This window comes from Flavobacterium circumlabens, from assembly GCF_004345565.1.
Lineage (GTDB): Bacteria > Bacteroidota > Bacteroidia > Flavobacteriales > Flavobacteriaceae > Flavobacterium > Flavobacterium circumlabens.
The window spans coordinates 1-57,671 of the sequence record NZ_SLWA01000014.1 but is presented as its reverse complement, the minus strand read 5'-3'; the positions used below and the strand labels follow the sequence as shown (position 1 = coordinate 57,671).

The window sequence follows — 57,671 nt, the reverse complement described above, 5'->3', positions numbered from 1 at the left end:
AATTTGACAGAGAGACTGTCAATAACACTGAAAAAATAATTGCGGGTTCTTACAAACGTGTTTCACAGCAGCCACAAGGAATACAGGCATTTTTATCCGCTCCTATAAAGGGATTTGTTTTGGCCTCTTTAATCATTGCATTTGTGTTTTTAGTCGGAGGCGCATTTGGAATAATAAATGGTACCGGAGCTATTAATGCCGGTCTTTTTAATATCATCAAATTCAGCGAAAATCGCCCTAAATATAAAGTTTTTATTGTTCCTGCTATTATTACTTTATTCTCATTTGCCGGTGCCACATTCGGGATGAGTGAGGAAATATTAATTTTTATTTTAATTACTGTTCCAATGGCCAAAGCAATGGGCTATGATGCTATAGTAGGAACAGCAATTCCAATAGTAGGCACAGGAGTAGGATTCGGAGGTGCATTCAGTAATCCTTTTACCATTGGAGTGGCTCAGGGAATTGCACAAATACCTATTTTTAGCGGCATGGAATACAGATTATTTGTGTGGTTTACGCTAACTGCGATAGCTTGTTTTGTTATTACCCGGTACGCTATTAAAATTGAAAAAAATCCGGAAAAAAGCTTGTTATATGGAACTACGTCAGAGGATACCAATTCAATGGTAGAAATGGATTATATGGAATTAACCATTCGAAGAAAGCTCATCTTGTTGTCGCTTTTTTTCTCTATAATCATTTTGATTTATGGAGTAAGTGCTTATTCCTGGTATATTACTGAAATTTGTGGATTATTCTTTGCACTTGGCTTAACGGCTGCGATAATTTATCAATTACCTATTTCCAAAGCTATCGATGATTTCACCGAAGGTGCCAAAGAAATGATGCCTGCTGCATTGGTTATAGGCCTAGCCAAAGGACTTTTGATTATTACCCAGGAAGGTAAGATTATTGACACCATTTTAAACTCTATTGTGGCGATAACGGAGGGTACTCCTAAAGTTATTTCTGTGGAATTTATGATGTTTTTTCAATCTTTACTAAACTTTTTCATTCCATCAGGTTCAGGACAAGCTGCATTGACAATGCCAATCTTAATTCCAATAAGTGATATTTTAGGAATCAGCAGACAGATTACAGTTTTGGCATTTCAACTCGGAGATGGCTTAACCAATATTATTCTCCCTACTAGCGGTGTAACAATGGGCGCCCTTACTATAGCTAAAATACCCTATAATACATGGTTTAAGTGGTGCCGGAATTTATTGCTTTTTTTGGTAATCACATCTATGCTTTTGCTGCTGCCACCACTATTATTGTTTGAATGGTAATTTAAGAAAGTAAATAAACAATGTATTATACAATTGATCACCATCTGTATAAGGATTGGAATTTATTTTAAATCTATTCTAATTAATCTACCAAAAAAAGCAGACTGTGTTTATACTACACAGCTGTGTTTAAGACAAATTTAATTTCTTAATCAATTATGATTGATTGATTAAAAATTTGCTAAAACAAACTTAACTGTCTAAAATTAAACAGATATTTAAAAAATGAAAATAGGAATTATTGGTATTGGAATTATAAATATGGAATACGCCCATAGAGCTGCGAAATTAGGCTACGAAGTATTAATCAGCCATACAAAGGAAACGAACTGTTGGAAAGAAGTAATTGAAAATATGGGCGCTAATGTAAAATTGGTTGATATATGCGACGCGGCGATAGCAGAAATTATTCTATTATCTGTCGATTGGGAAGATTTGGAATCATCAATATCCCATTTACCTGATATGTCAAAAAAACTGATATTACATACTAATAATCCTATTTTTAATTTTGAATGTTCAACTTCTTCTCTACCCATTATAATAGAGAAATCTTCTGCTGAAAAAATCGCTTCGCTCCTACCAGATGCACATGTGGTAAAAATCTTTAATAAATTACAACCTTCAACTATAAATGGAAAAAACAAAGAAAAAAATTATGGCGAAACTGATTTTTTTTATATAGTAAAGGATCAAAATGTACAAAATAAGGTGATTTCTTTTTTGAGTGCTTTAGATTTTTCAAGCCTTGCGCTAACAACGGTAATCGAAATTGATTCCCGGAATTAACACAAATGCAGAGAAATCAGTAAATAGGTAATATTAGGAAGCGTATTCATGTGAAAAATAGCTTCCTAATTTGAACATACCTATGTCTGGCACAAATAAAAAGGACGAAATCTACTGATCCCATTACCTGGAAATACTTTAAACCAAAAAAATTATTTTGCTATTATAAATTTAGAGCGTTTTATGACTTCTTGCCCCCTTCGGATATAAAGTAGGTATTGACCCGCCTTTAAATCTGAAACGTTTACCTCTACGTTATTTTGCCCCAGGTTCCCCTTTGCAATGATTGTTTTTACAAGCGAAGCATTCATATCATAAATAGAAACCTGAATATCCTTTTTTTCTGCCAATGCAAAATCAATTTTAAGGATATCTACGGCCGGATTTGGGTAAACAACAATTGCAGTATTAGTCTCTTGCCTACTTTTACTTTCCATAAATTTTGCAGTTCCGCCTGAAACATTCAATGTATAATCTTCTGTTTCTCCATAATTATATGTGCCACAAGAAGATGTAATCGAGTTATAACTCATTATGATTCGCATTCTTATACTAGCAACAGCCGCTGATGATGGTATAGTGATCTGAGGTGTCAGAGTCTGGCTGCTAAAAACAGCATATACCTCTTCTCCTGAATCTGTAAAAAGACCATTATTATTTAAATCTATAAATACTTTCCAATATAATTTTCTCGTTGCGCTAAATCCAGGCGTTAATGTCAAAGTCGTCGCTGTTCCTTTAGAGATATTAGCAACTTGTGAAGAAAAATCAGCATAGCCTCCATTTGAATTACTTAAATTACTAATACTGCCAATGGCCACTTTTTTGATCCATTCCCTACTGACATCACTGCCTTTAGAAGAACAATAGGTCACTGTACCGCCCCCACCAGAAGTTGTGGTGAAATTTAGCGATGCCGCAGTAGAAGAACCACTAGTACAATTACCATAAACTTCAACATTATAACCAGTATTAGCATTTAAACTTGTCAGATTAACAAAAGTCGTTGTTGTCGCGCTAAGTGTTGTCCAGGTTGAGGAACTGTTTGCTTTATATTTTACAGTATAATTTGTTGCTGAACCGGCCCAATTAAGGATTGCAGAATTAGTTGTTATGCTGCCTGCAGTTAAGTTTGCAGGAGTAGGGCAGCCAGATGGTGCAGTACCTAATGTTTCTGTCAAAGTTCCATTAATTACTTTAATCACACCATAACTTGCTTTAGAACCTGAAACTGTCGTCCAGTCGTTTAAATTTAGTGTAGTCGACCCCGTAGTATCTCCTTCAATTTTCATGATCCTGACTCCTTTTCCGGTATTGTTCCAGGTTAAAGCAGAGCCGGAAGTTACCGTTTCTGGTATGGAACTGGTATCAAACTGATAAAAATAAGCATAGTTTGCGCTTGCAGGAGCAAAAACCTTAGCGATACCATTCTGGTCAATACAAACTGCCGTTTTTTCATAAACTCCAATTCCCTTAGCATTCAATCCGGTACCTAAATCTTTCCACATTCTGGCAATAAAAGCGGTTTGTCTTCCTCGGCGATCAGGATTATTGTAGTGTGTATCTGTAATTAGATTAGCCATTATTGGATTGTTTAGAAAATCATTTGCCCCGATGGTCATGTCTGAGTTATACGGATTAGCCAGGGCCTGAGCTGAGGTAACACTTGAATTTGCCGCACTATAATAATATTTACCCTGAATAGCACATCCGGCACTGGTTCCTCCAACAGGTACTTTCTTTGTATTGATAAGATAATTTATGGCATCTTCAACAGGAGTATCTTTCCAATAAGAGACATAAGTAGCCTGATCCCCACCCGCAATAAATAGCGCTTCAGAATTTCTAATTTTTGTTGCAATTTCTGCAATACCAGCCTTTGTCCTGCTATCTATTAGAATTGTTTCTACAGAGTTTACCGCTCCCAATCCATAGATATAATCATTGTAACCTGCTGTACCAGTAGATCTGATAACAACAAAATCTCCACCACCTGATTTTTGTATCATCCATTTTATTGCATCATCATTGTCTGTGCCGCCTCCCATTAAACATGTACCGCCTGTTGTAGTGGCATTAACATCCGAATTGCTTCCGGTTATCCAGCTTGTGTAAGTTTGTGAATATGTAAAATTTATTGCTAATAGGAACAATAAAATTGTCAAACGATTTATATTGATATTGTAAATATTTTTCATAATATGTTTTTTGTTTAATGTTAAAATTTATACACTAACAATAGTCCTAAAATCGTAAATCAAACTTTTGTAAAATGCTTAAAACATATTACAATAGTCATCGCACAATTTTAAATGCTATTGAAAATTATATTTCAATCTTTTAAAATTTAATAAAATGGAATATTACTTCAATACCATTTCTAAAGCAAAAATTAAATATTGAAATCTGTAATCTATGAAGAAAGCTATTTTCAGCAATTGAATATTGGCTGCAATCCTTTTAAATAAAGTGATTTGCAATCAATATAAAGGAGTATTAAGTTATTAGAGCTCATTTATCAGGGTTGAGAAAATTAAAAATAAAATAACTAAATGGCAAATGGGAAGCTTTTAGAAAAGCAAAGTTTCATACCAATTTTCATCAACAATTAAAGATAGGTTGAAGACCTCTTAAAGTAAGAGATTTAGTTTTTAAAATTTTATTTATTTTCCTAGATATCAAAAGAGTAGCTTTTATTTTATCAAAAATATAAAAAAAAATGATTCAACAAAATAAAATTCATAATTTTACTAAATTTAATTCATTGATTTTACTTTTTAGATGAATTAAATTCACCTAAAATCAAATTTTACTGAATAAATAAAAATATATTGTTAATTTATAAAAGACGAAGCTATTTTTAAAAAAATATAAAACTGTATTTTTGCTTATCAAACGTATTGATTAATCAGGGCTAGTCTATGAGACAAAAAATTTACTTTAAACTTTCAACTCCTTCATGAGTAGGAATTACTTGTTTTATTGTTCCGTCCGGGTTAAATTCTAATTTATCGATACAGACTTCACGATGAAAACCGCCGGCATCTCCCATTTTTATTCCATTCGGATAAGAAAATCTGTGATACACAAAGTACCATTCGTCTTTGTTAGGAATTTGTAATACCGAATTATGTCCAGTAGCATAAATTCCAATATCAGGATTTCCTTGTATTACAATATTATTTTCCGGAATTTCAATTGGACCTAATGGCGATTTTGACATTCCATACCTTACTTTATAATTAGGGCTTCTTGTATCATCTTCACTCCACATAAAATAGTAAGTTCCATTTCTGTAAACAACATAAGTACCTTCACGGAAAGTATTATCAACTTTAATTATTTTAGTACTCCCTGACTTTATTGAAACCATATCAGCATTCAATTCGGCTACAGCCATATAACCATTTCCCCAATACAAATAACTTTTACCCGTTTTTGGATCGGTAAAAACATCCGGATCAATTTCCTGTCCCTCTTTTATGCCTTCCGGTCTTGCGCTTATTAATGCTTTACCGCTATCCTTAAAAGGTCCGGCTGGATGATCTGACGAAGCAACACCTACTTTTTGAGCTGCTGTAAAATAGTAGAAATACTTGTATTTTCCTTTTATCTTTTTCTCTACAATACAAGGTGCCCAGGCGTTTCTGTTTGCCCAGCTAACCTCTTTTCTCAGATCAAGAATAATTCCTTCCTCTTTCCAATCCGTTAAATTATCTGATGAAAAGGTTTTAAAATAATTTCCAGACCAACCATCAAACCCATCGCTTGTTGGGTAGATATAGTATTTCTTTGTTTTATTTGAATATAAAATTTCAGGATCAGCGTAATAACCTTCCAAAACTGGATTATTATTTATTTTTGGCAATTTCTCCGGCATTCCCCATTTCACAATAAGCCTTTTCAATTCAGAACGCGTTATCGGTAAGATAGTTCCGTGACGCGGATTAAAATCCATTGAAATCTCGTTATCCATAACTGTGAAATGCTCCAGGTCTTTAGTTTTCGTAAACTGATATTTCCCTTTAGTATAAACATCGTACATCAGGATATATTCATCGGAATTGTTTAGTTTGAAAACACTCGATCCTTCAACACCATCTTTAGTTTGTTGCAGATAATTGTCGTTTTCAATCCATTTCCCTAAAGTTAAATCAGTTGTTGTCGCTACTTTTATTCCCGCTTTCTCCGTTTCAGTTTTATAAAAAAGATGATAAACGCCATCTTTCTCAATAATATCGCCGTCGATACAAGCTCTTTCAGATTTTGGAACAAATAACAATTTTGGAGCACTTTCTAAAGCGGTGAAATCTTTATTGGCATAAGCATAATAAATCTTATCGGGTCCGCCGGCATATTGCAAACTGAAATAAACCAGATATTTTCCTGCTTTTGCATCGTAAATAGTTTGTGGCGCCCAAACCCGTTTCAGGTTTTCATTTTCAGGAAAAGCAGTCTGAATATTAACGACGTTACTCTTCCATTTTACAAGATCTGTACTTGTAAGCAAAATCATCGCACGATTACTGTCCCAGCCTTTTGATGAAGTCATATCGGTCAAAACCATATAAAATGTTTTGCCATCTTCTCCACGTAAAATATGTGGATCACGAACGCCACCAGTTGAACTTATTGCTTTACTATCAATAACAGGTTTATTATTATTGAGATGATAATAATGATAACCATCGGCACTAACAGCATATCGAACGGCTTCTTCCTCGACAGAATTTCCGGTGAAGTAAACGAATATATAAGCTGTTAAATCTTTCTCTGCAATAACAGGCGGAGTTCCTTTTATAATATTCTGTGCTTGTAAGAAATTAAAAATCATTAAAAATAATACAAGACTAAAATGTGTTTTTTTCATTATCTATTCTGTTTATTATGGTTTTCATCTTTCAAAATATAACTTTAAATAGTTGAAAAATTATTTAGTTTTCATACGAATCACAGTAAATGAATAAGCAGGCAATTCTTTTGAAAATGCTGCTGTTACTGTTATAGTGTGAGATATTGGTCTGGCAGTGGTACTCTCGGGAGTTCCTGAAAATGTAGTATAATTTGCTTTTTCAGTCGTCGTTAGATTCGATACATCTATTGACGGAATTACTGCAACCGGAAGCATATTGACCAACTTTACAATCAAATCTCCCGAAGCATTATCCTGAACCACTGAAACACCAATTCGCTTATGAACTTCATTATTTGCATCTGATAATTTTATTTTAGACTGCAAATAAATATCACCCGGATTTTGTCCGTACAATTTCTGTACAAAATAATTTACTGTTGGTTTTACTTCATTTCCTGTAAAATAAATCAAATCAGGATTCCATTGTGTGTGTTTCTCGCGAGCTAATAAAGGCGCATAAGAAGCCATTGTAACTACATCGCCATTTCGCTCAATAGCAGTAAGATATAGCGCCTCGGCTAAAGCATTGTAAAATTTATTGCCACGAGATGCATATTCTCCCAAATACACTTTTGATTCGGAACGGTCGTAGCTGTCATAAAAATTCTGGTTATTAATAAACCAACCCGGACTTTGATAATAATGTTCATCTACAATTGGCAGTTTTAAATCATTGGCAATTGCCCATCCTTCGTTATAATCTGTGCCTTCAAAAAAGGGTCCCACAGTACCAATAATGGTAATTTCCGGATATTTTTTCTGCACGGCTTTTACAATCATTCTATAACGTTCTTCAAAAACATCACTAATCAAATCTTCATTACCAATACCAACATATTTTAAATTAAAAGGTTTAGGATGACCGGCTTCAGCACGTTTTTTACCCCAAACACTTGTCACGGGCCCGTTGGCATATTCAATTAAATCCAGAACATCCTGCACGTATTCATCCATGTCTTCCATCGGAATACCAAATTGTTGTCCGGCACCACCATCAGATGAATTTTGACAAGGAACTCCTGCCGCTAAAACCGGAACAGGAAGCGCGCCCAGATCTTCACAAAACTGAAAATATTCAAAATATCCTAATCCAAGTGATTGATGATATCCCCAAATATTACGCATTGGAGTTCGGCTTTCTAAAGGTCCAATAGTGTTTTTCCAACGGTAAATATTTCCTATTCCATCGCCGTGAGCCACACAACCACCAGGAAAACGAACAAACTTCGGATGCATATCAGCAATGGTTTCAGCCAAATCAGCACGAAGTCCGTTTTTATGATTTTTGAACGTTTTTTGAGGAAAAAGAGATACCATATCAACCGCAACTTCTCCATCAGAACTAATTTCTAAATGAGCATCACTTACCGTTTTTGCTACTTTTAGCACTACCGTGATTTTTTTCCATGAAGTATTTGGTTTTAGTGTGGCTTCCACCAAAGTTTCTCCGTTAGACCCAATTAATTTTACCGTAAATATTGCTCCCTTTGCAAAAACACTAAAATCGTATTTTTCATTCGCTTTAAGCGGAATTCCATCGAAACCTGAATTGCTGATTTTACTCTTTGTGAGTAAAGCATAATGTGAATTATTAGGATGAATTGGATTGGCCTTTTCCACTTTAAAATTTCCACTCCAGGCCATTGTTTCATTCCAGTTTTTATCGCTGCCTTTTTTATCGTGCAGCGAATATTCAAAATCACGATTTTGGATCAATTCAGCATATAAACCACCATCTGCAGCGTAATTAATATCTTCAAAAAACATCCCCGTAAGCATATTGCTTATTTTTTTAGAATTTTTTCCGTCAATGCTAATTTGAGCCGTTACAGGTTTCAGGCCAACAAACAGCAAACTATCACTTTTAGGTGAAACATTGTCTTGCTTGTCTCTAAACTTTGATGATTCCATGCTTTTAATCAACGAATCAATTAAAGTCCAATCGACCTCAGTAATTGTTCCTTTTTGAGTTTCTCCTTGTAATGTAATTTCACTAAATTGAGGAACTTTATTGTCATCAATTATTGCTTTAGAATAGGTTTTAAAATCTTTGGTAACACTGGCATAATTTGCATTATCTACCTTCCAGTGAATGGTATAATCCCCTCCTTTTTTGCTTACTTTTATATTTTGAATAATTGATTTTCCGGATTCTTTTTTCGTCACATTTTTCATTGCCTGAATGTAACTTTGTCTTGTCCAATTCATCAAATCTTTACTTGAAGCAGCTGCAAAAACATCATCCTGCACTCCCCAAAAACAATGAAAAATTCCGTTATCATCTTTAATTAAAAAAGCTTCGGACATTGATTTACCTGTTGGTCCCCAACTCCCATAATCTGATTTTAAAAAAGGATGTTCAGGACCTACACCAAACCAGTTTTTCTGATCTGTACTCCACGCAAAATGAAGCCCGTTTTTTCCATTATTTTTTAATGTTGAGTACGCGAAAAGGTACACCTTGTCCGGTTTGTCTTCTTTTGATTTTAAACCAAATGCAAATGAAATAAAAACGGCAAAAAGTACGATCATTCGATGGTGCAGTAAAAACTTCTTCATTATTTTTTAGCTTTTAATTGAAAAAGCACTGAACTGTGAGGTTTTAATTCTGCTGAAATTGCAGTAGCTGAAACTGTCGATTTCTCCCCTGTCCATAAATTAAAAGCTTCAACATTAACCGAAATTCCAAGATCTGATAAGTTCACTGCTACATTTTCTGAAACGGTATCCGAAATATTGAACAACGCCAGATAAACACTTCCGTCTTTTGGATTTTTTGAAGTCACGGCTATTTTCCCGTCTTTCTGAAAAAGCTGTTTTACACCGGTGCTTTCTTTGTGCATTTTTACCACCTCTTTATTGGTTAATAATGATAAAGTAAAAGCGTCGTTACTTGGCAAATCTCCACCAAAAAACAAAGGCGATTTAAAAATATTAAAGAAAGTAATCAAAGTATATTGTTCGTCTTTTGTCAATCGCGACATTCTGTCTTCGCCACGTTCTCCTCTTAACGAAATACGCCCAAGCGGAATCATATCACAATCCGGCCATGTTCCCGGTGCAATGTATGAATACCATTTTTGAGCTACACTCATCAGATGCGTAATGTGTGGCCATGTATCCCAAACGTCATCTACCATTCTCCACATATTGGCGTGAGTGGTGACGTGTGGCGCGGCATCAATAGGAGTTTCTCCCGGTGAGGTGCTCAATACAATTTTACGTCCGCATTTGTCGATTGCGTTTCTGATCAGGTTGATTTCTCCTTCGTGATACGGTCTCGATAAATCATCGATTTTAATGAAATCAACGCCCCATTGTGCGTACAATTCAAATAATGAATCGTAATATTCCTGTGCTCCCGGTTTATCTGCAACAACAGTATAATTGTCTCTTAACCATTCACATTGCAATGCTGTGGAGTAAATCTGATCGGCTGTAATTCCGTTTGTGCCTTTAATAGGCAATTTGTCTTCAACGGCTTTTTTAGGGATTCCGCGCATGATATGAATCCCGAATTTTAATCCTTTTTTATGAATATAATCTGCTAAAGGTTTAAAACCTTGTCCGTCTTTCGCAGATGGAAAACGATTTAAGGCGGGTTGATATCTTCCATATTGATCGATTACATAACGTGGATCTGTTTGATTGTAGCCTCCTGCTTTGTCGTTTTCTACAAACCATCTGATATCAACAACTATATATTCCCAACCGAATTTTTTCAGGTTTTTTACCATATAATCTGCGTTGGCTTTTACTTCGTGTTCTTCGACTGTAGAACCGTAGCAATCCCAACTGTTCCAACCCATTGGAGGCGTTTGTGCCCATTGTTTGAATTCCTCTTTTTTGAATGTTGTCGTTTGAGCATTTGATGAAACCGATGCTAAAACAATGCCTATTGCCAAAGCAATTGTATTTTTTATTTTCATTTTAATTAAATATGTGTAAATTTTACACTTTAAATATAATAAACTTTTGGATACTATAAAAATAAACCCATCAGCTTAACAAAAAGACTGACAGGTTAATTTTTTTATAACATTGCATTGTTAGACCTACCAGTCCCGAAGCCTCGGGATTAAAAACCTGTTAGGTCTTTGTTGAAACTGATTATTTCACATTAATCGTAACCTCAACTGGTTTTAACCATTGACTTGTAAACGTCACTTTTATAGGCTGAGCTTCTCCCGTTGCCTGAATGTACGCGGCAATATGACCGTGGAAAACTCTTTGAACATTATCTGTATAATCAGTCATGTCGCTGTTGTTTCCAGCCTCAAGTCCTAATAAAACTCCAGGTCCGCTAATAGTACACGTAACTTCATTATCTGAAAGTATAACTGGTAAACCATTTTGATCCTTCACCTGAACCATGATTTTAGCAACTCCTTTGTCTTTTGTAATTTTGATGTTTTTGTCTGCAATTGTTAACTCTACAGGTTGTTGCGTAGTCGAAATAGCATATCTGCTTACTTCTTTGTCATCTTTGCTTAAACCAACTGCTTCTAATTTTCCTGAAGCAAAAGGAATATCCCAATAGATAATTCCGGTTTTTTCGTCGTAAGCTTTTGTTTCTCCTACTACTTTTCCGTTCAATTCTAAACGTGCTTTTGCTGCATTGGTATACACTACTACGCGAATTTTTTCACCTTGAGTGTAATTCCAAATAGCCCAGGCATCTTTAGAAATATCTTTTTCATTTTTCAGCAGATAAGTTCCAATGTAAACCATTGGTTTATCTGACCATAATGACTGGCGGAAATATCCTCTTGGCTTGATAACTCCCGCAAAATCAACTAATCCTGAGTAAAATCCTCTTGAAGGCCATCTTCCGGATTCTCCTAAATAATCAATTCCTGTCCATAAAAATTGTCCGAAAATATATTTGTTATTTTTTACAGCCAGCCAGGGTTCCATATCATGAACATTTTCACTTCCAAAAATTACTCTTTTTGGATATTTTTCGTGATCCGATTGGTATTTACTTTCTGTATAATTGTATCCTGTAATATCCAAAGCTCCGGGATATTCTGTTTCGTTAGACATCGCAACTCCTGCTAAACCAGCTGTGGTAGGACGTGATTTGTCGTATTTTTTTACTGCTGCAACCAAACGTTTTGCGATTACTCCAAGACGCATTGCTTCTGGCGCCTCTTTTTTATAACCTCCGTAAGCTGCTTGTCCAAAACCGTCTTTTCCTTTATCCAAAACCGGATGAGAATACGGATCATTAGGATAATCTACTTCATTACCAATACTCCATGCAAAAACTGATAAATGGTTTCTGTCACGACGTACAAAATCTTCCAAATCTTTCTCTGCATAATCTGCAAAAATGTCAAATGTTCCTTCGAATCCTGGAGTTCCATAATTCCAGCCTTCGAGCCATTTACGTTTTGGAAATTCCCATTCGTCGTAGGCTTCATTTAAAACCAACAATCCCAATTCATCACAAAGCTCGTAAAAAACCGGTGCTTGCGGATTATGACTTGTGCGTATTGCATTTACTCCAATTTCTTTAAGTGTTTTTAATCTGGTTTCCCAAACCTCACGAGGAACAGCTGAACCTAAAACTCCGGCATCATGATGCAAGCAAACCCCTTTCATTTTCATCCATTTTCCGTTTAATGCAAAACCATTGTTAGGATCGAATTTGAAATCTCTGAAACCTGTTTTGGTTACCGTTTCATCAATTTGTTTTCCGTCTTTAAAAACAGTGGTTTTAAGCTGATATAAATTTGGATTCTCTAAATCCCATAATTGAGGATTTTTTACATTTATTTTAGTGGCTATTTTTCCGTTTTTATTTGAAGCAATTTCAACTTTTGAAGAAGATTTTCCAACAGATTTTCCGTCTTTTGAGATTAATTCGTTTACAACAGTAAGACTTGTTTTTGCTGCTGAACTATTTTCAACCTCAACTTCAATATTTAGCGTTCCTGTTCCTTTTTTCACTTCAGGATACGCGTAAACGCCCCATTGTGCAATATGAACCGGATTTGCATAAACTAACCATACATTTCTATAGATTCCTGAACCTGTGTACCATCTTGAATCGGCACTTTGGCTATGATCGACACGAACTGAAATCGTATTTTCTGCTCCGTATTTTATAAACGGAGTTGCATCATAAGCAAAAGAAATATATCCGTTTGGACGTTTTCCTAAAGAATGCCCGTTGATAAAAACTTCACTTCTATTGTAAACGCCTTCAAAATACAGGTAGACTTTCTCCCCTGTCTTACTTTGAGGAATGTTGATTGATTTTCGGTACCAGCCAATTCCACCCGGCAGATAACCCGTACAGCTCGCTAAAGTTGGGCTTAATTGTCCTTTTACACTCCAATCGTGAGGAACATTTACCAATTGCCATTTAGTATCATCGTAAGTTGTTTTTTGAGCGTCCGGAGTATCCTGAAGATTGAATTTCCAATTGTCATTGATTTTTTTTGAATCTCCAAATGATATCTGACTGAATGCAGACAAACACGAGAAGAGTAATACGGGTAGTAAGATCTTTTTTGTAAACATTTTTTTTAAGGTTCTAAGTTGCTGAGAATCTAAGTTTCTAAGCTTTTATGTTATTTTAAATTTGTTATTTTTTTCTTTCAAGTTTTAAGTTTTTAGTCGCCGTTTTCAGTGTTCAAACTGTGACTGAAAACTGAAACTGCGACTGAATACTAAAACGCTAACTCCCCTACAAACGTCACGATTGATTTTGCCGGAATTTCAAGATTATCAATTTTTTGAGTTTCTACTCTTTTTAAATTTGTCGTATCTGAGGTTACATAAGGTGTAAAATCATTATTTTTTACTGTTCCTTTCGATAAATTGAACTTGTATTTCTGAGCTGATTTTCCACAGTTTACAGCCACAATAATTAGCTTTTTGTTTTCGACATCTTTGTACGCGGTTAGCATTACATCGTTTGCTGCTTCCAGATCGTTTTGATTTGGAACATCCACTCTAAGCATTCCCGGACGCACAAATAAAGAGTAGTTTCCTAATGCCCAAAGCAATTTTGAATCATGAAATTCTCCATCGTTTCTAACATAATCCGGGGCTGTTCCTCCATTACTTTTTCCGTCATCGAGATAAATCAAACCATCTTTATAATCAACGCGAGTGATAGATGTCCACCATTGCCATGAAGCGGCATTTGCAACAGCAATATCATTGTGAATTAAACGCGCAACAAATAAAGCGGTCTGCATTCCTAAATCTCTTCCTCCGCCTGAACCTCCGGGAATTTCAGCTTCACCCGGATTTTCTAAAATGCAATACTCCGATTGCCAATATTTTAATCCCGGGTTTTGACTGATACTTGCTGCTATTAATTTTCGGCTTAAAACTTGTCGTTCAACTGGCCATGTTGTAAAATAACTGTGACCTAAAATGACCTTTTTTACATTGGGGAATTTTGAAATATTAGTTTTTGTTTTTCCGAAGAAATACTCCATCTGATTGTCGCGATTTTCTGCATTTACATTTCCATATAAATAATCAATTTGCGCAGCCTCGGCGATCACAATTTCTGTACTCATTTTTTTAGCTTTGAGTTTTTCAGAAAGTGATTTCGTTAAATCATAAATTTCCTGATTGGTCGCCGGTGTTCCTTCCTGACTGTTGGTGTCACCTTGCTTCGGCATCCACTCCCATTGTGGTTCGTTGATGGGGCTTACATAATCGAATTTAATTCCTTCTTTGTTTTCCAGCCCCTGAATACTTTGAACTAGAAAATCGGCAAATTTTGGAATTGCACCATCTTTTAGATTCAGTTTATTCTTTTGAGATGCAAAAGACAATCCGTTAATTGTCATATAAACTGGCGGACTGTTGGTGAAAATCAGAAATTTTTCAACTCCACGTTTTTTAGCCGCCTGCAGGAACCATCTTTGCCCTTCCTGTTTCGAAAAATCGTAAGTCCCATCTGCCTGCAGAAAAGATTCACTTCTTCTCCATTCGTCTGAAACTTTACTTTTTTCACCTTGTTCTGTACTTCCTGCACCAAGATTAAACCTCCAGATCGAAAGCCCGATTCCTTTTGGATTTCCCTGTTTATCAATTTCTTTACTAAAAAGTAAGTCTGCAATAGCATTCTTTTTTTGTTCTGGCCAATTCTTTCCAACGAACTGACATCTCCAGGCATCAGAACCTCCAAAACCGTCCATGGTTTGTACAACATTATCGGTGCTAATGGTTGCGGTTCGCTGTGCAAACGACAGCGAACTCGCGACCAGTAAAAGCGAGATATATACTTTTCTCATTTATTCTTTTTTTTCAGCCTCAAGGGCGCTAAGTTTTCGCAAAGTTCGCAAAGTTTACTATCAGGCTTTGCGAACTTTTTCGGTATTTTCTTTGCGCGCTTTGCGGTTAATTTTTTACTCTTATTTATAAGTTCCTACATAAGTCACAATAGACTTCGCCGGAATTTCAAAACCAGAAGCCTCAACAGCAGTTCCTTTTTTCAGGCTCAAGGCTTCAGAAGTGGTATAAGGTGTTAGTTTATTATCTGTTAAAGCTCCGCCTGCAAGATTCAGTTTGTAGGCTTTAGCCGATTTGCTGATATTTACCGCTACCACAACCAGCTTTTTAGTTGTAGCATCTTTGTATGCCGTTACCATTATATCATTCACGGAAGTGGCATTATCTACGCTAGGAATCTGAACTCTTACCATTCCCGGTTTTACAAAGAACGAAAAATTTCCTAAAGCCCAAAGCGTTTTTGAATCCCTTATATAACCGTCATTTTTGCAATAATCTGCATTTCCGGCTCCGTTGCCTGAACCATCATCAACGTGAATCAATCCGTCTTTATAATCTCCACGACTAATCGCTGTCCACCATTGCCATGACGTAACACCTCCAACTGCAATATCTGTACTGATGATACGGGCTGTCCAGAGTGCTAACTGAATTCCTAAATCTCTTCCAGGGCCTCCTCCACCCGGAAGTTCAGATGTTCCAGGACTTTCTAAAACACAATATTCAGAGGACCAAAGACTTAATCCTGCAACTGACTGCGTTCTTGCCGCAGCAGATTGTCTTGAATAAACCAACTCTGTCAAAGGCCATGCCTGCCAATAGCTATGCGCTGAAATAGTCTTTTTTACGTTGCTTAATCCTGCAATATTTTTAGCCGAATTAACCCCAAAGAAATAATCGATTTGGTTTGATCTGTTTTCTTTTCCCGAAATTGTTTTATATAAAGGTTCATAAGATCCTCCTTCTCCAACAACAATCTTAGCATCAATTCCTTTTGATTGTAATTTTGGAGACAGAATATTTACAAAACTGTAGATATTAGCGTTTGTAGCCGGTGAACCTTCTTGTCCTGAACCGTCCCATTCGTATTGTGGTTCGTTAAACGGACTCACATAATCGATTGTTAAACCGTGTTCCGTTTTTAGTTTGTCTAAAGAAGTGGTCCAGAAATCAGCTAATTCTGACCATTTACTATCTTTTATATTATAAAATTCTTTGATGCTTGCATGCGCTTTTCCGTTTTGTGTTAAGTATACCGGAGCGCTGTTGGCGAAAGCCAGTAATTTCTCTAAACCACGTTCTTTTGCTGCTTTCATAAACCAAACCTGACCGGCTTGCTTGTTCATGTTATAGGTTACTCCATCTGTGGTGAAACATTCGGTACGTCGCCATTCATCTGTAATATCACTTGCATCTCCTTGCTCCGTACTTCCTGAACCAAGGTTAAAACGCCATAATGATAATCCGATTCCTTTTGGATTTCCATCGGCATCAAATTCTTTGCTGAATAATAAATCGGCCATTTTATTTCTTTTATCTGAGGACCAGTTTTTTCCTATAAAATTACATTGCCAGGCATCAGAAGCGCCGAAGCTTTCCATCGTTTGAAGATTCATATCCAGATTCACATTCAATTCGGCGGTAGTTGAAACACCTCCATTTGAATTATCAGCATTTTCAGAATCACAACTAATTAAAAAAGAGTTAGCGAAAAGTAAACCTGCACACAGCAGACTTACTTTATTGTTATTGATAAACTTCATATTAATAGCCAGCGTTTTGAGTAATTAATCCACCACTTAAATCAATTTCTATTTGCGGTATGGGCCACAGTAAATTTTTACCAGGATTAAAATTGATCCCTTTATCTTGTGATTCTCTTAAATTGGCAGTTTCATACGGATCTGTAGAATTCAAATTGTATTGAACAAAAGTTCCGTTTGGCCCCATCAAACTTTCGATAACCGGTCTTCCGGTAGTTGGGTCTTTTTCACGACGAATATCAAACAAACGTAATCCTTCAAAAGCCAATTCTAAACGACGCTCTTTGTAAATTTGTTTTAAAAGTGTTGGTCCGGATAAACCTGTTTTAGGATCTAATTTAACACGCGCTCTAATAATATTAATATCTGCCAAAGCATCTCCTCCTGTATGGTAATTCGCTTCTGCTCTTGTCAAATACATTTCGGCCAGACGAATCAAAGGAATATTTAAGGGTAAGTGTCCGTCTTTTTTATCTAATGCACGGCGCGTAGCTATCGGAATATAATATTTACGACAAATACGCCCGGATTTATTATCGTTTAAACTGAATTTATGGGTCGGGTTTAAAACCTCATCTCCATACGCTGCTTCTCCCCATTTGGTGATCGTACTTCTACGACGAACAACGTCATTTTCAGAAAGATAAGCATTCTCTAAATCGCTCGTTGGCATACACCATCCCCAACCATCAAGAACATCCTGCGCATCATTACTCGGAAAGTTTTTCTTATCCTCTCCTCTTGCTCCGGATAAAGTTGGTAAAGCAGATCCTAAATCTTTATCTTGTACGGATGATGATTGTGCTTCAAGAATTGATTCAACTCCGTTATGATTGTTTACGTTCCAGATATTCAGGAAATCAGACTCCAGTGCAAAAGGGCCTTCCGTAATTACCTTGTTTGAATATTGTTTTGCTTCAGCCCATTTTTCCTGAAATAAAGATACACGAGCCAGTAAAGCATAAGCTGCCCATTTGTTAACTCGTCCGTTTCTTGCCACCGGAACATTTTCTAATTTTGCAGCAGATTCTTTAAGATCAGACTCAATTTGTGCATAAATATCAGCAACAGGGCTACGTTGTAATTTCAAATCAGCAGTTCCAAGAGATTTAGTATATAATGGAACGGATCCGAAATTATTTACGAGCTCATAATAGCAATATGCACGAATGAATAAAGATTCCCCTGCATATTGATTTCTTTGAGCATCAGTAATAGGCGATGCTGCCATTTTCTCTAAACCTAAATTAACCGATTGAATTGTATAATAGTGAGCAGTATAAACACTATTCATATCTCCCATGTTATCAGGCGTAATAATATATTGCGAACAAGGTCTGTGTGCTGAATTATCCTGGCCTGTATTTCCCATCCAGGCGTCATCGGTAGCCATTTCGTTAGTAACTCTTGGCGCAACCAATGTATACCAATCATTAGGTAACAACAGGCGTTTTGTTAATTCGTTAACATAATTCTCGCATTCCTGTGCTGTTTGAAAATAGTTTTCTAAAGTTTGAATTCCTCTTTCGTCTTTTTCAATAAAATCGCTACATGAAACTACACATGCAGAAAAAGCTATTAGGGATAAAATTATTTTTTTCATATCTTTTTATTATTAAAATGCTACATTAAGTCCCATCAGAATTGTTGGCTGAACCGGATAATTCCAGGCTCCAAAACCTGATCCTTTAACCCTGTCGTCTTTGTCCGGATCTCCGCCTGCAACTTCAGGATCAACACCTGTATATTTTGTCCATGTCCATAAATTTTGACCTGATAATGAAATTCTCAATTTATCCAGACCAAATTTATTGTAGAAAGAAAATCCAAGCTGTAAATTCTTCATACGTACATAAGAACCGTCTTCCACATAGAAAGAAGAGAACTTAGTGTAGTTTTCATTGTTGTCATCTTTAGATAAACGAGGAACATAATTAGAAGTTCCTTCTCCGTGCCAGGCCATTTGCTCTAATCCGCTTACTTTATTGGTTAAACTTGCACCGTTATATAAATCCTTAATGTTTTCATTTACGATATCATTTCCAATACTTGAGTAGAAATTAGCTACCAAATCAAATTGTTTATAACCGAAATTTAAATTCAATCCAACATTATAATCAGCCCAGGGAGAACCAATTTTTGTTCTGTCTTTATCGTCTAATTTTCCATCACCGTTAACATCTTTAAAACGAATATCTCCTAATTGTGCATAAGGCTGCAATTTAGTTCCGTGTTCGTCAGTATGTGCATTTATTTGTGTTTGATTTTGGAATAATCCATCAGCCACATATCCATAAAAATATCCCGGTTCTTCACCTTTGACCGTCAAAGTTCGGTTTCCGGCTCCGTAAAGTCTTTCTCCATCAGCTGATAAAGACAACATATCAACATTTACAGTTGTAAAAGTGACATCAACTCCATAAGTGAAATCTCCTTTTTTATCTTTATAGGAAATTAACAAATCGATCCCTTTAGATTGCATTGAACCTACGTTTGTCCAAATGGTTGAATATCCGGGAAAACCGCTATAGGTTGGAAATTGTTTCTTAAACAACATATCTTCCGTTTTCTTTTGATAGTATTCTAACGAACCCGAAAGTTTGTTTTTCCACAATCCAAAATCAATTCCAAAACTGATATCTTCAACTGTTTCCCATTTGATATCTTTGTTAGCCATAGTATCCGGAAACGATGTATCTACAACATTACCACCAATAGGATAAAAACCCTGCTTGATATTTGATTGATAAACTGCAGCCGGTAAATTTTGATTCCCTACTTTTCCCCAACCGGCTCTGAATCTTAAATCGCTAAGAACGCTTTTTGCAGGTTCCATAAATCCTTCATTTAAAATTCTCCATGAAACAGAAGCCGATGGGAAATTAGCCCATTTATTGTTGTCCATGAATTTAGAAGAGCCGTCACGTCTAAAAGTACCGGTGAAATAATATTTCGCATCGTAATTATAGGAAAAACGAGAAATATAAGACATCAAAGAACTGGACCAGCTGTTACCATCACTTCTACGGTTTTTGGTTGCTGCTTTTAATTCTCTCATAGAATCTGAATTGTTAGGAATACCTTCTCCGTAACCCCAAACATCATTGCTATTGTATTCTTCCATGGTATTACCAATCATCAAGGAAGCATTGTGTTTCCCCGCAAATGTTTTTGTATAGGTTACTGTATTTTGCCAGGTCCAGTCGGCATTTGTCGTGTTTTTTCGTTCAACACTATTAATTTCTGCTTTTTCGTGTGCTGCATCAATTACAAAATCCGGTCTAAAAATACTCTGTGTTTTATCTCCAACCTCAATTGACCCCTGTGTACGAATAACCAAACCTTTAATAGGCTGGTATTGCAAATAACCGTTTGTATTTAAATTATACTGATTGGTATAATCATCGTATCTTTTTACGGCTGCAATCGGATTCCATACATAGGAAGGAGAACGTGCGTAAATACTATACTCATTCTCTAACCCTGTTAATTGATCAGCCGGTTTGTAAATTGGCGTAATTGGATCAATTTTATCAAAATCTGCCCAGTTATTTGGCCCTCCCCATTTTTCATAACGAGGATTTAAAGTAATCCCAGCTGAAAATTTATCTGAAAATTTAAAATCATTAGCAATTCTCATGGTTACTCTCTCCCATCCTCCTACTTCGTAAATAGACTCCGAATCATAATAATTCAGACTTACCGCATAAGTATGTGTTTCTGACCCTCCGGAAACACCCAAAGAAGCATTTGTTACGGGAGAACCACCTTTAATCCCGGCTTTCCACCAATCTGTAGTTTTTCCTCTGTATTGAGACGGATTAGACAAATAATCAGCATAACCCGAATTATTATATGCTTTGTTCATAATCGAAGCATAACTCTCCGCATTTGCCATATTATAGGGATTACTCATAAGTTGCATTCCGGAACTCATATCAAAATTGAATCTGGTTTTTCCTGCTTTACCTTTTTTAGTTGTAATCAGAATAACGCCATTAGAAGCACGGGAACCATAAATGGCACTTGCCGATGCATCTTTTAAAACCTCCATCGATTCAATCTCGTTATTACTCAGGAAATTGATACTTGTTCCCATTGGAATACCATCAACCACATAAAGTGGATCTGTGCTCAGGTTTACGGTCGAAATACCTCGAATTAAAACCCTGGGTTGTGCTCCGGGACCACCTTGCCCCGTAATCTGAACACCTGCAACTTTACCTTGTAATGATTCTGCTACATTACCCACTGTCATGGTTTGAAGCTCTTTTCCTTTTATTGAAGAAATTGAACTTGTTACATCGCTCTTTTTAACAGAGGCATAACCTACCACCACAATTTCATCTAAAGCCTGGCTGGATTCTTCCAGAACAATATCTAAAACCGTTTTATCTCCCACCGGTACAACTTTATTGGTAAAACCAACAAATGAGAATTCGATTTGAGCATTTTTATTAGGAACTGAGATAGAGAAATTCCCATCAAAATCTGTTGCAGCAGATGTTCCTGTTCCCTTCACAATCAGGTTAACCCCGGGAATTGGTATAGCACCTTTATCCTTAACAGAACCTTTTACTGTTATTTGCCCAAATGTTGCCATACTGCACAACATGGCAATAAATAACCCTATAAATCTATATTTCATAGTAAGATTTTTTTTAATTAAATGTTATATCTAAACGTATAACAACTTATTTTTTTGTGATAAACACTCTTTCTAACTCTGTATCAAGTACAACTTTGTAGATCCCCGGAGCTGCAGGATATTTTGCATTTCCATTTTCTCCCGGCGACATTGTAGCAATACCATTTTTGATTAATCTCCAGGACGGACTCCACCACTGACCTGTAAAAGTCGCTTCCATAGTTCCTGTCAACGTATATTCTCCAACTAATTGATAAGGGTTATTCGGGTTATTTGCCAAATGCAATCCTGTTTGAACCCAGGCAGTCCATGTGTCCCAGTCAGCACCTTTAATTCCTGCACCACAGACACTCACGAAAGGTCTTCTTTGCGCTTCTACATCGTGCCATAAACCGTTGGCAACATCTGCCCAGACTTTGCTCGAAGGTGTATATTTAGTAACCGTATACACTAATGTATTTGGATTTACTTTTATGCTGTAATACCCTTTTGCAGGTAAGACAATTGGAGCTGAAGCAACATCATCTGTTAAGCTTCCTGATTCATTCAGACCAAAACAATGCGGGGCAAAATCAGATTCCTGTCCTAAGAAATAAACTTCTTTATTGTCTTTATCAGCATAATATTTAAATTCGAAGTCTTGTCCGTTTTTCTCATGGAAGTACATTGGAACACCAACAGCATCAGTTGTAAGATTAGTACCTTTTGGCTGGTCACATAAATAAATCGCCGGATACTCATTTGTAGCCACAATATTTACATTTAAAGTTCCTGTGTTAGGAATTGCAAATTTATCTTTCGCAGTAATTGTTAAAACATAATTAGCAGCAGTTACCGGCAATGTATAGGTTTTATTAAAAGTATACGATTGGGGGCTATTTGATAATTGAATCATCTCATCGATACCTAATTCAGCACATTTTACCTGAACATAATCGATACCTGAATCATCATTAACAACAAAATTTACCGGCATTTCTTTACTCGTAGACAATAGGATAACGGCACCTTCTTTAGGCGAAACCATGCTAATTGCCGGGGCGGCGAATTCTCCGTCTAAACGCAGATTAATATCTTCATCAATTGAATTTCCTGAAACGTCTGTTATTGTCAATTTGATTTTAAAAACTTCCGAAGTTCCTCTATTTGCAGGGATTTCGAAAAAATAACTCAAATCGTACGATTTAAGTAACGGATCTGTAGCAAACGTGATTACTTTATCAAGAGATAATTCAGGAATTTGAATTTGTATACTCTTTAATCCTAAATCATCTGCCAAAGTGGCTTTAATTTCAAATTTTCTGGTTGGTGCTCCATAAATTTCTTTTGTAGCAACAACAACCGTCGGTTTTTCTGAACTGGGAAATCCAGCTTCGTTATTTTGACATCCTGTAAAAAGGACAGCAAAAAGGGCAAGAAAAAATAAAAATATATTTTTTTTCATTTCTTTAATTTTAAGGTTGGTTAGTTAGTTTTTTATTCTAAAAGTGAAAGCTTGTCATTAATTCTGCAGGTTCCTTCTTAAGGGCAATGTCGACAGCTATTCTTTTTTGGGCAAAGAATCATGGCTGGTAAAAATTAATTTTTCGGTTTTTCTCATAATTATTCAGGTTTGGTTAATTGTTAGTCCTTTTTATATTTTCCTTTTTATACTTTTCTCTCTTATTCTTTTTTGTTTCGATATCGAATCTGTTTTTGGTTTTAAACCCGCAGCCTTTTAATCTGCGGGCATGGTAAATAATACATAAAACCAACTTTTACATCTTATCTTAAAGAAGGCTCAATTCTTTAAGCAGACAAAAACTTACCAAAAAATAAAAACTTATAATTTTCCACAGTAATGTAACTTAACCATTACTATAAGTGCAAAGAAATGTTTAATTCAAATTTTCAATGAGGGGTAAAATGGAAAAAAAAGGAGGTCAAAATTGTAATTAACCATTATTTTAGACTAAAAATTAATGAGTACGAAAAAATAACAGCATATTTTTAAACAATACGCAATTATGAATTTAGCCGGCATTTTTTAGCTATAACGATTGAAAGTTTTTTTTAAGAATACTTAATAAAGATAAATATTGCTGCTTTGTCATTTTGAGGAACGGGAAATGACACGTTTGAACTTAAATAAAATGTTTTAAATAATTCGCCAAAGTGCCCGAAAACTTATTTGATAACATTCAAATCGGAGTTAAAAGAACTCTTATATTTTTTAATATATTCTGATGGATTCATTCCAAAAAGCTTAACAAATTGCTGTCTGAAATATTTTGGATCTTCAAAACCAACCTCAGCACTTGCCTGAGTAATATTCATATCTTCCGTTAGCATCAGCATTGCGGCTCTTCGAATCCTAACTGAGCGAATAAAAGAATTTAACGTTTGTCCCGAAATGATTTTAATTTTAGTGTATAACGTTCTATGGCTCATCCCCATTTCGAGGGCAAAGTTTTTAATTGTAAAATCTCTTTTATGAATATTCGCTTCTACGATATCAATACATTTTATTAAGATTTCCTGATATTCAAGCGGAACTTTCTGGGTGTTTTCCTTTAGGGTAATACTGTCCAGGAAGTATTTACGCAAATTACTTCTATTCTTTAATAAAGACTCTACCCGCGCCACGAGTATATCATCATCAAATGGTTTTGTGATATAATCGTCGGCCCCTTCACTAATTCCCTGCAGATGGGTTTCCGGATTTTTTGATGCTGTTAATAAGATTACCGGAATATGCGATAAAGCATTATCTTCTTTAATTTTTCGGCATAATTCCAATCCATCCATTTCCTCCATTGTAATATCGCTTATTACCAAATCGGGCATATGTTTCCTGGTGAGTTTTAAACCTTCTTCTCCGTTTTCAGCACTGTATACAATGTGATTTTCTGAAAACAATTTAACGAGATAGGCTTTTATTTCTACATTATCATCAATAATTAAAACCGTTCTTTTATCTGTAAGCATCATTTTCTGAAAATCACTTTCTGAGATTGACGGAGCTATATTATGCTCTTCTATTTCATCCGGAATCAGCTCATCAAACAATTGACTTCGCTGGGGTACAACATTTGTAATTTCAACATCTTCAAAATGTGCGTTTCCTTTTAGAAAGGTTAGTTTAAATGTACTTCCCTTTCCAATTTCGCTAGTACAACTTACAGTTCCTTTGTGCTTATCTACAAAATATTTCACAATATAAAGTCCAATTCCGAAACCAGTTCCAACAGATACCTTTGAATTGATTTGTTTGAATTTTTCGAATATAACATCAATGTCTTTTTTCTCGATTCCGTCGCCGTTATCAGAAATTTCGAGTTCAACTTCATGCTCATTTTCAGCAAGTTTAAGATTGATTTCTCCTCCAATTGGCGTATACTTAAAAGCATTCGACATTAAATTGAATAAGGAAATTTCAATTTTCTCATAATCGCCTGTCATTTCAATATCATAATCCGGAATATTAAAATTGTAAGAAACATTTTTCTCTTTTGCCTGATTTACAAAACATTGATATACTTCATTACAAAGGCTATTTACATTGATAGTCGACAATCTGAGCGAATCAGCATCATTTTCGGCTTTACGAAAAAGCAACAACTGATCAACCAAACTCAAAAGTCTTCTGGCATTTCGGTGTGCAATCGCTAAATCACTTCCGGAAGAACCATCCTGAACACTTTCTTTTTGAACTGCTTTTTTTAGCGGATTTATAATAAGCGAAAGCGGCGTACGAAATTCGTGCGAGATATAAGTAAACATTGACGACTGTTTCTCTGCAACTTCTTTTTCTTTCTTACTTTCTAATTCTGCAATTTTTACTTTATATTTCAGTTCTTCTTTGTTTTTATTGTACGCTATGTAAGCAAAAACAACTCCGATACCTGCTGCTACATATAATGCATAAGCCCACCAGGTTCTGTACCAGGGCGGCAGGACAAAGACCGTAATCAGACTTTCTTCTTTATTCCAGCCACCTTTAAAATTGGTTGTTTTTACCTTAAAAGTGTATTTTCCTTCCGGCAATCTCGAATAATTTGCTTTTCGGGACTGACCCACAAAATTCCATTGCTCGTCCCAGCCTTCTAAATAGTAAGCATAATTTATTTTGTCGGCATTATTATAATCTAATGCGACAAATTCGAGCGATAAAGTAGTTTGATCGTAAGGCAGACTTACTTCTTTGATTTTCCCCGAATCCCATTCTGAAACTAAATCAGTTTTACTTTCTTCAATTGGTTGATTGTTGACATAAAAATCACTCAGCAATAAATTATTTTCCTGATTAAAACCTTTAATTGCTTCAGGAAAAAAGATGTTAAATCCATTTATTCCTCCGAATAGGAATTCTCCTGTCGATAATTTTAAACCTGCATTAAAACTGAACTGATTGCTTTGAAGTCCGTCATTTACGGAGAAATTCCTAAATGTTTTTCTTTTCTTATCAAATCTGCAAACACCGTTATAAGTACTCATCCATAAATTTCCTTCTTTGTCTTCAAGCAATCTTAAAATAGTATTCGAAGGTAAACCATCGTCGGTGGTAAGTCTTTTAAACGTGTTTGTTTTTCGATCAAATAATAACAATCCTCCTTCTTGTGTGCCCAGCCAGAGATTTTTATCCTTATCTTCATGAATACATCTTACAGGATTTCCGATTGTAATTTTATTGATTTTTTTAGTTCTTTTTTCAATAGAAAATAAGGATGTATAATTTCCTCCCCAAAGTTTTCCGTCGCTTGTTTCAGTAATACATTGCAAATTATTGATTGATGAATCAAAAAGAGTAAAGTTGTTTTTGAGTCTGTCAAAAAGGTAAAAAGAACCTTCGTTGGTAGAACTTGCCCAGATATTTGCTTTAGAATCTTTGTAAACAAACCAAATATTTTTTTCTGTTTGTTTCGTAAACGGATTGTAACAGGAATATTGAGTTACTGTATTATCTTTAGCATTAATCCTGTTTACGCCGCCCGCCCATGTAGACAACCAAATATCATTATTATTGTCTCTTATAATACTGGTAATAAAACTGCTCGAAAGTTTATTGGCATAATTTATATATGAATTGTTTTTTCGATTCCAGTATTTTAACCCTGCACCATCTGTTCCTACCCATAAATTATTTTTTTCGTCTTCGCAAAATGACAAAATAAAGTTTTCTGCAGGATCATTTCCTTTTGCATTATATCGAATACTTTTAAAATATTTAGGCGCATTGCTCAGCATACTTATGCCACCGCGCAAAGTTCCAATCCATTTATTTCCGGTTTTGTCTTCGAATAAACTCCAAACCGAATTACTTTTAACCAATTGATTGTCTTTTACAGCATTATAAGGAATTGCTTTTTTATTTGTTCCAACGACTTTATAAATACCACAGCCATCTGTAGTAATCCACATTTCTTTTTTCTTATCAATAAGAATATCGGTAACGCTGCATTTATTCGAAAAATAATTATCTGAAAGCAAATGTGATTTTGTATCAAAGAGATAAAGTCCTTCATCAGTCCCTAACCAAAGATTGCCATCTTCCGCAAGTTTCATTTTTTTTACTTCCATCGAAAGCGGGAATACTACTTCTAACCTTTTTGACTTGTAAGTGTAGGTACAAATCCCAACGTTACGGACATAAGCCCAACACCCTGTTTTTTTTTGATTTTCCTGAATTGCGGTTGCATCATAATTATTGACACTTCTATTGTTCCGTACTGTTTTCAGGGGAATATGAGTTCCGACAAATGATCCGTTTTCAAAAGCAATTAATCCCAGACTTTGAGAAGCAACCAGAACCAGCTTATTCGATACGGCACATATTTGATGTATGATATCTTTTAATAGCTGCGGTTTTTTATTGGCAAAAGTATATTCTACAGAATGAAATGCGGCTGCGGTTTTGTCATAAATACAAACTCCGTTTGCTCCTCCTAACCAAATATTTTTTTGAGAGTCGCCTTCAATATTGTAAATGGTATTGAACTGTAATGACTTTTTATCATTAATCCTGTTTCGGAATACTTTAAAATTATAACCGTCGTAGCGGTTTAATCCATCATAAGTTCCAAACCACATAAAGCCTTCATTATCCTGGTATATTGTGGTAACAGAATTGTTCGATAAACCATCGGATATATCAAGAAATTTAACTGGATAATCTTGTGAATATCCAGAAGCAGAAAAACATAGAAGTAAGATAAGATAGAGGCGAAAATACTTCAAAATAACTTTTTTTATATTCTTGTAGAAAGTACAATTATAAGGTAATTTTATAAAATTTCAGAAAAATAAGCGTACAAAAGACACATTTTCATTGTTCTTCATAAATACCTGTACTAATGTATTTTTTTTTAACAAAAATAACTTTCCAAAACTATCAGAAAAAAATGGCTCTGTCAGCTGTTTTTATTGAGACAATCGTTTATCCCGGTTTATTAATTGGCCATTAATTCTTTATAACAGTAGCAACACTTTACAATTCCTAAATAGTACAGACTGGCCTATTTTAATATATAGCTGTTATTTACTGAAATAGGAGTACTTTTAATTAAAAAGAGGCATCTATCAAATATCTCTTGTCAAATTTGTAAAATATATCTCTCAAAGTCAGGAGTATACTAAAAAAAACTTTACATTTAAACACTTAAAAACCAATCAAATGATAAAGAACGGTACGATCCTTATAGTGGAAGATGATGAAGATGACAAAGAGATTTTAGAGGATGTGATTATCTCTCTTGGCAATACAAACAAAATCGTATGGAAACTTAACGGAGCAGAAGCACTTTCCTTCCTGTGCAGCAGTGATGAAAAAATGTTGATTATTTTTTGTGATATTAATATGCCGATTATGAATGGACTGGAATTAAAACGTCTTATAGATGCTGACCCGGTTTTAAGAAAAAAAAGTATCCCTTTTATTTTTTATTCTACAGCAGCATCACAGCAAGCCATTGAAGAAGCTTATACTACCCTTAGTATTCAAGGCTTTTTCAAAAAAGAAAATGACTATCAGAAAACAAAATCAATAGTGAATGTAGTAATTGAATACTGGAAAAACTGCGTTCATCCAAATGTATAGAAATTAGTTCCTTTTTTTTGAACCTTATCATGAATTTTACAAGTTCAGATTTCCTAATGAATAATAATTTTATTTTTCTAAAATAGCATTCACTATGCGCAGTGAGGCGGCTTCACAAAAATCCAAACCCGAATAATCAGGATTGAATCCGCCTATATAAGGTACTGCCATAATGTATATGTTTTTATTGAAAGCACCGTATTGGTCAATAATCTGAAAATTGTCATTAATCGCTATTCCGGAAACATTTAGAAAATAATCGTCATTTTCATTTTTCTCCACTGAATACTTTCCTTGCATAGAGGCAACGCTCCCCTCTTTAGGTGATTTAAATTTTAAACGAGCAGGACTTACAGCTTTTTGTGACAGCAGACTCCTGAAGGGAAAATCGTTGTATGCTAAATGTGGTTGTCCGACACAATCAACAAATGTTTGATAATAAACAGACTGATTTTCATCATTTTCATCTCTGAAATGATACAGAATTCCTCCTTCGCTTTGCGGTTCAACTTTACTGTCAGCTCCAACAGGAACGAGATCCAGCACACCAGCCTGATGAAGAGCCAGCAATTCTTCACATGATTTTTGGGGAACAAAGGCAATTACAATTGAAATTAAAGGCATTAGCACTTTTTGGAGCCGCTGCATATCTTCGGCCGAGAAATATTTAGCCGGATGGTTCATCGCAAAACTCAAAACAGCTAGCATTTCTTTCCAGTAAATTGACTCTTTTCTTTTAATAGATTTCTCGGCTTGCACATATTCAGCCTTTAAAAGCTGAAAGGGATCCAGACGTTCCCGCAAGTCCATCATATGTTCTACAAAATCTTCAATAGAAAATCCTTTAATACGCTCATAAAATTCAGGTTCTTTTTCCCGGAAAATCTCTTTAAAATCCTTTTCAAAAATAAAATCAAGCGACAGGAATCCATCGTTATTTTTTCTGTGTTCTTCTATTTCTTCCTGAGTCAATAACGAATCATTAGACAGATGCGAATCTTCTAAATGAAAACGGACCGCAGGCAGCATACCGCTTCTGGAGTGCATCATAATTTTAAAATCAGCACTATCCGGAAATAATTCAAAATTAAGATTTCCGTCTGCTCCTGCTTCAAATATTCCATTATTCCTTGCAAGTGTTCTTATTGCATCTATAGCTGTTAACGAAGAACCCTTTACGGCAATGGGATGATTCAATTTTTGCACCAGTTTTTGAGGCGGATATGGCGCATCATAATAACCCGGTATTTTACCTTCATAACGAATTGGCCAGTTATGACCAGTGCAGATGACAGCATAATCAAATTCTCTATTATTTTGATCTAAAGTTTCAATCCTTACTGTTTCATTTTCTAAATCGTAGCCCATATCTGTAACTGTACTATTAAAATGGACAGTTGTCTTAATTCCGGCCTTTGATCCTGCTTTGCGCAGTATTTCAAATTGCGCTGCCAGATAATGACCAAAAAGCAATCTTGGAACTACCTTATATTCGTTAAACTGATCCGGTTTAATATTAAATCTTTGTAGTAATTCGGCAGGTGCGGTATGTATCCATTCTGCCATAGAGGTAACAATTTGCGGCACTTCATTGTCTGATACATTGGTAATATGTTCATCATTTGCTCCTTCACTGCTGTAAGGCATTCCCGAACCAAGCTCTGACTTCCTCTCGAAAATCTCAACCTCAAAATCATTTGCTCCTGATTCAACCAGTCTCTTATAAATAAAAAGTCCGCTTGGGCCTCCTCCTAAAATTGCAATGCGTTTTTTAGTATTTTTGATATCCATTAGAATTTAATTTATTGAATATTATTTATCTTTTAATTTCAATTAGTAAAGAATTCTGTAACTGTAAGGCTATTGTAAAAAAGATTTATCTGATTAAGCAATAAGTGATCTTCTTAATGTTTTTTATTCTTTAATAAACACAAATATCAGATGCTTTTTTTAGTTGTGGTTTATATCTTTTGCAGAGGAAATTATATAATTAAACCCAACCAATCTCTTATTTTTACTAAAAGCTAAAAAATATTGACTGATTAATTTCATTAGTTAAAAAAAATCACAAACCACCAATCACAATACACTATATACTTGTGAGTTAGAAATATAGTGCATAGCTTTGCTTATGAAAACAGCGATAGTTTGGTTTAAAACAGATTTACGAATAACGGATAATGAAGCATTATTAAAAGCAACTTTACAAAATGAAAGTGTTATTCCGATTTATTGTTTCGACGATTCACATTTTGCAACAACAGGATATGGTTTTAAAAAAACAGGTGATTTCAGGGGCCAGTTCCTTATAGAATCCTTAATTGATCTGGATACCAATTTAAGAGCACTGGGATCAGGTCTGCTCGTCTTAAAAGGAAGGCCTGAAATCGAAATTCCAAAAATTGTAAAGCAATACAAAGCAGGTAAAGTTTATGCCAAACGGGAAGTTGCCTATGAAGAAAAGTATACTGAAAATCTGGTAAAGTCTGAGCTTTGGAAACTTCAATGTGAAATTTTAACCTTCAGCACCAGTACTTTATACCATGCCGAAGATTTGCCTTTTTCAATAAAAAATATACCCGATGTATTTACTGATTTCAGAAAAAAAGTGGAGAAAGATTCAGCAATAAGATTAGCACTGGAAAAACCTGCAAATATAAAGTCGCCTGACATTCCCGAACTTGATCTGCCAAATCTACAGCAACTTGGATTACAGAAAATAAGCATGGATCCAAGAGCCGCTATTCAGTACATTGGAGGAGAATCGCAGGCCATAAAGAGACTGAATCATTATTTTTTTGAATCCCGTTCAATTTCAGCGTATAAGGAGACGCGAAACGGAATGACAGGTCCTGATTATTCTTCCAAGTTTTCTCCGTGGCTTGCCTTGGGATGTATTTCACCAAGGTTTGTTTACCAGGAACTTAAAAAATATGAATCCCTTTATACTGCCAATGAATCGACCTATTGGCTGGTATTTGAATTGTTGTGGCGCGATTATTTTAGATTTATGATGAAGAAATATCACAACAGTTTTTTTCAGAAAAACGGAATTAAAAATACAGATTTCACATCAAAACCAGTCGACTTTGAGCAACTCCAAAACTGGATTGACGGAAAAACAGGAGTAGATTTTATTGATGCTAACATGATCGAACTCAAATTGACTGGTTTTATGAGCAATCGCGGCTGCCAGAATGCAGCAAGTTATTTATGCAACGATCTGGCACTGGACTGGCGCTATGGTGCGGCTTACTTCGAGCAGCAGCTTATAGATTATGATGTGTGCAGCAACTGGGGTAATTGGGCTTATTTAGCCGGTGTAGGGAATGATCCCAGAGGCAATCGTTATTTTAATACAGAAAAACAGGCAGCAGATTATGATAAAAATAAAACGTTTAGAAATTTATGGTTAAAAGATTAGTGCGCCAATTTTTATCACTACCAGGTTTGTAATAATCATCAGATAAAGATGAATTGATCTGTACTAAATTTGTAGCAGACCCAATGAGTCTATTTGGCTGGTACTTATTAGCCTAATTTTTCATTTACTAAAAACAGCAAATACCGGATTGACGCCCGATCTAGATTAGGTCCAAAAAAAACCCGCTTTATACCTATGTATAAAACGGGCCGTCCATAAAAACATAATCTTCCATTTATGCTTCCATATAATCTTAGTGTATTTTTAATTTCAAATCAGAATTTTATTTTGCGGCAGGAATAATGTCAATTATTACCGTACGGTTGTAAAAACGTTCTTCCGGAAGTTTATTCTCAAAAGCAGACATGCTTTCGTCTTCTCCAAAACCGTGTACTTCGAATTTTACATCTTTTCTTCCTGAATTTGACAATGTCTTTTCTATAATACCCTTCACTTCATTGGCTCTTTCTAAAGATAAATTCAAATTATAAGATTCCTCACCAATAATATCAGTGTGGCCATGAATAATAACAACCGAGTTTTTAGGTATTTTAGGTGTCACAACGTCTGTCAAATATTTCTGATACATGGCGATTGCTTTTGATTTATTAAATTCAAAAATAATACTGTATCTAAGACCTTCTTCTGTTTTAGAAGGTGTCCATAACACCATATGTGAAGTGGTTACTTTTTCTTCAATACCGCCGTTTTTGGTTTTTCCAATCATTTTTACTTTATAATCCCCCTCAGAACGGGTTCCCATAATGCTTTTCCCCGGAATACTTACTTTTTCTTTAGTGTAAGGTCCAAAAACTTTTACTTTTCCATCCGGATCTGTTATTTCTAAAGACCATGACGAATATGCTTGTCCTGCGCCAGTCGCATCAACAGTAATATAGCTGTCAATAGGCGCTTCCTGCAATGTAACAAGTTCTAATGGTTTTAATGGCGCATCCGGACCCACTTGATATTCCATGAGTAATTCAGGTGAATTACTTTCAATAGAAACCCTGTGATCTCCTTCGCGAAGCAGCACCAATTCTTTTGTAGCGCCGGGCTGTTCAGATGGAATAGCAGGTTTTAGCTGCCCTTTAGTCATTATTCTTGTGGCGTTTATTTCAAATACATTAACCAAATAGGTTTTGATAGATTCAGCCATCGCTACACCATCATCAGATCCTTTTTCAGAAGAACCAACAAGTGTAACATTGGCAGCTGGATTTTTCACCATTCTGCTTCCAAGAATATTAATTACATTATAATAAACCGTCATTTGGCGTGCAGAACGTCCTGATGCATTTGTACTGGCTGTAATTCCGATCTGATCTTCATTGAAATCTTTTACATCCTCTTTTTTCAATAATTTATAACGACTTGGTATCTTATTGGAATTAAGATCATAAAAAACATAATTTCTTAAAGGAAATACCTCACGTACGTTGCGTTCTCCGGGAATATTTTCAGGTGCATTTACAGAAAACTGCACTTTAGACGCTGTTGTTGTTACTGCAGGAGTTTCCATTGCACTCCCTTGTCCGAATTTAAGTACCATACCTACTCTAAGCGTAGTGACACTCCAGGTTTCTGTTGAGCGCGGATGCTGTCCAAAATAAGGTTGGAAATTTACAAAAGGAGACAAAACAAATTGCGTTTTATGATATTGTGAAGATAACGGAATATCAAAACCTGCTCCAATCTGCATCGAAATAAGGACCTCTTTCATCGCATCAAAATCACCTCTTACAACAGGCATTGTCTCTTGTTCCGGATAAGCCGGATTTGCTCCTAAGGAATACTTAAATGATTTATCCAGATTGAAAGCCAGACGCGGCCCTCCATACAAATAAAAATTAGATTTAAATGGCGCAAAACGAATACTTGGCTCTACCGTAATATAACTTAATTTTACAGATAAGTCTGCGGGGCAGTTACATGCCGTCATTTTTTGATCAAAAGAACCTTTTCTACTGTCATAACCCGCCTGAAACATGAACCCCAATCTTGTATCAGGTTTATGAAATTCAACAAGCGGTGCCAAATAAAGTCCTGCACCTTCTCCATTATGAAAAGTAACGGGAGGAGTCAGATTAGAATTAAGCTGATGTGTCGAACCACGGTAAAAATTATAATTGGTAGCACCTGCCAAACCAAAGAACCAGGTAGGTTTTGTGTAAAAGACTTACTGTGCCCGAAGCGTTGTTTGTGCACTTAAGCATAACAAAGCAAAAATTAAAAATCTGTTTAGCAGCGTTTTATATAAAATTTTACTTATGCCCATATCTGTTTTAAAACTAATGTTAGTTTTCATTTACGTGTATTTAGTTATTGTTTTTTATTGAGAAAAAAATCCCGTCCGAAGACGGGATATACTATTTAGTAAATGCTATTTATGGGACATTAACGGTTGTATTGACCATTGTTACAGATGCGACTAAAGATATCGCTCTTCCGTTCAGCACTGTCTGACTTGCATTTCCTGCAGTAGAGAAAGTAACGCCCGATTTAGCAATTATAGTTCCAACCATAGTTCCGCCTCCGGCACTGTTGATCGTTGCAGCACTTCCCACATACCAAAAAACGTTTTTAGGTAGTCCGCCATTTATCATTATGACACTTTTGGCCCCTGTAGGTCCTGCAATTCCAACTGTTAGTCCTGAAGCAGTTTGAAAAATCCAGGTCGCATTTGGGTCACCCTGCGCATCAAGCGTCAGGTTACCATTGCTTATTTTGAAAGTACCACTTGCTGATTTGTAAACACCAGGAGCTAATGTCAACCCACCTAATTCCCCTGCATTCGGATCTGAACCACCTGGTTTTGCTGCTGGCGAAATACTTAAATAGGCTGCATTTGCATCCAACAATCCTTTTTGTGCAATTGCTAATGAAGTGGCTGTTCCCGGAGCTGGCGGTGCAGTAAATATATCACCGGTAACATTTCCTTTATTTAGAGGAGTCTCGGTATAAACAATAAGACCATCATGAAATCCTGTAACCAGGGTTGAGGCTGCAGTTGTACCTAAACTTCCATTGTTAATTACTGTATTTAAACCTTGGTTGGTAATTCCGGCGTTTCCACCGAATGCTCCGAACATAGCGGCAGTACCCAGATTTACGATTATTGGCGCAGGAGCTACCAGCATAGTGGTAAAATTCCAAACATAATCATTAGCTAATGGAGTTCCCGACGCGCTTTTTGCACCATTTGTAATTGTGGCTGTATAAACTTTTCCCAATACCAGCGAAGTTGTTGGCTTAAACGATGCCGTACTGCCAGAGTAAGAAACCGTACCCGGAACTGTTGTTGTACCTTGTTTCAGTGTAAACGTGGTTCCAGTAATTGTAGCAGCGTCCATTATAGCACTAAAATCAGCAGTTACTGTTTGATTTAAGGCAACATCAATAGCATTATTCATAGGATCTGTCGAAGTCACTGTAGGTATGCTATCTGTCGTAAAACTCCAGGTATAATCTGTTGTCATTGCGGTATCCAGCGTATTTTTTGCACCAGTAGTTATCGTTACAGTATACAATTTATTAGTTAATAAAGGACTAGCAGGAACAAAAGATACTGTTGAACCAGTATAAGAAATGGTTCCCGTTACAGTAGTAACTCCCTGCATTACTTTAAAAGTAGTACTATTTAATGTAGCCGGATTCATAGCCATATTAAATGTTGCCGAAATGGTTTGATTTAGCGGTACTGCAATAGCATTATTGATCGGATCTACAGCCGTAACTACAGGCCTTAAAATTGCGCCCGTCGAAAATACCCATACATATTCAAGCTGCAAAAAATTACCATTTACGTCTTTTGCTTTTGTTGTAATTTTTGCCGTATATGTTGTATTCTCTGCCAGCAAAGTTTGCGGAGTGAAAGAGGCTGTTTTTCCTGAATATGTAATTGTTCCTGCAATAGGAGACGTTCCGGTCACAATAAACGAAGTCGAAGTAATGGAACTCGGATCCATTTCTTCGTTGAATGTTGCGGTAATGACCTGTCCCAATGGAACATTTAGTGCATTACTCAAAGGGGTTGTCGACTCAATAACAGGACATACTCCAACCACTTCTTCGAAATCATCATTTTCGCATCCAGTAACTAGTGCGATACATATTACTGCAAAGGTTAAGAGTAAATTTTTAATTTTCATTTTATTTTGTTTTGTTTAATGTTTAAATTATTTGACGGGGTAAAGGTGATGTTGAATGGTACTTAAATATTACACAATTCTCTTTAACATTTACATTATTAACATTACTTGTTTTTTTAAGGAATACCTCACAAATATTCCACTCACATTGAGTGTAGTGACCGTTCTTATCTATTAATTGGAATACTTGCAGGTAATTATTAAAACATCACAAATTGCTTACTGATCGAAACAATAAGTTTATCCTAATAAAAAATGCTTTTGGGAGTAAATTTTGTTTTGCATTTATATTACGCATCACAACCTAAACAGATTCGTAATAGGTTGCGAATTAAGACCATTACGTTTAATTTCTAAAACCAGAAGTAGCAACCGGGTAACCTTAACGATAACTGGGAATTAAAGTTTTTTGGAAAAAGGATAAAAATTAAGAAGTTAACTGTTTTCAAAATACCCAAAGAGGATGAAGATACTGCCTAATTATTGGGATGCAAAAAGAAAAACTTTCACAAAGTGTATTTTGACAGGTTTTGCGGGATTTTACAATTTCAATTTTAACCGCAAGGCGCGCAGGGAAAAAGCGCAAGGTTCGCAAAGTTTATTATTCTTATGTTTTTTTCGTCACTTTCGTTTTATGGACTATCGGCGTTTATTATTGCGTGAAATTTAATTTTCGTTATCACACAACAGGAAATAAAAAATCGATAAAACAAAAAATTAGTGACAGATCATCTCTTATTCACATTTACTCTTGAATCATATTATTACGAAATCATACACTGTTTCCGTGATCCTGTATCGCTATTTTTACTTTTTACTGATGCAAAGCTGTTGTTGACTTGATTTAGATTGCGGGTAAGAAGTCAGGAGATATTCATAGCTTTCAATAAGAACTCTTAGGAGAGCCGGTTTGGCTATATTGTTGCCAATATTTCCATTGTTTCCTTTTCTTTTACTGATATTGTTTTTAATATTTCTGATGCCTGTTGAATATATTTAAAATCTTTTGTTTCGCTTACTTTTTCAAATAGTTGAGAAACCGAAGTCCAAAGCGCTGCGATTTCTACAAATGCTTCATGTCCCGTTTTTAGTTTGTCAAGTTGTAGTAAGTCGTAACTTTCTTTTAAAAAATCCCGGTACAAATTTCTGAATAATGCTCCGCCTGTTCCTGCTTTTTCCATAAGCATTGCACTTGTTCTGAACTCATTTTCTATGTCTTTACTTGCTTTAAACCACTTAATTATTTCAGCACTTGTTTTAAAAATTCCTTTGTAACCGATATTTGTAATTGGTGGATTTATATGTTCCGTTGCGTTATTTCTAATGGCTGTTATTATTGCCGTTTTTAAATCAAAATTTTTATCTGTTTTACACAATGTGTAATACAAATTTTTAGATGACATTGGCCCTTTTTCCGCTCTTGCTAATGCTAAACTTTTCAAGGTTGTTTTCACTTGTCCGCCTTGTTGCTTTGTATCTACTAAAAATGCATTTTCGTTGTCATAACCATAAAGTGCCGTATAATGACCTGCAAAATGAAATGGTTTCGAAAAATATTGCAAATGAAAACAGTCCAATTTTAAGCCAACGGCTATTCCATTGTCAATTAATTCTTTTACGTTTTCCCAAGCTTTTTGAGGTGATGCCATTTCCTTTACAGTCAGTTTAAGATTTAGATTTCTTGCAATATTTTCAGTTAACAAGTCTGGTTTTACCCGTCCGCCAATGAAAGGAAAATTCATTGATTTCATATTCCAAAAAATAAATCCAAGTCCTTCACCTAAACCAAAAAGCATGGGCTCTGAAAGTTCAATTCCAATTTGCTGCAACAAAGTTCCTGTTGCTGTCGTTTCGCAATGTTGTCCGTCAAAAGGTTTTAAATTTTCTAGTTTCATTTTCTATTGTGATGTTTTTTAGCAGACGGTTAACGTTTCGGGGCTTTGCGTTCGGGCGGGAAATCGAAGCACAAAAGCTGATATTATGACTAAAGTTCAATTAAAAAAACTGCTGTTGAATTTTGCACTTCAGCCAGCCTGACGCAAAACCTTATTAGTAGTAATTTTTCTGTTGGTTAGTTTAGAAATGTAATTATTGCTTCTCCGTTTTTTGCTGCGTCTGCAAAAACATTTTGTAAAGTCGAAAATCCGTCTGCAACATAATCAAATGCATCATCTCCTTCGTCCCAAATTGTTGGATAAACTTCCAATTCATTCATTTTTTCAGGATTGAATTTTTGTTTTAGGTCAGCAATTGTAATTGTTGAAATTTCATTATTTAATTCAGCAACTTGTTCTGATGTCAAATAATGAGCTGGTCCATAACCTAAATCTTGTTCTTCGTCAATAAGTTGTCCACTGAATAAAACTCTTACAAGATTATGTTCCGCCGTTACTAAACTTTGTCCAGTAAGTAAAAAGATAATTCCGTCCCACGATTTGTCAATATCTACTAAATTTTCGTTTTCCGTTTCGTCATCATAGATTTTGTCTTCCAATAATGAACTATCTTTTAAATAATCTTCAAGTTCAGAATTTGTTACTCGAAGCAAATTTCCTATCATACTCATAAGTCAAATATTTTTTTATTTATTTTTTTTTCAATTCCTTTCTGTTAGTGCTTTTTTTTGTAAGGTTGCTGCCAACTTGTATATATGTATAAAGAAATCATACCTTATTTAAATCAAATATATTGATAATTCTTTATAACTTATCGAGATGATTTTTATTAAGCAAAAAACGCAAAGTTCGCAAAGTTTACTATTTAGGCTTTGCGGTTAAACCAGACACCAGGACAGGATTATCCAATAAAAGAGAGGCTGCTTCATAAATATGAAACAGCCTCTTATATTTTGTAAAGAGAACTTTAATTCAACTTCTAGTATAAATAATTCAGTGCGGTAACGTCATTACCATTGAAAGCCCCAGTCTCACTTGAACTGAAACATGCTCTCATATAAGATGTTGAATCATATCCTGAAGGTGTTCCCGGGATCTGAATTGCTCCTACACCAGCTGTTCCTTCGTTTGAATTCTGTCCACAGCTTTGACGGCTGAACCAGTCTGTATGACGTAAACCAATACAGTGGCCTATTTCGTGTGCTGCTACGTGTGCATTTACACCTGTTGAATAAGTATCTAATCCGGAATATAAGGTAACTGAATTATAAGGTGCCCCTCCTGAAGGGAAGCCTGCTACTCCACCGGCAGATCCGCTTTGTCTTCTTACCACAATGTTTGCACCTGAAGTACTTGAACTAAACGTTAGAGTAAAGTTAATAGACAAGCCTAAATTATTGTATCTGTTTATTGCCGATTGTAATCCGGCACGCATATTGGTAGACAGAGCCGATGTACCAGTCCCTGATAATCCAACAACTTTAATCGTTCTTGGGGCAGACACCAAATTAGTAGTGCGGTATTGTTCTGTAGTGATACCTCCGTGAAGATCCATTTTATTTAATTGATCTTGCGTGATGATAATGTCGCCCTCAACCAGGAAAGCATCTTCAATGGTACCATCTAATTTAGTGTGTTTAATCACCTGAACATCTGAGTTATTTAGTGACAATGAACTAATTTTGTTTAACACATCTTGTGTTACTTTAAGAGATTCCTGATTGGATTGGGCTGTAGCTTCCTCTTCTTTGTTACAGGAAAATAGTGTTAGCGCTATAAAAGACAAGGCTAAAATTGATTTAATTTTTTTCATAATAGGTTTTTGTGGGTTGTTAAATAAGTTGCTAAAAGGGGTTTCTTTACAAAATATTGTAATATTTGTTATCAAATTTATATAATTTTTAATCTTAAAATACTTATAAAATTATAATATAACAAAATTAACATTTTTTGTTATATTATTTTATATCGTTTTTTTAATAATACTTATCTGATTATTACGATAAGCCCAGTAAAATCAATAAGTGAATACAAATCAACTTATTAGGCAGTTTTAAAATTTTATTTTTTTAGAGAATGTTAAAAAATGATTTTACCACTTTGAATCATATTCAAATATAAAAAGGATATGAAAGAAGAATAATACTCCTACAGATTTTGAAAAGGCGGACTGAAATAAAAAGACATAAAATTTTTACAAATAATTTAATAACTTTGATTTACTTACAGCGGATAATTATTTAAAATAGAAATCATTACCCATAAATATCCTCTTGGCTTTATCTAAATCAAGAAGTGATAAAAAGCTGCAATAGTCCTTTTTTGCCCGATTGATAAGCATGTTTATAATTGTCCTAACCTCTACCGTAAATGAAGACATCCATTACTTTTCTCCTTTTTATGATCACCACAATCGGTCTCTCCCAAAGTTCTGAAAAATGGAAGCAGTACCTAAAAAAAGAAAACGACAGAAAATTTGAGAAATACTATTTTACGTCTTTAGAAAATGCACATCACCACAAATACGAGGTTGTAAAAAAACTGGACAGTACTTTTTGTATTATTCTAAATGAAAACTTACCATCTCATAAGCCTTTAGAAAAAGTGCTCGCGGTTAATAATTTATGGAAATTACCCTCCAATTTTTCATATCATAAGGAAGACAAGTCCTATATAATAGCCACTGATACGCTGCAGGCATTACTTACTGACCTGAAATCAATGAACATTTCTGATATCAAAATACTGAATAGCCATCTGATAAGTATAAAAAGTGATTCTAAAAAAATTACAGATGCCATTATAGCTTTGAACAGTGTGTCTTCTATTTCGCAGGAATCGCTGCAGCCAATAGGTGAATCTAAAATAACCGATCAAAATTTCACTATCAATTCTATCAATAAAGCTTATAGCCATTTCCCTCTTTTAACAGGCGAAAATCAAATTGTAGCGATCAAAGATGATTTTTTTGATGTAAATGATATTGATTTATTAAATAAGCACATTCCTTCCACAACAGAATCCGTTGTTGTATCCAGCCACGCAACAGCTATGGCAACTATCGTTTCCGGATTAGGAAATAGTTCTGCATTAGGAAAAGGAGTCGCTCCAAAAGCTAAGGTACAATCATCTGACTTTTTGAATATCTATCCTGATGAAGTGGCAACTTTACAAGGTGCTGTCACTCAAAATCATTCCTACGGTACCGTGATTGAGAATTTTTATGGTTCACTCGCTAATGCTTATGACACTCAATTATTCTTAAATACGGAATTGACGCATTGTTTTTCCTCGGGTAATAGTGGCCTTCAGGGTTATCAATCTATTACGGGTAATTTCAAACAATCCAAAAATAGTATTGTAGTGGGTTGTATTGACCAAAACGAAATAATTATGCCTTTTTCTTCAAAAGGCCCGGCCTATGACGGGCGTATAAAACCAGAATTAGTAGCCTTTAGCACACAAGGAACTTCAAATTCTACAGCAGTAGCTACAGGAATTATTACGCTTATGAAACAACATTATCAAACGATATACAATACCTCTTTGACGAATGCCCTGACAAAGGCAATTTTAATTAACAGTGCCAAAGATCTAGGAAACCCGGGACCGGATTTCACCTATGGTTATGGTAACATTGATGCTGATAAAAGTTTGAAAACGATCAGCGAAAACAGCATTATAGTTGGCAATTTGACCTCTGGTGAGACCAATTCACATACTATCACACTTCCCGTAAATGCGAAAAACTTAAAAATCACAGTAGTATGGAACGATTTGCCCGCTGCCATCAACAGTAATATAAGTTTGGTCAACGATTTGGATCTGGAAGTTATTTCGGCTGACAATACCTCTTTTTTACCCTGGATTCTTAATCCTGATGCTCCCCAGCAGCCAGCTGTAAGAGGAAAAGATAAAATAAATACTACAGAGCAGGTGACTATTGAAAACCCCGCATCCGGATCTTATACTATCAATGTTACCGGTTTCTACGTCTCGAATACGTCTCAGGAATACAGCATCGCTTACGAATATGAATTGGAAAATCGATTTGAATGGAATTATCCTGTGAATAGTGATAATTTCCCCTATGATGGTAAGACGATTTCCCCTTTCAAATGGAATTCTTCCTTTTCCGGTATCCCCGGAGAATTGTCTATTAGTTACAATAATGGGCAGACCTGGGAAATTATCGCAGATGGTATAAATCTGGAAACTGAACAATTTACGTATACGCCTGCAGCACAAAAATTTTCAAAAGCACAATTAAAAATGACCATTGGCGGTACCGATTATATCTCTGATAGTTTTACGATTTCTTATGATCTAAATATCAGTACCAGTCTGGTTTGTGATGGCACAACAGAAATTAATTGGGACAAACCTGCCGATGTTGCTTCATTCAATATTTATCAACTGACAGGGGATCAATTGGAATTTAAAGAACAGACCTCAAGCACTACTTATGCCTATACCGATGGAAAAATTCACACTGTTATACCTGTATTTGACAATAGCGAAGGAATCAAAAGCGAATCCACATTACAGTATGCCCAAAACTCCAATTGTTATTTTGAGTTGACTTTGGCTGAAGTTTATGAGGAAAACAAAGTAAAGATTGATGCGAGTCTTTTCAGCTTGTACAACATCAAAAAAATTGAGTTGGTAAAAATAAGTAATACTACCGAAGCTGTTATTGGCACTATAACGGATATCCATTCAAAAACATTTTCTTTTATAGATGCTGCGCCCACAAAAGGCAGCAATAAATATAAAATAAACATCATTTTAGAAAACAATACTGTAATAAGTTCTCTGCTTCTGGATACAAATTATTTAGGCAATGATTTATTTTTTGTCCACCCGACACTATTAGGCAAAAATGAAGAATTAAATATTGAAGCCAAAAAAGAGGAAAACGCTATTTTTTATTTGTACTCCATTAGCGGACAAAATACGATTACTTCCCCTCTACTTTCTAAAACGAGTAACATCAAGCTGAAAAACACTGCCTCAGGAATTTATATTTATAAAATAATTACAAGCTCTGGAGAAATTCAAACAGGGAAAATCGCAGTTTTTTAACCTAATGTTAAAAGATATTTTTTTAGGACGATTGTAGCAACAAACAATTCCTTAACAAGACTTATTTTAACAGATTTTCTATTTTATCAAATTCCTTCTGGCCACCCCTTAATAAAATTTTCCCTTCTGAATCCACTAAAATAAACGTCGGATATGTCTGTATAGCCAGATCACTATATATTTTGTTGTTCTTTCTGCCATCCACAAAGCCGTGTGTCCAGTTCATTTTATTTTTCTTTACACATTGTATGACCGAATTTTTATCCTGATCGTTGGCAATACTAATGATCCCTAATGTAGAAGGGTATTTATTATGCAGATCCACTACTCTTGGTATCATCTCCAGACACGGCCCACACCAGGTGCCCCAAAAATCAATTAGGGTATACTTCTTTTCTTTAATGACGACATCGGTACTAAAATTTCCATTCTCCAAATCTTCAATGATCCTGTTTTCAAAATAGTTCCCGACCCATTGACCGTATTTTTCTTCTTTGCTTTTTATTTTTCTAAGATATAATTTAGATATCTTTCTATTGATGCTGTCTATTTTGTAATAACCGTCACCAAGCGCAATGGTATCTTCTGTGAAGTGCATGAATTGTGCATTAAAAATTTCATCTTTTCTGAAGGAAATGTTTTTTGGCTTAATGTAGATCGCGCCAAATGTATTATCAAGTGCCTGATACGAAAAATCGTAAACAGTATTGTTTAAAATCTGTTCACCCAGCCAATAATCCTTAAACCTAAAACTGGAAAGGTATTTTGCTTCTTTATCTGTAACTATTATTTTTCGGTCATAGATATTCGCACATGGGAATAAAGTAGTTTTTCTTTTATAAGTGTGAATAGTGCCTTTAGAATAGGTTTCATAAGAGTAGTCGCTTTTGGGCAATTTATTAATAATTGCTAAGTTCTCTTCAATCGTTTTATTTCTGAAATTGATATCGAATTCATATTTAATATCATCACTAAAATCCTGATTCCTGTTGAAATCCCCAATAATAAATTGTTTATCTTTATAAAACCCGACAATGGAAATTACGCCCTATTTTAGCGGTTTTTTCGAGAATCTCAAAGTATCGATATGTATTTTGTTTACTAATTCCAGAAATTCCTTTTTATCATATTGCTTAACTTTATATAAATCGTAGAAAAATTGGAGTGGTTCCTGAAAATTACCATAATATTCTATGGAATCATGCGCGGGAACCCCAATATAATTTTTTATTACTTTTTCTTTAAAAATAGGCGTTCTGTCTAATGAAATCAGTTCGGTACTTACATACGAAAAATTGAGATTTAAGGTATCGTTAGTGACCTGTTTCATATCAATTACAAAGTTGGTGTCCGGTTCATACTGATAGCCAAACAATAAAAACAAACCAGATAACAGAACGATTTTCTTCAGCATTTAATACGATTTAAAAAGGTTAAAATTAAATTCAGGCAACTCCAAAAAATCACAATGATATGTGCCGCTGCATATCATTCCAACTATAAATGCTGAACCTCAGCTCTAAAATGAAATAGTAAAAATACAATATAATATCATACAAAAAGCTTCTGTTACCAACAGAAGCTTTAAAATCTAACTACAAAATAAAAACCAAATTATTTCGATTAACACGTTTTCTTATTTTGAAAACTCAACGGTATTCAATTTTTGCCAGCCTCCACGAGTGAAGTCCGGAATTTCAACCGGAGCTGAATTATGGTCCAGCGAGATTTCGGTCAATGGGCTCAGACAAGACCATTCGGCCAGATCGTACACATCCATGTCTAACGGAAGTCCCTGTTGCAGGCAATGAAACATACGGTAATCCATAATAAAATCCATTCCGCCGTGACCTCCTACTTTTTTGGCCATTTCTTCGATATCTTTTACGATCGGGTTTTTGTATTTTTCCATTAATATCTTTTTAACATCTTCGGATACAAATTCTTCTGCATTCAGGTTTTGGTAATTTTTAGAGATTTCCCCCCCTGCTTCTTTGGCATCGATGGCATAGCCTTCAACCGGATATTTATTGGCAAATCCTTTAGTTCCCGATAACTGATACATTCTGCTGTACGGTCTCGGACTGGTCACGTCATGCTGAATCTGGATTGTTTTTCCTTTTTCGGTACGAATCATGGTCATGGTGTGATCCCCGTTTCTGAAATCGGTAACCACTTCTCCTGTTTTTTCTTTGATAAACGCAGGATTTCCGACTGCTTTGGTATCCATCGAAACCAGAAAATTCATTTTATCTCCTCTGTGAATGTTTAGCGCCAAACAGGCCGGTCCCATTCCGTGTGTCGGGTAAACATCGCCTCTGTGTTTGCGGTTGTAATCCATACGCCAGTTGTTCCAGTAATTCCCCCAATACGGCTGAAGTCCATGAATGTATGAACCTTCGGCATGAAGAATTTCTCCAAACAAGCCTTGCTGTGCCATATTTAATGTGGTCAGTTCAAAGAAGTCATAGACACAATTTTCCAGCATCATACAGTGTTTACGGGTTTTTTCTGAAGTGTCTATGATTTCCCATATCTCTTTCATGGTTAAGGCACCCGGAACTTCCACCGCCACATGTTTGCCGTCTTTCATGGCCTGAACAGCAATACTGGCATGATGCTTCCAGTCGGTCACAATATAAACCAGATCCACATTTTTAAGTGCGGTTACTTTTTTCCATGAATCTTCTCCGAAAAACACTTCTGCTTTTGGCTTTCCGTGTTTTACCAAAGTGTCGTTGGCTGCATTTGCTCTTGCTTCCACCATATCGCAAAGTGCCACAATTTCTACTCCCGGAATATGGGTAATACGCTCAACGGCTCCTGTGCCACGCATTCCCAAACCAACAATAGCTACATGAACAACAGGAATTGCCGGCGTAGCCAAACGCAACACATCGGTCTGGCCTTTGTCTCTTTTGGGTGCTTTTGTTTTTATGAGTTGTGCAGATACATTGCCAATTTTCAATAGTAAAAAGGCTATCAATAAAATTTTTAAACTTGAACTTTTCATTTTTTTTGTTTTTTGATACTATATTGAGGTGAGTTACTAGTTATTATTTGTTTGCTTATACTTTTATGTAGGTCTTGTTTTTATGCATGTACCAAAGTATGAAATAAAGGATTCCAAAACCTGCCAAATCACAAAATGCATCATAATAAGCTCCTGTGAATTGTTCGAATCCATAAAAAACCTGTTTGGCTATCAGGGAAAAATTTAAAACATGCGAACCCACATAAGCGGCGATGGCATTAAGGCCAATAACCCGAAACGGATAGGCCCATTTTGTATAGCCTTTTACATCAACAAGCCAGTAGAATAAAGCCAGCAAAACAAAACTTATTCCTGAGGAAAATATAACAAAGGAACTCGTCCATATTTTTTTAATAATGGGATGCCATATCCCTATGATTAACGACAGCGCTATTCCCGCGATACCGATCATAAAAAGATACCTGGCTATTTTTTGTCTTGACAACGAAGACAGCAGCAATTCGCCTGCAAACAATCCGGACATGGTGGTGGCCGTAAATCCTAAGCCGGTTAATAACCATGAATATTGCGTCTGATCGTAAAAACGACCGAAAACCTGCTGATCAATATAAATAGGAAGATTTTTATTGGGCAGTAATTCAAAAGCGTGCCCGAAGAAGCTTGGAATTGACAATAATACTGCATATAAAACCAGACAGCTGATAAAGAAAATATACCTTCCTTTTTTGGATAAATTCAGGTATGCGATACACGAAAATAAATATCCTACCGCAATGGCCTGAAGCGTATTGCTGAATATTTGAAATTTGGAAAGATCCAGAAACAATAAATTGCCCTGAACAATCCACCCTAAAATGAACAGAATCACAAATCGCCTTAAAATATGGCGGTACAATTTGCGGTCTGATCCGGATTCCGTGCTTCTTTTTCCCAATGAAAACGGAATAACAACACCGACCACAAACAGAAACAACGGCATAATAACATCGTATAAATGAAAACCGATCCATTCCGGATGTTCAAACTGGTCTGCCAGGTTCTTTGTGAAATTAGTTTTGGCCGCTGTATTTAGGTTGTAAAAAAAACGGTCTGCCACGATGATCATCAAAAGATCAAATCCACGCAGCACATCTACAGACATCAGTCGGTTATGGGGTATGGTTTTATTCATGTTATATCTTAATTGCTGTATAAATGGCTTTTTATAAAGCAATCCCCAATAGCAAAACATCAGGGATTACTTTTAAAATTATTTTACTCGATAGCATATGCCATTAGATTCAAAAATTAAATCTTCAAAAAACCCTTCTTCTAATGGCACATTTGACCGGCAATCGATGACAAACTAAAGTTCTAATGTTGAAAATTTAGGTGCTTCAGGGAAGTAAGCAACATCAGCCCATGCCCCATTTAATTCGTTAATTCCAATCCCTATAGAACCCGTTAAAGTCCCGAATTGAGTTTTTGAAATACTAAATTCAATAGCATTTGTCGTATCATTAAGACTGACTATTGGTGATGCACTTAAACTGGCACCGGAACCGGCAATAGCAGCCCAACCCCAACCTCCATTTGGATCAGTGTGATTATAAAATTGGCCCCATCCGTTGCTGACAATTGGCCCTTCAAATAAAAATTCTGCTCCTGAACTCTCTGACCACGTGCCGTGTAAAAATCCGGTTTTTGAATTACCATCCGTATTAATATACAATCTTGCTAGTTCCATCAGCATTTTTTTGTTTCCTTCTAAATACACATTCACATTTGGACCACCGGCCCAGATTTTAATTTTCTGGATAGAACCGTTTCCGGAGGTATTCTGATCTGTTACGGCTACATCATCCCAGTCTGTAAATTTCCCGTCGATCTTAATGTCAATGATTATAATTCTAGGTGCGGTGATGACTTTTGTAATAAAGGATTCTTCTCCGGCTTCGTTTGTAACGGTCAGTGAAACTCTGATTTCACCTCCAATTTTATAGGTATAAACAGGATCTTTTTCTGCTGATGTATAATAAAGATCCCCAAAATCCCATCTGTATTTGGTACCGTTTGTAGAAAGGTTGGTAAAGGTAAAAGTGCTTCCATCATTGGTAAATGAAAAATCTGCTACCGGTTTTGATGCCGAATCAGATGATGCATTATCACTGGAGCAGGCTGCCAGTAGTAACAATGCAGCGAGCATTGTGATGTATTGGGTTAGTTTTATTTTTTTCATGGTTTTTTAATTTAAATGTTTTTAATAACTATTTAATGATAACCGTTTGTGATAATTTATTGAAACCCGTTGCAGCTTCCCATACTCCTGTGTTGGCAAGGCGAACCGAATAATCCGGTCTGTCTGCCAGTTTTGATGAATTGTCTTCGATCTTTAAAAGCAGTTCGTAAGTTCCGGCCGGAATTCCGGATAAGGCTACCGATTCTTTCAGGTCGTAGGTCACTTTCGGCACCACTTTTCGAACATCAAAGTTTAATTTTTTCTTATAAACAGTACCGCCGGAAGTGGCTCTCAGGATTAAGAATGTATTTTTTGAATTGTAAATTGGCGCAAAACCTGAATTGTTAAGCAGTGCGTTAAATTCTAAAGTTCCGTTTAAGGCTATTTCTTTTTTGATGCTCGACGATGCAAGTGCCAGTCTGTAACCCAGCTTTCTTTCGAAATCGGTAAAGCAATTGTTGTTTCTCCATTCCTGTAGAACGGGACCGTAATAATCCAGATTTAAATACGTCCATTTTAGCATAGTCATTTCTTTCTCGGCAATACTGCAGCTCGCCACCGGAACATCGGTTGGCGGACAGGTTTCGCCTCCTGTTGGGACAAAAAGGGCTTCATTACTGATATAGGTTTTCTCTGCCGTAACATTAATATATGTACCGTAATCGTCTACACTCGCCATAAAGCAATCGTTATGAAAACCCAAACGCGCTGTATTTGTCGTTCCGTATCCTACCGTTGCATCCATAGCCGTTGTAGTGGCCACGAAGTCCTGTTTGATTTTTGGAGTCCTGACCTGAATTTTTACTTCTTTTGGAAAAGTCGCTAAAAGTTTATCCAGGATTATTTTTTTATTTGCCGGTGTAGTCAGCTGGTTCGTCGTGTAATACCATTCTCCCCAGGCACCTACAAAACCGGCCTGAACAAAAGCAATCACATCTTTATTTTCTTCCAGAATTGGTTTTAACTGATCTAAATGTCCTGAAATAACGGCAACAGAAGCATCTGTACCGTCCTGCGCATCGGTATAGGCAAAACGCAGCACACATTTTAAACCTGATTCTCTCAAGCGTGTAAAATCGGTTTTGATAAGATCTAATTGTGCCTGGCTTAGCGGAGTTGTTTTAAATTTCTCCAAATAATACAAACGCAGAATAAGGCTTACATTTTCTTTTTTAAGATTGTTTAAAGATGCCGCTGTGATTGCTGCACCTTCAGAATTTACCTGCCAGGTATGCATAAAACCACGTTCCGGATTTGTAAACACTTCATTAGAAACTGCATAAGTAACTTTTTCAGGTCCGCTTACGGTTTGCTCTTCAGTATTGCTCCCCCCATCACTCTGACAGCCCGAGGCAATATTTAAGAAAAGAGCAATTACGATTAGTAAATGTTTCATTTTTTATAGAATTAAATTATCTGATTATTTATTTTATTCACCAAGCGTGATGACCGTCTTTTAATTTATATAACCCGTGTTTTGAATGAATTTACCTTTACCTTCACTTATTCTGGCTAATGAAAAAGGGAATAAAGCTTTGTAAGGTTCACTCTGGCTTGCTGCTCCGTTTAAGGCTTTGGCATGCTCTGTAAATTTCCCGTGTCTGATTAAATCGGAACGATATTGTCCGTTTTCACACCAGTATTCATGGGATCTTTCCAGCAGAATCATATCGTTAAACTTGTTGAGCGTTGCGTAATTTACTAACTGTAATTCGCTGATCTTCGCTCTTTTTCTGACCACATTTACTAAATCTATGGCTTCCTGTGTAGGTGTTCCGGTTTTATTTACCAGTGCTTCTGCTTTTGATAATAATACATCCGGATAACGGTATACGATAATATCTACTGTCGTCAAAGCGGTTGTTCTCGCTGCATCCGGATCAATTTTTAACGGAATTGGTCCCAACTGCATATAATTGGCAGGATTTGCCCTGTTGTATGTAACACCATCTGTACCTGTATATTCTGCAATAAGTGCATTTTTTCGAATATCTGTTGCTTCAAAAGAATCATAAAATTTCCACGAACTCTGAATGGTACCGTAACCCCCTCTTCCGGGAAAATTAGCCGGCAAACACATTAACTGCCATTGATTTTCGCTGGTTCCTGCATAATCTGCCGGAACTGCCCAGATTACTTCTCTACTTTCTACCGGTGCTTTCACATCCCAAAGCCCCACATAATCGTCTTCTAATCCGTAGTAATTCATACCAATGATCGCATTGGTTTGTGCTTCTACCTCAGCCCATCTTTTTTCATGTAAGTACAAACGTACCAGAACCATTCTTGCCATTCCGCTGCTTAATCTTCCGTAAGGTGTTTCGGCAGGGGATTTTAAATTTTCAGCGGCCGCTTTTAAATCATTTTCAATAAAACTTACCATTTCTGCATTGGACAGTCTTGCCAAAGGCTCTTCTTTCAATGGATTTTTAAGTACTTCAAGCGGTGCTATCACAAGCGGTCCGTACAAATCAAAAAGTTCATACGCTAATAATCCTCTGGCACATCTGATTTCGGCAATGGCCTGTTTTTTAATCAGCTCGTTTACTTTTGAGTTCTCGATTCTGTCAATGCTCAGCGTCATGCTGCTGATCTTGTTGTAGAACACATCATAAAATCGGGTAAAAGCGGTAGAACTGGCTTTGTAACTGTGCAAAGAAGCTTCCTGCTGTACACCGTAAGGTCCCTGAAGGATTTCGGTTGTGGCATCCAGTATAAACATGAGTCCGTTTTCTGAAGTCGAATGAATTCCGTTTCCGTAAGATCCTCTCAGCGGATAATACGCTGACGCTACTATAGCCTGAATATCTGCTTCTGAACTGGGGAAAATACTCGGGTTAATCTCATCGTAATTAACAGACTCTATATCTTCGGTACATCCTGAGAAAACCAGTAATAGTAAAACTATTGTATAATTTTTTAAATTTTTCATCTCTTTTTTATTAAAACTTAAGATCAATTCCTACTGTGTATGTTTTTACATTTGGATATGCTGCTGCATAACCATCTGTTTCAGGATCTATACCATCATATTTGGTAATGATGAAAAGGTTTTGCCCGTCTACTCTGACAGCTGCTCCCTGCATGTATTTTCCAAACCATCTTTTTGGAAGATTATAACTTAATGATACGCTTTGCAGACGAACAAATGAGGCGTCCTGCAGGAAGAAATCTCCTGAACCGTATTGTGTGTATCCAAAATGTGACGCTGGGCGTGTATTGGTCGGATTATCAGGTGTCCATCTGTCGTATACGCTACGCAGTGCATTTCTTCCGTTTTGTGCTACTCCTACTGCGGTTACACCGTAAGCAAAATCGGTCTGGTCTACGATTTTTCTACCGAACATTCCATTGAAAACAAAATTCAGCTGAAAGTCTCTCCAGGTAATCGTGTTGCTCAAACCTGCTGAAAAATCAGGATCTGCCGAGCCCAGTAAAACCGTATCAGCTTCGTCAATTCTTCCATCCGCTTCACCGGTTCTTAAAAATACTCCGTTTGCATCTGTTACGGGATTTCCTGCTCCGTCTCTCACAAAACCATTGATATCTTTAATTTTGATTTGTCCTGGAAATAAATCAGGCTGGGCCGGTACTACTTCACCAATCTGCATAATTCCGTCAGACAGCTGACTGTATTGTGCACGTAACGGATCGTTATATCCCATGTAAACGGATGGTTTCCAGTCCGGAGCTCTTTCTTTCCAGTTGGTTTTAAATTGGGAGTAGGTAAAAGTGGTATTCCATTTAAAATCAGGGGTACGGACATTTACGGTACTTATGGTAACCTCAACTCCTTTGGTTTGTGTACTTCCGATGTTAGCCCAAACCGTATTTATTTCATGGTAGCTATTGATCGGTTTTTCCATCAACAAGTCTGAAATTACTCTGTCGTATACCTCTACCGAACCTGAAACTCTTCTGTTTAACAATTCGAAATCTACACCAAAATTCTTTTCTGTTGTTGTTTCCCATTTCAAATCAGGATTTTCTAAACGGCTTGCAAATACTCCTGTCCAGATTGATTCGTCAGCGTTTAGATAAGCTGGCTGTGCATAAAATGCACCTTTAGAAAGTCCTGCAGAATTTCCAACTGAACCGTATCCAAATCTAAATTTAAGTTGGGAAACATACTCTGCAATACCAGTCATAAAAGACTCCTGAGAAGCATCCCAGCCTACTGAAATAGACGGAAACAAAGCGTATTTTTTATTGGCAGCAAAAAAACTTACTCCATCACGACGTATCGTAGATGTCAACAGGTATTTGTCTTTATACGAATAGTTTATTCTTGAGAAATACGAGCGATAACTATCTTCGTTTTTAGACGATGTTGTTAGTTTTGTTCCCGCTCCTGCATTCATATTGTTCCATAAAAAAGAATCGGTAATAAAATTACTGTTTCCTAATGTGCTTCTTTCATTTCTAAAGGTAGATTGAGAATAACCCGCCATAAAAGTAAAGGAATTGTTGTCCCCTATTTTTGTATTGTAGGTTAAGATAATATCCAGTAAATCATCATCTTTCTTTTGTGAATTGATAGATGCTTTACCGTTTTCCAATGCACCGTATAAGGTCGTTCTTGGTAAATAGGTATTTCTGCTGGTATTTCCCTGATCAAAACCTGCCTGAAATCTGGCTGTAAGACCTTTCAACGGTTTTATCTCCGCATAAAAATTGGTCATGGTTCTGTCAATCACACCTTCGTCAGAAATAGTTAACAAGGAATAAGGGTTTGGTTCTAAAGCATTATCCGGATTAATTGGATAATTGCCAAGCTCATCAATCGCCACAATGTTTGGTCCCTGCTGAATCGCTGACCTGATAATTCCGGAATTTTCGAACTGATCCCCTCCTAATTGTGAGTTTTGGTTTTTAATGCGGCTTTTGGTCATGTTCATACCAAAATTAATATAGTCTGTCAATTTCTGATCGATACTAAAATGAACCGTGCTTCTTTTTAATCCGGAGTTTTTAACAATTCCTTCCTGATCGAATAAATTTCCCGATAAAAAGTATTTTGTAGATTTGGTTCCGCCTCGCAGGGATAAATTATGCTGCTTTACCATTCCGTCTCTTGTAACCAGTGACAACCAGTCTGTTCCCGCTCCTGCGTTTCTGATCTGCTCGTCAGAATAGACTCTTTTGTACGGAATTCCGTTTACCGGAGCTGCATTTGCCTCTTCCAGAGTTTTGGATGAATACGGATATACCCTGTTGATAAACTCCCAGTTTTCTTTTGAAGCATCGTTTCGCAGCTGCATCCATTCCTGTAAGTTTAAAACGTCATAGCTATCGTTGTATTTCTGGTACGAATAAGAACCGGAATAATCGACTCTTACATCGCCTTCTTTTCCTTTTTTAGTGGTAATCATAATCACCCCATTTGCGGCTCTTGCACCGTATATGGCAGAAGCACTGGCATCTTTTAAAACCTCAATCGATTCGATATCATTGGGGTTAAATGAATTTAGAATACTTTGCGTACCCCCATCGTAACGGTTTCCTGTTCCGGGCTGTTGCAAATTTGTAACGGGAAATCCATCAATAACAACCAAAGGATCATTACTGGCATTAATAGAACCTGCACCACGAATCTGAATATTAAATCCACCACCTGGCTGCGCACTGTTTTGCGTAATCTGCAAACCGGCTACTTTTCCCTGAAGTGCTGTTAAAACAGAAGGTGCCGAAGATAAATTAAGTGTTTCTCCTTTTACGGAAGACATTGCCCCTAATACATTTTTCTTTTTCTGCGTTCCGTACCCTACAATAACAACCTCATTTAAGGTTTTTGAGGACGGAGCCATAGAAATTTTGATATTCGTCTGGTTAGCGATCAAAACTTCTTTGTTCTCATAGCCAACATAAGAGAATACTAAAGCTTCGGTATTGGAAGGAACGATGATTGTAAATGTTCCGTCAAAATCAGTTGTTGTGCCTCTTGGTGATCCTTTCGGGACAATCGTAACACCAATCATGGGCTGTCCCAACTCATCGAGAACAACACCTTTAATCGTAATATCGGCTTCTGATTTTTTATTTCTGATTTCTATTTTTTTGCCGCTATCCGTGGACGATGCGGCATTTACTTTAACAACGGTGACTATCAGAACTAAAACTGTAATTATTGCTTTTAAATTAAATTTTAATTCCTGATAGTTACCGTACAGTAACTTGTTACTTTTTTTCATATTATTCTGGTTAGTTTAATGGTTAATGTGAAAAGCATACTTTGTGGTAAAAAAATGGTTAGGAATTTTTAGAAGACACAAAGCAAAAAGGCTCAGGTTATGTTTCTTTTGGTTTCATATTTTTTTTGGTTTTTAGTTTTTGTTTTTTGTCTTGTTTTTGTTTGGTTATTTATTTTAATCTGCTTTTTTTTCCTTTTAATAATCAGTTGCTTACTGCACTTTTCAATTGTATCTTTTTCAATTTAACATCTGTTTTTCCTTAAAAAAAAATGCCTTAAAAAAGTTATTTTTTAACTTACTATTGGCTAAACTAAATAATATTTTTTAATAAGCAATGGTAAAATCAAGAAAATGTGTTCGTGCACATAAAAAAAGTGTTTTCGAACACATTTTTTAGAAAAAGTATTATTAAATTCCTACTTATTTTTAAATTTCACCATGAAAGAATTTAAATAATTATCAGAAAAAATTAATTTTACTTTAAAAAATATGTCTTTTAATTTGAAATTCATTTAATTAAAAAACGCAATAAAAATTAATATTTCTATATCTAAATCAGGCATTTAATTGTATTTTGAAATGATAATCCTAATTTTAAAAAACGGAATTTATTCCCAATAAGAATTACAGCAACTCTTTGATTTCAACAATGAATTTTTGGGCTAATTCGTCTGCTTTTTTTTGTGAAATGCTCTCGGTGTAAATCCGGATAATGGGTTCCGTATTTGATTTTCTCAGATGTACCCATTCGTGCTCAAAATCAATTTTGATTCCGTCGATGCAATTCGGCTTTTCGGTACTGAATTTCTGAGCTATTTTTTCCAGAATTTCATCCACATTAATTTGCGGCGTCAGTTCAATTTTACTTTTGCTCATGTAATAGTCCGGGTAACTTTCGCGAAGCGTTTTGCACGAAATTCCGGCCTGTGCCAGGTGCGATAAAAACAAAGCAACACCTACCAGCGAATCTCTGCCATAATGGGATGCGGGATAAATGATTCCTCCGTTTCCTTCTCCTCCGATAATGGCATCAGAAGCTTTCATTAATTCAACAACATTGACTTCTCCCACGGCACTGGCCTGATACTTTCCCCCATGTTTTAAAGTAATGTCCCGTAACGCTCTTGAAGAAGATAAATTGGAAACCGTATCGCCCTTAGTTCTTCCTAAAACGTAATCAGCACAGGCTACCAGAGTATATTCCTCGCCAAACATAGACCCGTCTTCGCAAATAATCGCCAATCGGTCAACATCAGGATCCACCACAATTCCAAAATCAGCTTTTTCTTTTACCACTAATTCCGAAATATCGGTAAGATGTTCTTTCAGCGGTTCCGGATTATGCGGAAAATGACCGTTGGGTTCGCAATACAATTTGATACAAGCCACACCCAGTTGCTCCAGCAAAGCCGGAATTGCAATTCCGCCTGTTGAATTAACGGCATCTACAACTACTTTAAATCCCGCTTTTTTAATCGCTTCAACATCTACTAAGGCTAATTTTAAGACTTCTTCAATGTGTCGATTGATATAACCTTCTTTCTTTTCGTATTTTCCCAAGTCATCAACTTCTGCAAATACAAAAGTTTCCTCTTCTGCTATTTTCAGGATTTTTTCTCCTTCAACAGCGTTCAAAAATTCCCCTTTTTCGTTCAGTAATTTTAAGGCATTCCACTCTTTCGGATTATGACTTGCTGTGATGATGATTCCGCCATCCGCCTGATCTAATGTCACCGCAACCTCCACTGTTGGCGTTGTTGACAAACCAATATCTTTTACGTTAATTCCTAAACCTGTCAGTGTATTGGCGACCAGATTGCTGATCATTTCTCCTGAAATTCTGGCATCCCGTCCTAAGATGATGTTTAATGATTCTTTTTGATTTTGTCCTTTTAGCCACATGCCATACGCAGCGGCAAATTTCACGGCATTCACAGGAGTTAAATTCTCATTTACAACTCCCCCGATTGTGCCTCGTATTCCTGAAATTGATTTTATTAATGCCATTTTTATTTAGTATTATTTATGCTGGAAAAAATTTAACCACAAAGTGCGTAAAGGTTTTATGCTGAAGTTTGAGTGGAAAGGACCGCAAAGCTTTCTGATTAAATTAAGTTGTGTGTTTTTTGCCACAGATTAAAGGATTAGAATGATTTTTTTGCCACGAATTGCACGAATTATTACGAATTTAATTTGTGTAGATTTCGCTATAGCTTGTGTTGTGTGAACCAAGCAGTATATAAAATCCCTTTAATCTTTTAATCTGTGGCTAAAGAGCTTAGCCCCTTAGAAACTTAGCATGTTAGAAACTTCTAAAAAATCCATCTTACAAAGGCTTCCATAGCCGCATAACTCGCCAGACCCATTTGTTGGTATACTTGTGCTGTTTCCCTGTTTCGGTCCTCGGCTCTCTGCCAAAATTCCCTGGCGTCCGTTCCCTGAAAAACAACTCCGTCTTTTTGTGACTGGTGTTTGAAAATTCCGTGGCGTTTTGCCAATACCTGATCGGGGCTCATGGGTACTGCCATTTCAACTTCGTCAATTCCCCATTCCTGCCACGCACCACGGTACAGCCACAACCAGCAGTCGTCCATAAAGGGTTTTGGTTTTAAGGCTTTTACAGCTTCAAAAATAGCATCCAGACATACTTTATGGGTTCCGTGTGGATCGGCTAAATCTCCGGCTGCGTATATTTGGTGTGGCTTGATTTTTTCAATCAAATCGATGGTCAATTGGATATCTTCTTTTCCGATTGGTTTTTTCTCGATGGTTCCGGTTTCATAAAACGGAAGTTCCATAAAATGAATCTGATCATCCGTTAACCCAACGAAATGGCTTGTGGCTCTCGCCTCCCCTTTTCGGATCAGTCCTTTGATGTAACGAACTTCGGGAATGTCTATTTCACTGTTCTTTTTATTCTCCAGAAAGGTTTGTGCTTTTTGATAAATCGTATCGGCTTCGG

The 57,671-nt window shown here is 36.0% G+C and carries 31 protein-coding genes and 1 pseudogene (1 of these 32 running past the window's edge); 5 read left to right on the top strand and 27 right to left on the bottom strand.

All coding sequences use genetic code 11. The annotated features are described in order from the left end of the window. Both EV142_RS23085 and EV142_RS23080 read left to right on the top strand, forming a co-directional pair. On the top strand, nt 1–1,295 hold the 3' portion of the coding sequence (locus EV142_RS23085) for a YfcC family protein (protein ID WP_132038251.1). The gene continues 94 nt to the left of window position 1, outside the view; only the last 1,295 of its 1,389 coding nucleotides appear in the window; its start codon lies off the left edge, out of view; it ends in the stop codon at nt 1,293–1,295. Between the two features lie 225 nt (nt 1,296–1,520). Next, on the top strand, nt 1,521–2,084 hold the full coding sequence (locus tag EV142_RS23080; RefSeq protein WP_132038250.1) for an NAD(P)-binding domain-containing protein: 564 nt from the start codon (nt 1,521–1,523) through the stop codon (nt 2,082–2,084). Nucleotides 2,085–2,236: 152 nt separating this feature from the next. Here the strand turns inward: EV142_RS23080 and EV142_RS23075 are convergent, their stop codons facing one another. From EV142_RS23075 to EV142_RS23025, 11 genes are all read right to left on the bottom strand, one after another. Continuing rightward, nucleotides 2,237–4,282: a GEVED domain-containing protein gene (locus EV142_RS23075; RefSeq protein ID WP_132038249.1), complete on the bottom strand. Its 2,046-nt coding sequence runs from the start codon at nt 4,280–4,282 to the stop codon at nt 2,237–2,239. 737 nt (nt 4,283–5,019) lie between these two features. Beyond that, entirely contained in the window at nt 5,020–6,954 is a 1,935-nt protein-coding gene (locus EV142_RS23070; protein WP_132038248.1) for a family 43 glycosylhydrolase, read from the bottom strand. Between the two features lie 60 nt (nt 6,955–7,014). Further along, nucleotides 7,015–9,558, bottom strand: coding sequence for an alpha-L-arabinofuranosidase C-terminal domain-containing protein (locus EV142_RS23065; RefSeq protein WP_132038247.1), 2,544 nt, complete (start codon nt 9,556–9,558; stop codon nt 7,015–7,017). Beyond that, nucleotides 9,558–10,928: a glycoside hydrolase family 27 protein gene (locus EV142_RS23060; RefSeq protein WP_132038246.1), complete on the bottom strand. Its 1,371-nt coding sequence runs from the start codon at nt 10,926–10,928 to the stop codon at nt 9,558–9,560. Before EV142_RS23060 ends, EV142_RS23065 begins: the two co-directional genes overlap by 1 nt. Nucleotides 10,929–11,109: 181 nt before the next feature. Continuing rightward, the gene (locus tag EV142_RS23055) at nt 11,110–13,530 is read right to left on the bottom strand and encodes a sugar-binding domain-containing protein (protein ID WP_132038245.1); all 2,421 of its coding nucleotides are present in this window, start codon (nt 13,528–13,530) and stop codon (nt 11,110–11,112) included. A 149-nt stretch (nt 13,531–13,679) separates the two neighbouring features. Continuing rightward, nucleotides 13,680–15,266 carry a glycoside hydrolase gene (locus EV142_RS23050; RefSeq protein WP_132038244.1) on the bottom strand — a complete coding sequence of 529 codons (1,587 nt, stop codon included), beginning with the start codon at nt 15,264–15,266 and terminating at the stop codon, nt 13,680–13,682. A 120-nt stretch (nt 15,267–15,386) separates the two neighbouring features. Further along, complete coding sequence (locus EV142_RS23045) at nt 15,387–17,027, bottom strand: glycoside hydrolase (protein WP_132038243.1); 1,641 nt, start codon at nt 17,025–17,027, stop codon at nt 15,387–15,389. 1 nt (nt 17,028) lies between these two features. After that, the gene (locus EV142_RS23040) at nt 17,029–18,630 is read right to left on the bottom strand and encodes a RagB/SusD family nutrient uptake outer membrane protein (protein WP_132038242.1); all 1,602 of its coding nucleotides are present in this window, start codon (nt 18,628–18,630) and stop codon (nt 17,029–17,031) included. A gap of 12 nt (nt 18,631–18,642) precedes the next feature. After that, a complete protein-coding gene (locus EV142_RS23035) occupies nt 18,643–21,675 on the bottom strand; it encodes a SusC/RagA family TonB-linked outer membrane protein (RefSeq protein ID WP_132038241.1) in 3,033 nt (1,010 codons plus the stop codon). A gap of 46 nt (nt 21,676–21,721) precedes the next feature. Beyond that, nucleotides 21,722–23,119, bottom strand: a complete 1,398-nt coding sequence (locus tag EV142_RS23030) for a hypothetical protein (RefSeq protein ID WP_132038240.1) — start codon at nt 23,117–23,119, stop codon at nt 21,722–21,724. A 722-nt stretch (nt 23,120–23,841) separates the two neighbouring features. Continuing rightward, the gene (locus EV142_RS23025) at nt 23,842–27,891 is read right to left on the bottom strand and encodes a two-component regulator propeller domain-containing protein (protein ID WP_132038239.1); all 4,050 of its coding nucleotides are present in this window, start codon (nt 27,889–27,891) and stop codon (nt 23,842–23,844) included. Nucleotides 27,892–28,327: 436 nt separating this feature from the next. Here EV142_RS23025 and EV142_RS23020 point away from each other — a divergent pair, with 436 nt between their 5' ends. After that, entirely contained in the window at nt 28,328–28,750 is a 423-nt protein-coding gene (locus EV142_RS23020; RefSeq protein ID WP_132038238.1) for a response regulator, read from the top strand. 69 nt (nt 28,751–28,819) lie between these two features. Here the strand turns inward: EV142_RS23020 and EV142_RS23015 are convergent, their stop codons facing one another. Then, nucleotides 28,820–30,541, bottom strand: a complete 1,722-nt coding sequence (locus EV142_RS23015; protein ID WP_132038237.1) for an FAD/NAD(P)-binding protein — start codon at nt 30,539–30,541, stop codon at nt 28,820–28,822. A gap of 340 nt (nt 30,542–30,881) precedes the next feature. Here EV142_RS23015 and EV142_RS23010 point away from each other — a divergent pair, with 340 nt between their 5' ends. After that, entirely contained in the window at nt 30,882–32,174 is a 1,293-nt protein-coding gene (locus EV142_RS23010) for a DASH family cryptochrome (protein ID WP_132038236.1), read from the top strand. 283 nt (nt 32,175–32,457) lie between these two features. On the opposite strand, the gene EV142_RS24750 is transcribed toward EV142_RS23010, so the two are convergent. The 5 genes from EV142_RS24750 to EV142_RS22985 all read right to left on the bottom strand — a co-directional run bounded on the left by EV142_RS24750 (nt 32,458) and on the right by EV142_RS22985 (nt 40,033). Continuing rightward, entirely contained in the window at nt 32,458–34,320 is a 1,863-nt protein-coding gene (locus EV142_RS24750) for an OmpA family protein (RefSeq protein ID WP_238698790.1), read from the bottom strand. A 241-nt stretch (nt 34,321–34,561) separates the two neighbouring features. Further along, entirely contained in the window at nt 34,562–36,325 is a 1,764-nt protein-coding gene (locus tag EV142_RS23000; protein ID WP_132038235.1) for an Ig-like domain-containing protein, read from the bottom strand. Between the two features lie 914 nt (nt 36,326–37,239). After that, nucleotides 37,240–38,220 (bottom strand): BtrH N-terminal domain-containing protein, encoded by a 981-nt coding sequence (locus EV142_RS22995; protein WP_132038234.1) that lies wholly within the window; start codon nt 38,218–38,220, stop codon nt 37,240–37,242. A 176-nt stretch (nt 38,221–38,396) separates the two neighbouring features. Continuing rightward, nucleotides 38,397–38,891: a YfbM family protein gene (locus tag EV142_RS22990; protein WP_202978518.1), complete on the bottom strand. Its 495-nt coding sequence runs from the start codon at nt 38,889–38,891 to the stop codon at nt 38,397–38,399. A 308-nt stretch (nt 38,892–39,199) separates the two neighbouring features. Next, nucleotides 39,200–40,033, bottom strand: a complete 834-nt coding sequence (locus EV142_RS22985) for a M57 family metalloprotease (protein WP_132038233.1) — start codon at nt 40,031–40,033, stop codon at nt 39,200–39,202. Between the two features lie 557 nt (nt 40,034–40,590). On the opposite strand from EV142_RS22985, the gene EV142_RS22980 reads away from it, so the two are divergent. After that, nucleotides 40,591–43,305 (top strand): S8 family serine peptidase, encoded by a 2,715-nt coding sequence (locus EV142_RS22980; RefSeq protein WP_132038232.1) that lies wholly within the window; start codon nt 40,591–40,593, stop codon nt 43,303–43,305. A 61-nt stretch (nt 43,306–43,366) separates the two neighbouring features. Here EV142_RS22980 and EV142_RS22975 read toward each other — a convergent pair whose 3' ends face one another. From EV142_RS22975 to EV142_RS22930, 10 genes and pseudogenes are all read right to left on the bottom strand, one after another. Then, complete coding sequence (locus tag EV142_RS22975; RefSeq protein WP_132038231.1) at nt 43,367–44,200, bottom strand: thioredoxin-like domain-containing protein; 834 nt, start codon at nt 44,198–44,200, stop codon at nt 43,367–43,369. 153 nt (nt 44,201–44,353) lie between these two features. Further along, on the bottom strand, nt 44,354–44,719 hold the full coding sequence (locus tag EV142_RS22970; RefSeq protein WP_132038230.1) for a hypothetical protein: 366 nt from the start codon (nt 44,717–44,719) through the stop codon (nt 44,354–44,356). Between the two features lie 222 nt (nt 44,720–44,941). Continuing rightward, the gene (locus EV142_RS22965) at nt 44,942–46,318 is read right to left on the bottom strand and encodes a Gfo/Idh/MocA family protein (protein WP_132038229.1); all 1,377 of its coding nucleotides are present in this window, start codon (nt 46,316–46,318) and stop codon (nt 44,942–44,944) included. A gap of 55 nt (nt 46,319–46,373) precedes the next feature. Further along, entirely contained in the window at nt 46,374–47,471 is a 1,098-nt protein-coding gene (locus EV142_RS22960) for an acyltransferase family protein (RefSeq protein ID WP_158286361.1), read from the bottom strand. Nucleotides 47,472–47,645: 174 nt separating this feature from the next. Next, nucleotides 47,646–48,518, bottom strand: coding sequence for a PKD domain-containing protein (locus EV142_RS22955; protein ID WP_132038227.1), 873 nt, complete (start codon nt 48,516–48,518; stop codon nt 47,646–47,648). A gap of 28 nt (nt 48,519–48,546) precedes the next feature. After that, nucleotides 48,547–49,914, bottom strand: a complete 1,368-nt coding sequence (locus EV142_RS22950; protein ID WP_132038226.1) for a DUF4832 domain-containing protein — start codon at nt 49,912–49,914, stop codon at nt 48,547–48,549. A gap of 60 nt (nt 49,915–49,974) precedes the next feature. Continuing rightward, the gene (locus EV142_RS22945; protein ID WP_132038225.1) at nt 49,975–51,450 is read right to left on the bottom strand and encodes a RagB/SusD family nutrient uptake outer membrane protein; all 1,476 of its coding nucleotides are present in this window, start codon (nt 51,448–51,450) and stop codon (nt 49,975–49,977) included. Between the two features lie 10 nt (nt 51,451–51,460). Further along, complete coding sequence (locus EV142_RS22940) at nt 51,461–54,709, bottom strand: SusC/RagA family TonB-linked outer membrane protein (protein ID WP_132038224.1); 3,249 nt, start codon at nt 54,707–54,709, stop codon at nt 51,461–51,463. 624 nt (nt 54,710–55,333) lie between these two features. Then, on the bottom strand, nt 55,334–56,716 hold the full coding sequence (glmM, locus tag EV142_RS22935; RefSeq protein WP_132038223.1) for a phosphoglucosamine mutase: 1,383 nt from the start codon (nt 56,714–56,716) through the stop codon (nt 55,334–55,336). Nucleotides 56,717–57,021: 305 nt separating this feature from the next. After that, a pseudogene (locus tag EV142_RS22930) lies at nt 57,022–57,671 on the bottom strand (glucosamine-6-phosphate deaminase); the annotation flags it as partial.

Excerpts from the sequence above, each read along its gene's own strand:
- EV142_RS23045 (WP_132038243.1), bottom strand. The coding sequence starts at position 17,027 with ATGAAGTTTATCAATAACAATAAAGTAAGTCTGCTGTGTGCAGGTTTA.
- EV142_RS23065 (WP_132038247.1), bottom strand. The coding sequence starts at position 9,558 with ATGAAGAAGTTTTTACTGCACCATCGAATGATCGTACTTTTTGCCGTT.
- EV142_RS23000 (WP_132038235.1), bottom strand. The coding sequence starts at position 36,325 with ATGAAAATTAAAAATTTACTCTTAACCTTTGCAGTAATATGTATCGCA.
- EV142_RS23035 (WP_132038241.1), bottom strand. The coding sequence starts at position 21,675 with ATGAAATATAGATTTATAGGGTTATTTATTGCCATGTTGTGCAGTATG.
- EV142_RS23075 (WP_132038249.1), bottom strand. The coding sequence starts at position 4,282 with ATGAAAAATATTTACAATATCAATATAAATCGTTTGACAATTTTATTG.
- EV142_RS23040 (WP_132038242.1), bottom strand. The coding sequence starts at position 18,630 with ATGAAAAAAATAATTTTATCCCTAATAGCTTTTTCTGCATGTGTAGTT.
- EV142_RS22960 (WP_158286361.1), bottom strand. The coding sequence starts at position 47,471 with ATGAATAAAACCATACCCCATAACCGACTGATGTCTGTAGATGTGCTG.
- EV142_RS22950 (WP_132038226.1), bottom strand. The coding sequence starts at position 49,914 with ATGAAACATTTACTAATCGTAATTGCTCTTTTCTTAAATATTGCCTCG.
- EV142_RS23060 (WP_132038246.1), bottom strand. The coding sequence starts at position 10,928 with ATGAAAATAAAAAATACAATTGCTTTGGCAATAGGCATTGTTTTAGCA.
- EV142_RS22945 (WP_132038225.1), bottom strand. The coding sequence starts at position 51,450 with ATGAAAAATTTAAAAAATTATACAATAGTTTTACTATTACTGGTTTTC.
- EV142_RS22970 (WP_132038230.1), bottom strand. The coding sequence starts at position 44,719 with ATGCTGAAGAAAATCGTTCTGTTATCTGGTTTGTTTTTATTGTTTGGC.
- glmM (WP_132038223.1), bottom strand. The coding sequence starts at position 56,716 with ATGGCATTAATAAAATCAATTTCAGGAATACGAGGCACAATCGGGGGA.
- EV142_RS22990 (WP_202978518.1), bottom strand. The coding sequence starts at position 38,891 with ATGAGTATGATAGGAAATTTGCTTCGAGTAACAAATTCTGAACTTGAA.
- EV142_RS22965 (WP_132038229.1), bottom strand. The coding sequence starts at position 46,318 with ATGAAAAGTTCAAGTTTAAAAATTTTATTGATAGCCTTTTTACTATTG.
- EV142_RS23030 (WP_132038240.1), bottom strand. The coding sequence starts at position 23,119 with ATGAAAAAAAATATATTTTTATTTTTTCTTGCCCTTTTTGCTGTCCTT.
- EV142_RS23020 (WP_132038238.1), top strand. The coding sequence starts at position 28,328 with ATGATAAAGAACGGTACGATCCTTATAGTGGAAGATGATGAAGATGAC.
- EV142_RS22980 (WP_132038232.1), top strand. The coding sequence starts at position 40,591 with ATGAAGACATCCATTACTTTTCTCCTTTTTATGATCACCACAATCGGT.
- EV142_RS22995 (WP_132038234.1), bottom strand. The coding sequence starts at position 38,220 with ATGAAACTAGAAAATTTAAAACCTTTTGACGGACAACATTGCGAAACG.
- EV142_RS23010 (WP_132038236.1), top strand. The coding sequence starts at position 30,882 with ATGAAAACAGCGATAGTTTGGTTTAAAACAGATTTACGAATAACGGAT.
- EV142_RS23080 (WP_132038250.1), top strand. The coding sequence starts at position 1,521 with ATGAAAATAGGAATTATTGGTATTGGAATTATAAATATGGAATACGCC.
- EV142_RS23015 (WP_132038237.1), bottom strand. The coding sequence starts at position 30,541 with ATGGATATCAAAAATACTAAAAAACGCATTGCAATTTTAGGAGGAGGC.
- EV142_RS22985 (WP_132038233.1), bottom strand. The coding sequence starts at position 40,033 with ATGAAAAAAATTAAATCAATTTTAGCCTTGTCTTTTATAGCGCTAACA.
- EV142_RS22940 (WP_132038224.1), bottom strand. The coding sequence starts at position 54,709 with ATGAAAAAAAGTAACAAGTTACTGTACGGTAACTATCAGGAATTAAAA.
- EV142_RS23070 (WP_132038248.1), bottom strand. The coding sequence starts at position 6,954 with ATGAAAAAAACACATTTTAGTCTTGTATTATTTTTAATGATTTTTAAT.
- EV142_RS22955 (WP_132038227.1), bottom strand. The coding sequence starts at position 48,518 with ATGAAAAAAATAAAACTAACCCAATACATCACAATGCTCGCTGCATTG.
- EV142_RS23055 (WP_132038245.1), bottom strand. The coding sequence starts at position 13,530 with ATGTTTACAAAAAAGATCTTACTACCCGTATTACTCTTCTCGTGTTTG.
- EV142_RS23050 (WP_132038244.1), bottom strand. The coding sequence starts at position 15,266 with ATGAGAAAAGTATATATCTCGCTTTTACTGGTCGCGAGTTCGCTGTCG.